Annotated in this window: 65 protein-coding genes (2 of these 65 cut by a window edge); 20 read left to right on the forward strand and 45 right to left on the reverse strand. The window is 57.0% G+C overall.

Annotation, left to right across the window (positions count from 1 at the left end):
• The 10 genes from rpsE to rpmC all read right to left on the reverse strand — a co-directional run.
• A protein-coding gene (rpsE, locus tag ACJ5NV_RS01460) for a 30S ribosomal protein S5 (RefSeq protein ID WP_411641760.1) crosses the window boundary here: on the reverse strand, positions 1-467 show its 5' portion. Its footprint begins 112 nt before the window's first position; the window shows 467 of its 579 coding nt (coding positions 1-467); its start codon is at positions 465-467; its stop codon lies beyond the left edge, outside the window.
• Between the two features lie 137 nt (positions 468-604).
• Positions 605-970 carry a 50S ribosomal protein L18 gene (gene rplR, locus ACJ5NV_RS01465; protein ID WP_411641761.1) on the reverse strand — a complete coding sequence of 122 codons (366 nt, stop codon included), beginning with the start codon at positions 968-970 and terminating at the stop codon, positions 605-607.
• 11 nt (positions 971-981) lie between these two features.
• On the reverse strand, positions 982-1,515 hold the full coding sequence (gene rplF, locus ACJ5NV_RS01470) for a 50S ribosomal protein L6 (RefSeq protein WP_411641764.1): 534 nt from the start codon (positions 1,513-1,515) through the stop codon (positions 982-984).
• A gap of 9 nt (positions 1,516-1,524) precedes the next feature.
• On the reverse strand, positions 1,525-1,917 hold the full coding sequence (gene rpsH, locus ACJ5NV_RS01475) for a 30S ribosomal protein S8 (protein ID WP_411641766.1): 393 nt from the start codon (positions 1,915-1,917) through the stop codon (positions 1,525-1,527).
• A gap of 13 nt (positions 1,918-1,930) precedes the next feature.
• Positions 1,931-2,236 carry a 30S ribosomal protein S14 gene (rpsN, locus tag ACJ5NV_RS01480; RefSeq protein WP_411641767.1) on the reverse strand — a complete coding sequence of 102 codons (306 nt, stop codon included), beginning with the start codon at positions 2,234-2,236 and terminating at the stop codon, positions 1,931-1,933.
• A gap of 20 nt (positions 2,237-2,256) precedes the next feature.
• Positions 2,257-2,820, reverse strand: coding sequence for a 50S ribosomal protein L5 (gene rplE, locus ACJ5NV_RS01485; protein WP_411641769.1), 564 nt, complete (start codon positions 2,818-2,820; stop codon positions 2,257-2,259).
• Complete coding sequence (gene rplX, locus ACJ5NV_RS01490; RefSeq protein ID WP_411641770.1) at positions 2,820-3,125, reverse strand: 50S ribosomal protein L24; 306 nt, start codon at positions 3,123-3,125, stop codon at positions 2,820-2,822. The genes rplE and rplX overlap by 1 nt, the downstream gene beginning before the upstream one ends.
• Before the next feature lie 2 nt (positions 3,126-3,127).
• A complete protein-coding gene (rplN, locus tag ACJ5NV_RS01495) occupies positions 3,128-3,496 on the reverse strand; it encodes a 50S ribosomal protein L14 (RefSeq protein WP_045997901.1) in 369 nt (122 codons plus the stop codon).
• A 127-nt stretch (positions 3,497-3,623) separates the two neighbouring features.
• The gene (rpsQ, locus tag ACJ5NV_RS01500; RefSeq protein WP_411641773.1) at positions 3,624-3,854 is read right to left on the reverse strand and encodes a 30S ribosomal protein S17; all 231 of its coding nucleotides are present in this window, start codon (positions 3,852-3,854) and stop codon (positions 3,624-3,626) included.
• A gap of 3 nt (positions 3,855-3,857) precedes the next feature.
• On the reverse strand, positions 3,858-4,064 hold the full coding sequence (gene rpmC, locus ACJ5NV_RS01505) for a 50S ribosomal protein L29 (protein ID WP_411641775.1): 207 nt from the start codon (positions 4,062-4,064) through the stop codon (positions 3,858-3,860).
• 319 nt (positions 4,065-4,383) lie between these two features.
• On the opposite strand from rpmC, the gene ACJ5NV_RS01510 reads away from it, so the two are divergent.
• The 3 genes from ACJ5NV_RS01510 to ACJ5NV_RS01520 all read left to right on the forward strand — a co-directional run bounded on the left by ACJ5NV_RS01510 (position 4,384) and on the right by ACJ5NV_RS01520 (position 6,880).
• The gene (locus ACJ5NV_RS01510) at positions 4,384-4,854 is read left to right on the forward strand and encodes a hypothetical protein (protein WP_411641776.1); all 471 of its coding nucleotides are present in this window, start codon (positions 4,384-4,386) and stop codon (positions 4,852-4,854) included.
• A gap of 176 nt (positions 4,855-5,030) precedes the next feature.
• Entirely contained in the window at positions 5,031-5,642 is a 612-nt protein-coding gene (locus ACJ5NV_RS01515) for a TIGR02466 family protein (RefSeq protein ID WP_411641778.1), read from the forward strand.
• A gap of 278 nt (positions 5,643-5,920) precedes the next feature.
• Positions 5,921-6,880: a hypothetical protein gene (locus ACJ5NV_RS01520; RefSeq protein ID WP_411641780.1), complete on the forward strand. Its 960-nt coding sequence runs from the start codon at positions 5,921-5,923 to the stop codon at positions 6,878-6,880.
• Positions 6,881-7,353: 473 nt separating this feature from the next.
• Here ACJ5NV_RS01520 and ACJ5NV_RS01525 read toward each other — a convergent pair whose 3' ends face one another.
• Positions 7,354-7,878 (reverse strand): hypothetical protein, encoded by a 525-nt coding sequence (locus ACJ5NV_RS01525; protein ID WP_411641781.1) that lies wholly within the window; start codon positions 7,876-7,878, stop codon positions 7,354-7,356.
• Between the two features lie 27 nt (positions 7,879-7,905).
• Here ACJ5NV_RS01525 and ACJ5NV_RS01530 point away from each other — a divergent pair, with 27 nt between their 5' ends.
• Positions 7,906-8,277: a hypothetical protein gene (locus tag ACJ5NV_RS01530; protein WP_411641783.1), complete on the forward strand. Its 372-nt coding sequence runs from the start codon at positions 7,906-7,908 to the stop codon at positions 8,275-8,277.
• Positions 8,278-8,410: 133 nt separating this feature from the next.
• Positions 8,411-9,340: a hypothetical protein gene (locus ACJ5NV_RS01535; RefSeq protein WP_411641784.1), complete on the forward strand. Its 930-nt coding sequence runs from the start codon at positions 8,411-8,413 to the stop codon at positions 9,338-9,340.
• 361 nt (positions 9,341-9,701) lie between these two features.
• Here ACJ5NV_RS01535 and rplP read toward each other — a convergent pair whose 3' ends face one another.
• From rplP to ACJ5NV_RS01565, 6 genes are all read right to left on the reverse strand, one after another.
• Positions 9,702-10,115 carry a 50S ribosomal protein L16 gene (gene rplP / locus ACJ5NV_RS01540; RefSeq protein ID WP_411641786.1) on the reverse strand — a complete coding sequence of 138 codons (414 nt, stop codon included), beginning with the start codon at positions 10,113-10,115 and terminating at the stop codon, positions 9,702-9,704.
• 12 nt (positions 10,116-10,127) lie between these two features.
• On the reverse strand, positions 10,128-10,829 hold the full coding sequence (gene rpsC, locus ACJ5NV_RS01545; protein ID WP_411641788.1) for a 30S ribosomal protein S3: 702 nt from the start codon (positions 10,827-10,829) through the stop codon (positions 10,128-10,130).
• Positions 10,829-11,209, reverse strand: coding sequence for a 50S ribosomal protein L22 (gene rplV, locus ACJ5NV_RS01550; RefSeq protein ID WP_411641790.1), 381 nt, complete (start codon positions 11,207-11,209; stop codon positions 10,829-10,831). The genes rpsC and rplV overlap by 1 nt, the downstream gene beginning before the upstream one ends.
• A 3-nt stretch (positions 11,210-11,212) precedes the next feature.
• Positions 11,213-11,491: a 30S ribosomal protein S19 gene (rpsS, locus tag ACJ5NV_RS01555; protein ID WP_008236480.1), complete on the reverse strand. Its 279-nt coding sequence runs from the start codon at positions 11,489-11,491 to the stop codon at positions 11,213-11,215.
• A 2-nt stretch (positions 11,492-11,493) separates the two neighbouring features.
• The gene (rplB, locus tag ACJ5NV_RS01560) at positions 11,494-12,336 is read right to left on the reverse strand and encodes a 50S ribosomal protein L2 (protein ID WP_411641792.1); all 843 of its coding nucleotides are present in this window, start codon (positions 12,334-12,336) and stop codon (positions 11,494-11,496) included.
• 344 nt (positions 12,337-12,680) lie between these two features.
• Positions 12,681-13,466, reverse strand: a complete 786-nt coding sequence (locus ACJ5NV_RS01565; protein ID WP_411641794.1) for a hypothetical protein — start codon at positions 13,464-13,466, stop codon at positions 12,681-12,683.
• A 425-nt stretch (positions 13,467-13,891) separates the two neighbouring features.
• Between ACJ5NV_RS01565 and smc the strand changes: the two genes are divergently transcribed.
• The 4 genes from smc (at position 13,892) to ACJ5NV_RS01585 (ending at position 20,467) form a co-directional block, all read left to right on the forward strand.
• Positions 13,892-17,350, forward strand: a complete 3,459-nt coding sequence (gene smc / locus ACJ5NV_RS01570; protein ID WP_411641796.1) for a chromosome segregation protein SMC — start codon at positions 13,892-13,894, stop codon at positions 17,348-17,350.
• A 186-nt stretch (positions 17,351-17,536) separates the two neighbouring features.
• Positions 17,537-18,151 carry an HD domain-containing protein gene (locus ACJ5NV_RS01575; protein WP_411641798.1) on the forward strand — a complete coding sequence of 205 codons (615 nt, stop codon included), beginning with the start codon at positions 17,537-17,539 and terminating at the stop codon, positions 18,149-18,151.
• Between the two features lie 361 nt (positions 18,152-18,512).
• A complete protein-coding gene (locus ACJ5NV_RS01580) occupies positions 18,513-19,172 on the forward strand; it encodes a hypothetical protein (RefSeq protein ID WP_411641800.1) in 660 nt (219 codons plus the stop codon).
• A 542-nt stretch (positions 19,173-19,714) separates the two neighbouring features.
• Entirely contained in the window at positions 19,715-20,467 is a 753-nt protein-coding gene (locus ACJ5NV_RS01585) for an SDR family oxidoreductase (protein WP_411641943.1), read from the forward strand.
• Between the two features lie 99 nt (positions 20,468-20,566).
• Here ACJ5NV_RS01585 and ACJ5NV_RS01590 read toward each other — a convergent pair whose 3' ends face one another.
• The 4 genes from ACJ5NV_RS01590 to ACJ5NV_RS01605 all read right to left on the reverse strand — a co-directional run bounded on the left by ACJ5NV_RS01590 (position 20,567) and on the right by ACJ5NV_RS01605 (position 24,062).
• Positions 20,567-21,730: a lytic murein transglycosylase gene (locus ACJ5NV_RS01590; protein WP_411641802.1), complete on the reverse strand. Its 1,164-nt coding sequence runs from the start codon at positions 21,728-21,730 to the stop codon at positions 20,567-20,569.
• Between the two features lie 129 nt (positions 21,731-21,859).
• Positions 21,860-22,741: an adenosylcobinamide-phosphate synthase CbiB gene (gene cbiB, locus ACJ5NV_RS01595; RefSeq protein ID WP_411641944.1), complete on the reverse strand. Its 882-nt coding sequence runs from the start codon at positions 22,739-22,741 to the stop codon at positions 21,860-21,862.
• Positions 22,742-22,755: 14 nt separating this feature from the next.
• Positions 22,756-23,691 carry a threonine-phosphate decarboxylase gene (locus ACJ5NV_RS01600; RefSeq protein WP_411641804.1) on the reverse strand — a complete coding sequence of 312 codons (936 nt, stop codon included), beginning with the start codon at positions 23,689-23,691 and terminating at the stop codon, positions 22,756-22,758.
• Entirely contained in the window at positions 23,688-24,062 is a 375-nt protein-coding gene (locus tag ACJ5NV_RS01605; RefSeq protein WP_411641806.1) for a DUF1636 family protein, read from the reverse strand. Before ACJ5NV_RS01605 ends, ACJ5NV_RS01600 begins: the two co-directional genes overlap by 4 nt.
• A gap of 202 nt (positions 24,063-24,264) precedes the next feature.
• Between ACJ5NV_RS01605 and ACJ5NV_RS01610 the strand changes: the two genes are divergently transcribed.
• Entirely contained in the window at positions 24,265-24,666 is a 402-nt protein-coding gene (locus tag ACJ5NV_RS01610; RefSeq protein ID WP_411641808.1) for a response regulator, read from the forward strand.
• Here ACJ5NV_RS01610 and ACJ5NV_RS01615 read toward each other — a convergent pair.
• The 22 genes from ACJ5NV_RS01615 to ACJ5NV_RS01720 all read right to left on the reverse strand — a co-directional run bounded on the left by ACJ5NV_RS01615 (position 24,623) and on the right by ACJ5NV_RS01720 (position 42,493).
• A complete protein-coding gene (locus ACJ5NV_RS01615) occupies positions 24,623-25,597 on the reverse strand; it encodes a glutathione S-transferase family protein (RefSeq protein WP_411641810.1) in 975 nt (324 codons plus the stop codon). The genes ACJ5NV_RS01610 and ACJ5NV_RS01615 overlap by 44 nt on opposite strands.
• A gap of 344 nt (positions 25,598-25,941) precedes the next feature.
• Positions 25,942-26,289, reverse strand: a complete 348-nt coding sequence (locus tag ACJ5NV_RS01620) for a hypothetical protein (RefSeq protein ID WP_411641812.1) — start codon at positions 26,287-26,289, stop codon at positions 25,942-25,944.
• Positions 26,290-26,377: 88 nt separating this feature from the next.
• Positions 26,378-27,145, reverse strand: a complete 768-nt coding sequence (cobM, locus tag ACJ5NV_RS01625) for a precorrin-4 C(11)-methyltransferase (RefSeq protein WP_411641814.1) — start codon at positions 27,143-27,145, stop codon at positions 26,378-26,380.
• 42 nt (positions 27,146-27,187) lie between these two features.
• Positions 27,188-29,011 (reverse strand): precorrin-3B C(17)-methyltransferase, encoded by a 1,824-nt coding sequence (gene cobJ, locus ACJ5NV_RS01630; protein ID WP_411641816.1) that lies wholly within the window; start codon positions 29,009-29,011, stop codon positions 27,188-27,190.
• Positions 29,002-29,748 (reverse strand): precorrin-2 C(20)-methyltransferase, encoded by a 747-nt coding sequence (cobI, locus tag ACJ5NV_RS01635; RefSeq protein ID WP_411641818.1) that lies wholly within the window; start codon positions 29,746-29,748, stop codon positions 29,002-29,004. The genes cobJ and cobI overlap by 10 nt, the downstream gene beginning before the upstream one ends.
• The gene (cbiE, locus tag ACJ5NV_RS01640; protein WP_411641820.1) at positions 29,745-30,947 is read right to left on the reverse strand and encodes a precorrin-6y C5,15-methyltransferase (decarboxylating) subunit CbiE; all 1,203 of its coding nucleotides are present in this window, start codon (positions 30,945-30,947) and stop codon (positions 29,745-29,747) included. Before cbiE ends, cobI begins: the two co-directional genes overlap by 4 nt.
• Complete coding sequence (locus ACJ5NV_RS01645) at positions 30,940-31,575, reverse strand: precorrin-8X methylmutase (RefSeq protein ID WP_411641821.1); 636 nt, start codon at positions 31,573-31,575, stop codon at positions 30,940-30,942. Before ACJ5NV_RS01645 ends, cbiE begins: the two co-directional genes overlap by 8 nt.
• 45 nt (positions 31,576-31,620) lie before the next feature.
• On the reverse strand, positions 31,621-32,823 hold the full coding sequence (locus ACJ5NV_RS01650) for a sirohydrochlorin chelatase (RefSeq protein ID WP_411641823.1): 1,203 nt from the start codon (positions 32,821-32,823) through the stop codon (positions 31,621-31,623).
• Positions 32,820-33,026, reverse strand: a complete 207-nt coding sequence (locus ACJ5NV_RS01655) for a DUF6732 family protein (protein ID WP_411641825.1) — start codon at positions 33,024-33,026, stop codon at positions 32,820-32,822. The genes ACJ5NV_RS01650 and ACJ5NV_RS01655 overlap by 4 nt, the downstream gene beginning before the upstream one ends.
• A gap of 380 nt (positions 33,027-33,406) precedes the next feature.
• Positions 33,407-34,195: a hypothetical protein gene (locus ACJ5NV_RS01660; RefSeq protein WP_411641827.1), complete on the reverse strand. Its 789-nt coding sequence runs from the start codon at positions 34,193-34,195 to the stop codon at positions 33,407-33,409.
• Positions 34,192-35,028, reverse strand: coding sequence for a hypothetical protein (locus ACJ5NV_RS01665; protein ID WP_411641828.1), 837 nt, complete (start codon positions 35,026-35,028; stop codon positions 34,192-34,194). Before ACJ5NV_RS01665 ends, ACJ5NV_RS01660 begins: the two co-directional genes overlap by 4 nt.
• Positions 35,015-35,845 (reverse strand): polysaccharide pyruvyl transferase family protein, encoded by an 831-nt coding sequence (locus ACJ5NV_RS01670; protein WP_411641830.1) that lies wholly within the window; start codon positions 35,843-35,845, stop codon positions 35,015-35,017. Before ACJ5NV_RS01670 ends, ACJ5NV_RS01665 begins: the two co-directional genes overlap by 14 nt.
• Positions 35,846-35,970: 125 nt before the next feature.
• Complete coding sequence (locus ACJ5NV_RS01675) at positions 35,971-36,252, reverse strand: hypothetical protein (protein ID WP_411641831.1); 282 nt, start codon at positions 36,250-36,252, stop codon at positions 35,971-35,973.
• Positions 36,252-36,578: a succinate dehydrogenase gene (locus ACJ5NV_RS01680; RefSeq protein WP_411641832.1), complete on the reverse strand. Its 327-nt coding sequence runs from the start codon at positions 36,576-36,578 to the stop codon at positions 36,252-36,254. Before ACJ5NV_RS01680 ends, ACJ5NV_RS01675 begins: the two co-directional genes overlap by 1 nt.
• Complete coding sequence (gene sdhA, locus ACJ5NV_RS01685) at positions 36,578-38,383, reverse strand: succinate dehydrogenase flavoprotein subunit (protein ID WP_411641833.1); 1,806 nt, start codon at positions 38,381-38,383, stop codon at positions 36,578-36,580. The genes ACJ5NV_RS01680 and sdhA overlap by 1 nt, the downstream gene beginning before the upstream one ends.
• A gap of 20 nt (positions 38,384-38,403) precedes the next feature.
• Positions 38,404-38,775, reverse strand: a complete 372-nt coding sequence (sdhD, locus tag ACJ5NV_RS01690) for a succinate dehydrogenase, hydrophobic membrane anchor protein (RefSeq protein ID WP_411641834.1) — start codon at positions 38,773-38,775, stop codon at positions 38,404-38,406.
• 10 nt (positions 38,776-38,785) lie between these two features.
• Positions 38,786-39,175, reverse strand: a complete 390-nt coding sequence (sdhC, locus tag ACJ5NV_RS01695; protein WP_411641837.1) for a succinate dehydrogenase, cytochrome b556 subunit — start codon at positions 39,173-39,175, stop codon at positions 38,786-38,788.
• Between the two features lie 178 nt (positions 39,176-39,353).
• Positions 39,354-39,779, reverse strand: coding sequence for a hypothetical protein (locus ACJ5NV_RS01700; protein ID WP_411641838.1), 426 nt, complete (start codon positions 39,777-39,779; stop codon positions 39,354-39,356).
• Between the two features lie 90 nt (positions 39,780-39,869).
• Complete coding sequence (locus ACJ5NV_RS01705) at positions 39,870-40,895, reverse strand: MaoC family dehydratase (protein ID WP_411641839.1); 1,026 nt, start codon at positions 40,893-40,895, stop codon at positions 39,870-39,872.
• Positions 40,892-41,098 carry a DUF1737 domain-containing protein gene (locus ACJ5NV_RS01710; RefSeq protein ID WP_411641841.1) on the reverse strand — a complete coding sequence of 69 codons (207 nt, stop codon included), beginning with the start codon at positions 41,096-41,098 and terminating at the stop codon, positions 40,892-40,894. Before ACJ5NV_RS01710 ends, ACJ5NV_RS01705 begins: the two co-directional genes overlap by 4 nt.
• A gap of 1 nt (position 41,099) precedes the next feature.
• The gene (locus ACJ5NV_RS01715; RefSeq protein ID WP_411641842.1) at positions 41,100-41,654 is read right to left on the reverse strand and encodes an NnrU family protein; all 555 of its coding nucleotides are present in this window, start codon (positions 41,652-41,654) and stop codon (positions 41,100-41,102) included.
• Positions 41,651-42,493 (reverse strand): HpcH/HpaI aldolase/citrate lyase family protein, encoded by an 843-nt coding sequence (locus ACJ5NV_RS01720; RefSeq protein WP_411641844.1) that lies wholly within the window; start codon positions 42,491-42,493, stop codon positions 41,651-41,653. The genes ACJ5NV_RS01715 and ACJ5NV_RS01720 overlap by 4 nt, the downstream gene beginning before the upstream one ends.
• A 201-nt stretch (positions 42,494-42,694) precedes the next feature.
• Between ACJ5NV_RS01720 and ACJ5NV_RS01725 the strand changes: the two genes are divergently transcribed.
• Positions 42,695-43,009 (forward strand): hypothetical protein, encoded by a 315-nt coding sequence (locus ACJ5NV_RS01725; protein ID WP_411641846.1) that lies wholly within the window; start codon positions 42,695-42,697, stop codon positions 43,007-43,009.
• Between the two features lie 199 nt (positions 43,010-43,208).
• On the forward strand, positions 43,209-43,937 hold the full coding sequence (locus ACJ5NV_RS01730; protein ID WP_411641848.1) for a PRC-barrel domain-containing protein: 729 nt from the start codon (positions 43,209-43,211) through the stop codon (positions 43,935-43,937).
• Positions 43,938-44,005: 68 nt separating this feature from the next.
• Here the strand turns inward: ACJ5NV_RS01730 and ACJ5NV_RS01735 are convergent, their stop codons facing one another.
• Complete coding sequence (locus ACJ5NV_RS01735; RefSeq protein ID WP_411641850.1) at positions 44,006-44,758, reverse strand: sulfite exporter TauE/SafE family protein; 753 nt, start codon at positions 44,756-44,758, stop codon at positions 44,006-44,008.
• Between the two features lie 161 nt (positions 44,759-44,919).
• Between ACJ5NV_RS01735 and mdh the strand changes: the two genes are divergently transcribed.
• Together mdh and ACJ5NV_RS01745 are read left to right on the forward strand one after the other, a co-directional pair.
• Positions 44,920-45,882, forward strand: a complete 963-nt coding sequence (gene mdh, locus ACJ5NV_RS01740) for a malate dehydrogenase (protein ID WP_411641852.1) — start codon at positions 44,920-44,922, stop codon at positions 45,880-45,882.
• Positions 45,883-46,029: 147 nt separating this feature from the next.
• The gene (locus tag ACJ5NV_RS01745) at positions 46,030-47,256 is read left to right on the forward strand and encodes a hypothetical protein (RefSeq protein ID WP_411641854.1); all 1,227 of its coding nucleotides are present in this window, start codon (positions 46,030-46,032) and stop codon (positions 47,254-47,256) included.
• Between the two features lie 29 nt (positions 47,257-47,285).
• Here ACJ5NV_RS01745 and ACJ5NV_RS01750 read toward each other — a convergent pair whose 3' ends face one another.
• A complete protein-coding gene (locus tag ACJ5NV_RS01750; protein WP_411641856.1) occupies positions 47,286-48,257 on the reverse strand; it encodes a glycosyltransferase family 2 protein in 972 nt (323 codons plus the stop codon).
• A 197-nt stretch (positions 48,258-48,454) separates the two neighbouring features.
• On the opposite strand from ACJ5NV_RS01750, the gene sucC reads away from it, so the two are divergent.
• From sucC to ACJ5NV_RS01780, 6 genes are all read left to right on the forward strand, one after another.
• Complete coding sequence (gene sucC, locus ACJ5NV_RS01755; RefSeq protein WP_411641858.1) at positions 48,455-49,648, forward strand: ADP-forming succinate--CoA ligase subunit beta; 1,194 nt, start codon at positions 48,455-48,457, stop codon at positions 49,646-49,648.
• Complete coding sequence (locus ACJ5NV_RS01760) at positions 49,645-50,184, forward strand: hypothetical protein (protein ID WP_411641860.1); 540 nt, start codon at positions 49,645-49,647, stop codon at positions 50,182-50,184. Before sucC ends, ACJ5NV_RS01760 begins: the two co-directional genes overlap by 4 nt.
• Positions 50,185-50,247: 63 nt before the next feature.
• The gene (locus ACJ5NV_RS01765; RefSeq protein WP_411641861.1) at positions 50,248-50,547 is read left to right on the forward strand and encodes a hypothetical protein; all 300 of its coding nucleotides are present in this window, start codon (positions 50,248-50,250) and stop codon (positions 50,545-50,547) included.
• 21 nt (positions 50,548-50,568) lie between these two features.
• A complete protein-coding gene (sucD, locus tag ACJ5NV_RS01770; protein ID WP_411641863.1) occupies positions 50,569-51,450 on the forward strand; it encodes a succinate--CoA ligase subunit alpha in 882 nt (293 codons plus the stop codon).
• A 92-nt stretch (positions 51,451-51,542) separates the two neighbouring features.
• Positions 51,543-52,121, forward strand: a complete 579-nt coding sequence (locus ACJ5NV_RS01775; RefSeq protein WP_411641864.1) for a DUF805 domain-containing protein — start codon at positions 51,543-51,545, stop codon at positions 52,119-52,121.
• A protein-coding gene (locus ACJ5NV_RS01780) for a 2-oxoglutarate dehydrogenase E1 component (protein ID WP_411641866.1) crosses the window boundary here: on the forward strand, positions 52,118-54,364 show its 5' portion. Its footprint extends 714 nt past the window's final position; the window shows 2,247 of its 2,961 coding nt (coding positions 1-2,247); the start codon lies at positions 52,118-52,120; its stop codon lies beyond the right edge, outside the window. Before ACJ5NV_RS01775 ends, ACJ5NV_RS01780 begins: the two co-directional genes overlap by 4 nt.

Raw genomic sequence — 54,364 nt, forward strand, 5'->3', positions numbered from 1 at the left:
TTGGTCAAGCCGTTCATCGTGGCCCGGATCATGTTGTATGGGTTCTGAGAGCCGATCGACTTGGAGACCACGTCCTGCACGCCCAGCATTTCGAAGACGGCACGCATTGGACCACCTGCGATGATCCCGGTACCAGCCGGGGCGGTGCGCATGACAACGCGACCAGCGCCATGGCGGCCTTCCATATCGTGGTGCAGCGTACGGCCATCGCGCAGTGGCACGCGGATCATCTGACGTTTCGCCTGCTCGGTCGCCTTGCGGATCGCCTCGGGTACTTCTTTGGCTTTACCTTTGCCAAAGCCGACACGGCCTTTTTGGTCACCAACAACAACAAGCGCTGCAAAACCAAAGTTCTTGCCGCCTTTTGTCGTCTTTGACACCCGGTTGATGGCGACCAGACGGTCGGCAAATTCGGGTGTTTGCTCTTCACGGTTGCGGCCACGGCCGCGATTTTCACGTTCTGCCATCAAGGGCGTCCTTTTATTCATTGCCAAAAGGCATTGTCCAATCGCGGTCGCGTCAAGCGCCGGATCATCGAGGATGGGCGAAAACACCCACCCTACAGGGTCTGCGTAGGATGGGTGATTTCACCCATCCCGTTGTCTTAGATCTTCAGACCGCCTTCGCGGGCTGCTTCGGCCAAGGCCTTGATCTTGCCGTGGAAAAGGAAACCACCACGGTCGAAATAGGCTTGTTCGACACCCGCTTTCTTGGCGCGCTCTGCAATTGCAGCACCCACCTTAGTCGCGGCGTCGACATTGTTCTTGCCGACAACGCCCAGATCTTGTTCGAGCGACGATGCGGACGCAATAGTCACGCCGTTCACGTCGTCGATCAGCTGGACGCTGATGTTCTTGTTGCTGCGGTGTACCGACAAACGGGCGCGGCCCTGATTGGCGGTGACGGTGCGCAGCTTGTTCCGAACGCGCATGCGGCGCTTCAGAAACAGTTGTCTCTTGCTGTTTGCCATTTTCGCGTTCCTTACTTCTTCTTACCTTCCTTACGGAAGATATATTCGCCTTTGTACTTGATACCTTTGCCTTTGTAGGGCTCGGGCTTGCGCCATTCACGGATATTCGCCGCGACCTGACCCACAAGCTGCTGATCAATACCTTCGACGATCACATCAGTTGGCTTGGGGGCTGTCACTGTGACACCCTCAGGCACTTCGAAGTTCACGTCGTGGCTGTAGCCCAGCGACAGTTTCAGCACGTTGCCCTGCATCTGTGCGCGGTAACCCACACCAGACAGCTCCAGCTCTTTTTTAAAGCCGTCGGTCACGCCTTCCACCAGGTTCGCCACCAGCGTGCGGCTCATGCCCCACTGCTGACGGGCGCGCTTGGATTTGCCGCGCGGAGTGACGCTGACAATGTTGTCTTCAACACTGATGCTGACGTCATCTGTCGCTTTGAAGCTACGGGTCCCTTTGGGGCCTTTCACTTCGACCGTCTGGCCGGACACGCTGGCAGTCACGCCAGAGGGCAGCTCAATCGGTTTCTTACCAATACGAGACATGATTTCCCCTTAGAATACAGTGCAGAGCACTTCGCCGCCAACATTGGCAACCCGTGCATTTGCATCCGACATCACACCCTTGGGGGTGGAGACAATCGACACACCCAGGCCCTGACGGACCGATGGGAGGTCATGTGCGCCCATGTAGACGCGACGACCGGGCTTGGAAACCCGCTTCACTTCGCGAATGACAGGGGTGCCCTCGTAGTATTTCAGGCTGATTTCGAAAGCAGGATGGCCGTCTTTGCCGTCCTTCTTGTCGTAACCGCGGATGTAGCCTTCGTCAGCCAGCACATCCAGCACCCAGCCGCGCAGCTTGGATGCAGGTGTTTCCACCGTGCTTTTGCCGCGCATCTGGCCGTTACGGATACGGGTCAGCATATCACCGATAGGATCGTTCATCGCTTACCCTCCCTTACCAGCTGGACTTGACCATACCGGGAATTTCGCCATTGGAACCAAGGTCCCGCAGCGCGATCCGGCTGATCTTGAGTTTACGGTAGTAGGCGTGTGGACGCCCGGTGAGCTGGCAACGATTGTGCAGACGTGTCGCCGAAGAATTACGTGGCAGTTTTGCCAGTTCAAGGCTTGCCTTGAAACGCTCTTCTACGGGCTTCTCTTGGTCGTTGATGATCGCTTTCAGCGCGGCGCGCTTTTCAGCGTACTGGGCCACCAGCTTTTCGCGCTTCTTTTCGCGCTCGATCATGGATTTCTTAGCCATATCTAATCTCTCCCTGACGCTTAGCTGTTGAAGGGCATGTTGAAAGCTTTCAACAGCGCCTTGGCTTCAGCGTCGGTTTTCGCCGTGGTGCAGATAACGATGTCCATGCCCCACATCTCATCGACTTTGTCGAAGTTGATCTCGGGGAACACGATGTGCTCTTTCAGGCCGGTGGCATAGTTGCCGCGACCATCAAAAGACTTACCGGACACGCCGCGAAAGTCACGAATACGGGGCATTGCCACCGTGATCAGACGATCTAGGAATTCATACATGCGATCTGCACGCAGGGTGACCTTGGCACCCAGTGGCATATCTTCACGCACCCGGAAACCAGCGATGGATTTCTTGGCCTTGGTCGTCATGGCCTTTTGACCAGCGATCGTGGACAGGTCTTCCTGTGCCGACTTGGCTTTCTTGCTGTCACGGACAGCTTCAGCACCACAGCCGATGTTCAGAACGATTTTATCCAGACGCGGGATCTGCATATCGTTGGCGTAACCGAACTCTTCCTTCATCGCAGCGCGGATCGTGTCCACATACTGCGTCTTCAGGCGGGGGGTATAGTTTGCAGCGTCAAGCATCAGATTGCATCCCCTGTTGTCTTGGCAAAACGGACCTTGTTGTCGCCATCCATGCGGAAGCCAACACGGGACGCTTTGCCGTTTGCATCAACGATTGCCAGATTGGACAGATCGATCGGCATCGCTTTGGGGGTACGACCGCCCTGCGATTGCGCCGATTGCTTCTGGTGGCGGATCGCGACGTTAACACCGTCAACGACAGCCTTGCCAGCTTTGGGGTCAACAGACGAAATCTCGCCCGTCTTGCCTTTGTCTTTGCCGGACAGGACGATGACCTTGTCACCTTTGCGGAGTTTCGCAGCCATGGTTACAGCACCTCCGGAGCAAGCGAGATGATCTTCATGAAATTCTTGGCGCGCAGTTCGCGAACAACTGGCCCAAAAATCCGGGTGCCGATCGGCTCACCGTTGTTGTTGAGGATCACAGCCGCGTTGCTGTCGAAACGGATGGCGGTGCCATCTTCGCGGCGAACTTCTTTGGCGGTGCGCACGACGACGGCCTTGCGGACGTCACCTTTCTTTACGCGGCCACGTGGAATGGCTTCCTTCACCGATACAACGATAATGTCACCGACACTCGCGTAACGACGATGGGACCCACCCAGAACCTTGATGCACTGAACACGGCGCGCGCCGCTGTTGTCAGCAACATCCAGGTTGGTTTGCATCTGGATCATTTGGTTTCTCCCGACCTTTGGGGGGCGATGCGTGCCTGATCCCCAGGGTTTCGATTACAGCGGTCTTCGGAAATCTGATTGATGGTTCAGGTCTTCCGAAAATGCCCTTGTACTGGAAATGAGCGCCTTAAGAGGCGATCACTTCCCAGCGTTTGGTTTTCGACTTTGGTGCACATTCCTGAATACGGACAGAGTCACCAACGTTGAAAGTGTTGTTTTCGTCATGGGCCCGGTATTTTTTGGACTTCCGGACAGTCTTGTGCAGCAGCGGGTGCTTGAAACGACGCTCAACCGAAACGGTGACGGTCTGGGCGTTCTGGTTGCTTGTGACAACCCCGGCTAGGATACGCTTGGGCATGGATTAAGCCTCCGATGCCGCAGCAGCGGCCTTTTCGTTCAGGATAGTTTTGACCTTCGCGGCGTTGCGGCGGGCAGCGCGCATTCCGGATGTGTTTTCAAGCTGGCCAGTGGCCTGCTGGAAACGCAGGTTGAAAGCTTCTTTTTTCAGGTTCACCAGCTCTTCACGAAGCTGATCGGGTGTCTTGTCCCGCAGTTCATTGGCGTTCATGCCGCTTTCCTTTTCAACATCACCGGCAGGCCGCACGCAGGCGTGACCCGATTCTCCGGTGGAGTGGGTAGAAGTGGGCCGTATAGGAGGGTTGGGCAGGGTTGGCAAGGGGATATAGGCCACCAACATTCATCTATCGGATGCTTTCCAATATAATGTTGATGAAGGATGGCTCTGGCCCCCATAATAGTCCGCAGAGGTAAGGCAGTTGAAGTGTTCGCAATGTGATCGACCGGCATTCTATTCTGTATCGGAGCAGAACATACCGCTTTGCCTGAACTGTTATGCTACGTGGCATCATATTCAAACGGTAGACTTCTTGAAGACTGCTGCATTGCTGAACAATGCCGATGATCAGATGGATGCAGTATTGGGCATTGTCGGGCCTAAATCACGCATACCAGTAGAACAGATCGCGCGCGCGATAATGAGGAGCCCAACATTGAATAACTTCGTTATTAACAACTCACAGGTCGGAGTGCTGAACACCGGTTCAATTGATCGCATTGATGCCGCTATCACGCTGAGCAAGGGCTCCGATGTTGAACCAATCATGGATCACATCAAGTCAGTTGTGGCGGCTGTGATTGCGTCAGAAAATATCGAAAATGCGGAAAAGAACGAAATCATTGACCTGGCCGATGCGGCCGCTGAAGAATTGGTGGGACGTCGCCGCCTCCCTTCTATAATAGCACAAGTGAAAGCCATCCGAGAGAAGATTGGTGGCGTGCTGGTTTTGTCTGATGCGGTAGACAAACTACTCGAAGCGGTGCGCAATGGTTTGACATAAGACCCCCGCCCGGCGGCAACGCCGGGCAGCGCCCGACCCTCCCCACGGGAGGGCGCTTCGCACCCACCCAGTGTCAGTCGCTGCCCTCAACAACCTACCCCAACGTAGTCCCGGACTTGATCCGGGACCTCTTGAATGACCTCGCCCCTCGCTGCAAATCGCGCTATAGGGGCGCCATGACCCAGATCAAATCCCTCTTCGCGACCCGCCTCTATCACGCAAAACTCAACGCCATCGACGCGGCCGAATTGGAAAATTCCTGCCTTGTCATTGCTGACGATGACGAAGCCGGGCAGGAATGGTGCGAGGCGCAGGGGTATCCCGGTTATACCTCTTATGCTTCGCTGACCGACCTGCCCTGGCGGTTTCCAATCTTTGCGGATCTGGTCAAGGCACTGGATGCGCATGTGGCTGAGTTTGCGAAAGAACTCGAATTTGATCTGGGTGACAAGGCGCTGAAGCTGGAAGATATCTGGATCAATATCCTGCCCCCCGGCGGCATTCATACCAGCCATATCCATCCGCATTCAGTGATCAGCGGCACCACCTATGTCGCCATGCCGGATGGGGCCAGCGCGCTAAAGCTTGAAGACCCGCGCCTGCCGATGATGATGGCCGCCCCACCCCGCAAGAAACAAGCGCGCGAGGAGTTGCGGCAGTTCATCTACGTGAAACCCGAAGTCGGCGATGTGCTGCTGTGGGAAAGCTGGCTGCGACACGAGGTGCCGATGAATATGGCCGAGGAAGACGAGCGGATTTCCGTCAGCTTCAATTATAACTGGGGCTGACCACCGCCCGTTGGTTCACAGATGGGTAAACGTCGGGCGACGACACCGCCATGCGTATTGCCAAGGCAACCAACACTTTGAATAGATTACATTTCTCCGCATATACGCCTATCTGACACCGGTCGGACAACTGTCAGACACATGTCGTACCCTGCCGCACGGTGGGGGGGTTGCGTTATCACATGCAGTATTGCGCGAGACGCCTTAGCAAACGGCGATGCCACCGTACGATGATCGCAACCGCTTTTGCCATAGCCCCCGAATAAAACGCCAGTGTGATGCGTAACCATGATGAGCGGGTCAGCCAGACCCGGAAAATGATGCTCATCAGGGAAAATAGGATGTCACTTCATACACCATTAGTCCGCAATAATTTTGCCAACGAAATGCGGACACTCTGGTCATATTGGGACACGACAGACAATATTCTGAACTTGGGTTTCCCCGGCACCCTGATGTCAAATGTGTTAAAACGCCAGACACTTATACTGCAGGCCATCGCCCGCGTCGTTACATTCATGCCGGTGCCGACAGTGACCTTTACAAACAAGCTGCCCGCACATGTTCACGGCCAGTTCAGACACCCCCAATGGGAGATATTGATCAACGAGAACAGTCTGAACTACGTCGGGTACGGAACATTCATGGCATTAGTATCGACCATTTATCGCGCGTTGCGCCATGCAGAGCAATTCTTTCGCATCGCGCAGGGCTTGGCTTGCAACCAATTGTCGTTTCCCAGGCTGTCTCAGGATCAATCCGATCAGTGTGGTTTTGACACGCAGCAAAGTGCGCAGCAGATGTCCGACAGCGTTATGCTCCAGCCTGCATTAACTGCGCAGCAGATTGCCACTTTGATCTGTATTCCTAATAGCGTAGCGAAGGCAGCGACGCGTAATGCAGAGGCGCTTTTTCAGGGATTCATAGACACAGCCCGCCCAGAATGGTTCAAAGCTGCGACTGTTCTGGATGAAGTGAAGGACTGGATGAATACCACCTTCGATGACTCTGACACACAGGCCGCCCTAAAAAAGAATCCGAATGGCGATGATGTCGCGCGCGTTTCCACCTGCCACGCGAACGCCTGCATGATCGACCGGTCCCATGCGATGGAGAAGGATGCGTTCGGCGTCGCGACCTATATCGAACCGCAGGTGCAGATGCGTATCGGCGTGGATCCCGCATTGCTGCCACGGTTCGGACGGATGCATCCTGCGTTTGACCATTTGCCATCCTGAGGGTTTTTGATGTTCGTATGGCTTTGGGGTGCGCTGCGGCTTTCATCACGGGCCGCGTCCCGTTCATGGACAGCTAACTGCCGCACGCGGTCCCCGTGAATATATCCGAGGAAGAAGGACGGATCAGCGTCAGCTTCAACGACAGTTGGAGCTGAGCGCGCATGCGGCGGTTAATGGTGCGTTAACTACTGCGGACATTTTTTCCGGTTTCGCGGAGGCTGCCGCATATCCCATTGAATAGACTAGGATTCGCAGCGCACGCGTCTGTCGGATACCTGTCGGACAAGCGTCGGACTTCTATCGGACTTACCGGGACGGTCGGTGGTTGCTGCGTTAACGAATGGAGTTTGCAGCGAAGGTGATGAGGATTTGGTGAAGGTTGCGTGCGGTCTAAAACGCTTGCAAGAGCTCACAACACTTGGGTGTAAGAGGGCATTGTGACAAACGCCCCCCAATTCCCGAAAGAACAGCCTTTAGAAAGAAAGACCGACGACGGCTTGTGTGCTGACTTCTGTTGCGCGCACCCCAATCGTGAGGTTGTCAAAGCTGACGCTTAGCAGGCCGCCGTAGTTGAGATCGTAATCTGTGTCAGGCTCTCGGTCGGCGTAGCACTGATATCCGAGGTAAGAATCCGGACAGTCTGCAAATGTCTCTCTCATACCCAGCAGGAGCGACGCGCCGATGCGTGTGTTGCCATCATCCATCAGATTCCCGCCAAAGAGAACATTGAATGAAAAGGCCTGACGTATGCCATTGCTGCCGTAGGTCGAATCCAGCATCTCTCCTTCGCCGGCGATATCAAACCCGAACAGGACCCCGCTGTTTGGAAGTTGGGCCAGCATACCGATAACAAATGGTGTATCGTCAATTTCCTGAACTTTGCTTTCGTTATTGACCCCACCGCCGATGTAAAATGCCGTTGAGCTTTGCTGTGCGCTTGCCCCACCCGCCTGAAGAGCAACCAAAAATGCCGCTGCGAATAGTGATGTTAAATTCATAATCTGGTTCCCTGATACAACTCTTACGTGATCGCCGTTAAAGCGCTAAAGAGTCAAATTTATGTCAATGGAGGCGGATTTTACGTTTGGCGCAAGGCTTACCGTGGGACGTCCGCAAGACAGGCTCTAAAGCGTTATGCGAAAAACCTGAATCAGCTAACGCTGCCTGAAATCATAGAACTCAACGCGTTAGCTGATACGCCATGGCTCAGATATTTCGTCAAACGTTCTGGGGGCGCCATTTGCTATCCGTCAGCTAGAAAAGATCAGACATGTTCACCACTAAGTTTTCGGGCCGTGAAACATGCCGCTACCCGGAAATTAATGGGGCCTGCCGCTAAAGCGTTGCCAAATTTATTACATGCTGATCGTATTCGCGTGAAATTTGACGAAGAATAAAATCCATACCTCAAGCGTAGACTCTATGAACCGGCGGTATCGCGACAACCATCCCTAAATCCTATTGACCATACGCAGAAACCGTCTCATCTCCGTTTCGGGGCTCATAATTGGCACAACAAAAGGATAGCATATGTCATTAAGCAATGCAGTCGTTCGGACTAACTTTTCCAATGAAATGAGAACCTTGTGGTCATATTGGGATACAATGCACAATTTCTTTAACTTAGGTCCTATGGGCGCACTTTTTTCAAACGCGCGCTTGCGGGAGAGATTTATCAGGGAGGCCTTGACGCGCGTCATTAACTTCATGCCACCGCCGACGGTAACCTTGGACAATCAAATGGCCCGAACCCTGCATGGTGAATTTAGTTGTTACCGATGGGTGGTAAAAATCAATTCATACAGCATGAATAACACTGGATATGGCGAGTTCATAGAATTGGCGACCACCATTTACCACGAGCTGCGTCACGCCGAGCAATTTTACCGCATTGCCCAAGGCCTGTCGTGCAACCAGTTAGAGTTTCCAGACCTTAGCGAAGACAATCGGCTTGAAAGAACATTTGATGCAACACAAAATAACAACGCGCTTAGCGCTGTACAAAGAGGCCAACAAATCTTTGGTGCAGCTCCGACGCCGCATGTTTTAAGCGCGCAGCAAATCGCAAGGCTGATGTACATGCCAAGAAGAATAGCAACGCGCGCAACTCAAAATGCCGCAAATGATTTTCAGAACTTCATCACCGCAGCACGCCCAGGCTGGTGCAGGCAAGCAACGATATTAGATGCGGTCAAGGACTGGATGAATTTTACATATAAGAAGTCCAACCAACAACCCTACATGGCCTCAAATCGCGATGACAACGGTGACGATATTGTACGAACCGCCGGCGGTGATACAAATAGATATTTAATCTATCGCTCTGACGCTATGGAAAAAGATGCCTTTGGTATCGAAACTTTCTTTAAGCCGCACCTTGAAACCAATATCGGTGTGAATGCCGCGACTCATCCTTTGATCGGTCGACCACACCCGCTATTCAATCACCTGCCTTCTTAATCTGGTTCATAGCGCGCTGTTCTGGAGCCGTTATCTTTGCACTATACCATCGGGGTAAGGCCATCGGTGCGTAAGTACCTGTCCCCAGAAGGCTGTAGCAAATTTCTCAACCAGATCAGATGATCTATCGCGAAGAGCCATCTAAAGAGTCATGCAAAAACCTGGCTCAGCTAACGCTGCCTGAAATCATAGATTTCAACGCGTTAGCAGATACATCATGTCTTAGGCATTTCGCCAAACGCAATAAACTAAAACCCCCTCCGATTTCTCGGTGGGGGTTCTTTATCTTTACCACGTGCGACCCGCCAATTTGCTATGCAAATTCGCTCCATCGCACCTGGTGATTTTCGCTATGCGAAAATCACCAATCTTCCCGCACCACGGTCCGGGTTTTTACAGGCAGTTTCATCGCGGCGAGGCGCAGGGCTTCGCGGGCAACATCTTCGGCAACGCCGTCGATTTCAAACATGACCCGGCCAGGTTTTACCTTGCAGGCCCAGAAATCGACCGAACCTTTACCTTTACCCATCCGCACTTCGATTGGTTTCGAAGTCACTGGCAGGTCAGGGAAGATCCGGATCCAGACCCGGCCTTGACGTTTCATGTGACGCGTCATGGCCCGGCGGGCGGCTTCGATTTGCCGGGCGGTGACCCGCTCTGGCTCGACAGCTTTCAGACCGTAAGTGCCGAAGTTCAGATCAGAGCCGCCTTTGGCAAGGCCCTTGATCCGCCCTTTGTGCATCTTGCGGAATTTTGTACGCTTTGGCTGAAGCATTGTTCAGGTCTCCTAGCGACGTGGGCCGCGAGGGACAGCGCCCTCTTGCAGCTCAGCATGTTTGCGGTCATGCGCGGACGGGTCGTGCTCCATGATGTCACCTTTGTAGATGAACACCTTGATGCCGATGATCCCATAGGGTGTCATCGCCTCGTAATGCGCATAGTCGATATCGGCACGCAGCGTATGCAGCGGCACCCGGCCTTCACGGTACCATTCTGTCCGCGCAATTTCTGCCCCGCCAAGACGGCCGGCCAGGTTCACACGAATACCAAGGGCACCCATGCGCATTGCGTTCTGCACAGACCGCTTCATCGCGCGGCGGAAGGACACACGGCGTTCCAGCTGCTGACCGATGGATTCAGCAACCAGGGCTGCGTCCAGTTCAGGCTTGCGGACTTCAACAATGTTGAGGTGCAATTCTGACGCGGTCAGATTGGCCAGCTTGCGGCGCAGACCTTCGATATCGGCACCTTTTTTGCCGATGATCACACCGGGACGGGCAGCGTGGATCGTGACCCGGCACTTTTTGTGCGGACGCTCGATGATCACGCGGCTGATGCCAGCCTGCTTGCATTCTTCTTTGATGAAATCCTTGATTTTCAAGTCTTCCAACAGAAGATCGCCATAGTCCTTGGTATCTGCATACCAGCGGCTGTCCCAGGTGCGGTTGACCTGGAGGCGCATGCCGATGGGGTTTACTTTGTTACCCATTATGATTGCTCCTCAACTTGACGCACCTTGATGGTCAGTTCCGAAAACGGCTTGATGATCTTGCCAAAACGGCCACGGGCCCGGGGTCGTCCGCGTTTCATGATCAGGTTCTTGCCTACATAAGCCTCTGCCACGACAAGTTCGTCGACGTCGAGGTTATGGTTGTTTTCGGCGTTTGCGATTGCCGACTGAAGGCATTTCTTCACGTCGCCTGCGATCCGCTTCTTGCTGAAGGTCAGATCGTTCAATGCAGTCTCAACCTTTTTGCCGCGGATCAGCGCTGCAACGAGGTTCAGTTTCTGCGGCGATGTGCGAAGCATGCGGGCTTTGGCCATTGCTTCGTTATCGGCCACGCGGCGGGGATTTTTATCCTTGCTCATGGCTTATTTCCGCTTCGCTTTTTTGTCAGCGGCGTGCCCATAATAGGTACGGGTCGGGGAATATTCACCGAACTTCTGACCGATCATGTCTTCGCTGACGTTGACGGGGATGTGCTTCTTGCCGTTGTAGACCCCAAAGGTCAGGCCAACGAACTGAGGCAGGATTGTCGAACGGCGTGACCAGATCTTGATCACTTCGTTGCGGCCGCTTTCGCGTGATGCTTCTGCCTTTTTCAAGACGTAGGCATCCACAAAGGGGCCTTTCCAAACGGAACGAGCCATAATTACCGACCCTTCTTCTTGGCATGCCGCGAGCGTACGATAAGACGCTGGGATGCTTTGTTTTTGTTACGGGTGCGCTTGCCCTTGGTGTCTTTACCCCAAGGTGTCACAGGCGTCCGACCACCAGATGTCCGGCCTTCACCACCACCGTGCGGGTGGTCGATCGGGTTCATCGCAACACCACGCACAGAGGGGCGGATGCCCTTGTGACGCATGCGGCCCGCTTTACCGTAGTTCTGGTTGGAGTTGTCAGGGTTGGACACGGCACCGACGGTGGCCATGCATTCCTGACGGACCAGCCGCAGTTCGCCCGAAGACAGACGCACCTGCGCGTAGCCACCATCCCGGCCCACGAACTGGGCATAGGTGCCGGCTGCACGGGCGATCTGGCCGCCTTTGCCTGGCTTGAGTTCGATGTTGTGAACAATCGTCCCGATGGGCATGCCGCTGAAGGGCATCGCGTTGCCGGGCTTGATGTCGGCTTTGGCAGAGGCGACGATCTTGTCACCAACGGCCAGACGCTGCGGGGCGAGGATGTAATTCTGTGTGCCGTCTTCGTACTGGATCAGTGCGATGAAAGCGGTCCGGTTCGGGTCATATTCGATGCGGGCGACAACGGCGGACATGTCCAGTTTGTTGCGCTTGAAATCGACGATCCGGTAGAGACGTTTTGCGCCCCCACCAATGCGACGCATGGTGATCCGTCCGGTGTTGTTCCGGCCGCCCGATTTCGTCAGACCCTGCGTGAGGGACTTGACGGGACGTCCTTTCCAAAGCTCCGAACGGTCGATCAGCACCAGCCCACGCTGGCCCGGCGTCGTCGGTTTGTACGACTTGAGTGCCATGTTAGCTTCTTCCGTTTGCTTGGCGGGTTCCGAAGAACCCTGATGTGAGAGGCCCCCGTAGGTGCCCGATGGTCAAATCAAAACACCCCGAACGAATCCGGGGTGAGGTGAATGGGCGGCTTATAGGAGGGGATGGGTGGGGTGTCTATAGCATTCTGCCCTTCACTTATTGCACTGCGCTGGTGTAGCTTTGATCCTTGAGCTGCTATCGACTTTGAGCGATCTAGAATACTCGGATTGTGAATAGTAAACATGGCGAATCTGCAAATCTTGGAACCGGTCAAATAGTGATCTAAGGAGTTGGTCGGTCAATGACGGTAAAAACATGTATACAAAAGATAAACCTAGCGTGTCTTTTCCAACAAAATTGCAAGCCAATCGAAATATTGATCATCTTCTGCCACATGAAACGAGCATGTACTTTCTTCAGTATAGCTCAGAGCGGCGTTTCTGAAAGCTACCTCTTCCATCGTGCCCCAGTACGCATTTTCTGTATCGGCTTCTGTCTTCTGTTTTAACTCGACCTGCAGCTTCTCAAGCTCCCTACGTGCTTCCAGTTTCAATTTCTCCACTTCGCATTTGACCTCAAGGGCGCGCACATCAATCAAACCGCTTCTTGGATTTGTCGAAATGGTGAGGCGCCTTCTGTCTATTCCTGGCAAATCTTCGTCATCTGAAGAAAGATCGACATCAGTTGGGAATTGAGAAATCAGTCCTTCTGTCGCAGAAAGGAATAGCTGGACGATGTCGACAAAGTCCTCGACCTGATCAAAGCTAGGGACAAAATAGCGATGCTCAACTTCGTTTCTGATCTTATTCAATCGCCTCAGAATGCCCGGTGCCACTACTCCACACTTCCCTACAAAATCAATCAGCTTCGGGAAATGCGAATGACCGTTAATCCCAATATGTGCGCTTCCGAATATCTCGGCGAGGCTTTCAATCCTTAAGTGAAGAGCTCTCTTAGCGTTTGTGACACCATTGACACAAGCACGTTCATCCTGATTTTCATGAATATCGAAAGTTGCAAATTTCAAGTAGTCCGATGGTAGCATTGAATACTTGAACTCCAGCGCGGCAGATCCGCTTGAATCAACGAACAAGCCATCGGCAAATTCCGTTTGAACCATCAGTATTTTCCCATCTACGGCAAGTCAGAAGGCAATAGCGCCCTGCTCAAAGTTACACCGCTTTCAAAAAGATTAAAAATTGTTCTCTGCTCCACCGCCCGGAATAAGCCAAAGGCGCCGGGCAAGCGCATGCCCGCCCGACGAGCTGTCGCCTTGGCAGCGTCACGCGCGCCGCGTCCTTGGCGCATGGGCGGCCACCATAAAGTGACGGACATCAAGATCAGCAGCGCCCGGGGCTCCCCGCCCAGCTTCCGCATCTCAGCTTTGATACACAGGCTGGCCAAATTGACCCCGATAACGCCAGAACCGTCAATATCTTGTGGATAACTGGCGTGATTCAGCCTTATCTAGATGGCTCTCGTTGACTCTGTGGGCCTTCAAAGGACAGGCTTTGTCAACTTGAGAGAATCAAGAGCAGGACTCCGGTGCGTTTTAGTAAACTCAGACTGAATGGCTTCAAAAGCTTCGTCGACCCGACCGATCTGATCATCGCGGATGGGCTGACCGGCGTTGTGGGCCCCAATGGCTGTGGCAAGTCCAACCTGCTGGAAGCCCTGCGTTGGGTCATGGGGGAAAACCGTCCCAAGGCGATGCGTGGCGGCGGGATGGAGGATGTGATCTTTGCCGGTGCCTCTACCCGGCCCGCTCGGAACTTTGCCGAGGTGTCGCTGATCATCGACAATGGTGAACGTCTGGCCCCTGCGGCCTTCAACGACAATGACCAGCTCGAGATCATCCGCCGGATCACCCGTGATGCCGGCTCCGCCTATAAGGTTGGCGTCAAGGACGTGCGCGCCCGTGATGTGCAGATGCTGTTTGCCGATGCATCCACCGGGGCGCATTCCCCGGCGCTGGTCCGGCAGGGTCAGATTTCGGAACTGATCAACGCCAAGCCAAAATCGCGCCGCCGCATTCTGGAAGAAGCCGCCGGGATTTCCGGCCTTTATCAGCGTCGACATGAGGCCGAGCTGAAACTCAAAGGAGCCGAAACCAACCTGACCCGCGTCGACGATGTGATCGAACAGCTGGCCACCCAACTGTCGCAACTGGCCCGGCAGGCCAAGCAGGCCGCGCGCTACCGCGAAATCGGGGATAAGCTGCGCAAGGCCGAAGGAATGCTGCTGTTCCGCCGTTGGAAAGAAGCGGATGAGGCGCTGCTGGCCGCCACCGAACAGCTGCGCGAACGCACCACCGCTGCGGCGCAGGCCGAAAAGACCGCCCGCCAAGGGTCCAAAGATCGCCAAAAAGCGGAAGAGGCCCTGCCCGCCCTGCGCGAGGAAGAGGCGATTGCCGCCGCCGTCTTGCAACGCCTGCAGGTCCAGCGCGACACGCTAAAGGATCAGGAAGCCCGCGCGCTGGAAATGATCGAGACTCTGCGCGCCCGGATTGACCAGCTGGGCCGCGACATGGAGCGCGAAAGCGGCCTGAACAAGGACGCGGGCGAGACGATTGAACGGCTCGAATGGGAAGCCCGCGAGATTGCCAAGGCTGGCGAAGGCCATGAGACAAGGCTGGAAGAGGCGCAATCTGCCGCGCGCGAGGCCGCCGCTGTTCTGCAAGAGCGTGAGGCGGATCTGTCACAACTGACCGAAGACGTGGCCCGCTTGGCGGCCCGCCACCAATCCGCCCAGCGGTTGCTGGACGACAATAAGACGACGTTGAACAAAAGCGAAGCGGAGGCCGCCCGCGCCAAGGCGGCGATGAGTGAGGCGGAAACCGCGCTGACCAAGGCGCAGGCAGATTTTGCCACAGCCCAAGAGGCCGAGAAAACCGCCGTTGCTGCGGCAGAGGCGGCAGACATCGCATTGGTGGCCGCAGAGGCCGCCCGCGCCGACACACAGACCCGCGAAAGCGAAGCCCGCGGTCGCCGCTCAGAGGCGGAAGGTGAAGCCAACGCCCTGCGCGCCGAAGTCGCCGCACTGGCCAAAATGGTCGACCGCGATACGGCAGAGGGCGGACAGGTGCTTGACCTGCTTCAGGTCGAAAGTGGCTATGAAAAAGCATTGGGCGCGGCGCTGGCCGATGATCTGCGCGCGCCAGAGGTGTCATCAGGCGACGGGAAATCCGGTTGGGCGCCCCTGCCCGCCTATCCCGCACCGCAGCCGCTGCCGGGTGGTGTGGTTGCGCTGACCGATTACGTGTCCGTGCCCGATGTGCTGACCCGGCGCATGTCACAGGTTGGGCTGGTCGGGGCCGCAGACGGACCGCGCTTGCAGGCCGATCTAAAGCCCGGTCAACGGCTGGTCTCGGCCGAAGGTGATCTTTGGCGCTGGGACGGGTTCCGCGCCGCCGCTGAAGATGCGCCATCGGCCGCCGCCCTGCGCTTGCAGCAATTGAACCGGCTGGCAGGCCTGCGCCGTGATCTGGAGGCCGCGACAGAATCCGCCACAAAAGCTGCGCAAGCGCATGAGGCGCTGACGGCACAGCTGAAAGAACAGACAGAGGCCGATCAGGCCGCCCGCACCGCCCGCCGCGATGCGGATCGTGCCGTGGCTGATGCCAACCGCGCGGCCAGCCGGGCCGAGGCGGATCGCAACCTGTCAGAGGGCAAGCTGGAAAGCCTTGGGCTTGCCGTGAAGCGGCACGAAGAAGAAGCGATGGTCGCCCGCAAGGCGCTGACCGAGGCCGAAAAGGCCGCCGCCGATCTGGGCGATCTCGAAACCGCCCGCGCCGCCGTCGAAGACGTGAAAATGGCGATGGAAGCCGCGCGCATCACGATGATGTCCCGCCGTTCTGTCCATGATGAGGTCCGCCGCGAGGGTGAGCAGCGGCTTAAGCGCAGTCAAGAGATCACCAAGGAAATCTCCGGCTGGAAGCACCGGCTTGAGACCGCCAATAAACGGACGGCAGAACTGGCAGAGCGCAAGGATGCGTCCGAGGTCGCGCTTGCCGATGCAACCGCCGCCCCCGAAGAGATCGCCGCGAAACGTGCCGAACTGGCCGATGCGATCGACGAGGCGGAAACCCGGCGCAAGGCTGCCGCAGACAAGCTGGCCGAGGCTGAAAACCTGCTGCGTGAGGCCGGACATCACGAACGCGAGGCTGAACGCCTTGCCTCCGAAGCACGTGAGGCGCGCGCGCGGTCAGAAGCCCGGGCTGATGCGGCCCGTGAAACCGTCGCCTATGCGGCGGAACGGATCATGGAGGCGCAAGAGGTCACCCCCGAAAAGCTGCTGGAAACGCTTGAGACTGATCTGGACAAAATGCCCGCCTCAGAAGTGATCGAGGGGCAAGTCAACGCCCTGAAACGTCAGCGCGATAGTCTGGGGGCGGTAAACCTGCGGGCAGAAGAAGACGCCAAAGAGGTGCAGGTCGAACATGATGGGCTGGTCTCTGAAAAGGCGGATCTTGAGGCGGCGATTGCTGCCCTGCGCTCTGGCATTGCCAGCCTGAACCGCGAAGGGCGCGAACGGCTGCTGACCGCGTTTGAGCAGGTGAACGACAATTTCGGGCTGCTGTTTACCCATCTGTTCGGCGGCGGAGAGGCCAAGCTGGTCCTGGTCGAATCCGACGATCCGCTGGAAGCAGGGCTGGAAATCATGTGCCAGCCACCGGGCAAAAAGCTTAGCACACTGTCGCTGCTGTCAGGGGGGGAACAGACGCTGACAGCGCTGGCGCTGATCTTTGCGGTGTTCCTGGCCAACCCGGCCCCGATCTGTGTGCTGGACGAGGTCGACGCGCCGCTGGATGATGCCAATGTCACCCGGTTCTGTGATCTTCTGGACGAGATGTGCCGCCGGACAGATACCCGCTTCCTGATCATCACCCACCATGCCGTCACGATGAGCCGGATGGACCGCTTGTTTGGCGTGACCATGGGCGAACAGGGTGTGTCGCAACTGGTGTCGGTGGACCTGAAAAAGGCTGCGGCGATGGTGGCGTAGCCGGGGCAACAGACGCTGTCGCGGCAAATTCATCTTGTTTCCGCGCCAATAAGGTCCTAGTGCAAATGTCTGGTACGAGCCCAAACTGCAGAATGCTGCGTTGCTGCTGAACGACTGCTTCGGTACACATGGTGCATGGATACTAAGAGGAAATTTGCGCCTTACGAAGAGTTGGCTAGCGTCCTGATGCCACATGTGATCGGTCAGGCGAGCGATGCCTCACATGATTTATCTCATTTGCTTCGTGTGTGGCGAAACGTGCAGTTAATATCCGAAGTGGAAGGTGGAAACCAAGAAGTTCTGGTCGCAGCAACTCTTCTCCACGACTGCGTTGATGTGCCGAAGGATTCACCTATGCGTTCGCGCGCTTCACGTTTGGCGGCCGAAAAAGCAACGGCTCTCTTGGACAGCTACGGATGGACAAAAGAGAGAACCGCTTCAGTTGGCCATGCCATTGAAGCGCATAGCTTTTCGGCTCAAATTGAACCGGTGTCGGTCGAAGCAATGATCCTGCAAGATGCGGATCGCCTGGACGCAATCGGCTACACAGGTATTGCCCGGTGTTTTTACGTTTCAGGGCGTCTGGGAAGGGCGCTTTATGATTCCGAAGATCCAGATGCTGCCAACCGAAAACTAAACGATCTCGATTTCGCAATCGACCATTTCAAGACCAAACTGTTAAAGCTATCCGGCTCATTTCAAACTGAGTCCGGACAGGCGTTAGCAAAGATGCGTCATAATATTGTCGAAGAATTCCTAAGCGGCTTTCTAGCGGAAGTGTCTTCAGGAAACGGACATTGATGGCCAAATTTCGAACGGCAACTAAGGTCCGCAAAGCAGACAAACGAGGTCAGCAGACGCTACGGAGCAATCAAGATATCACAACCGTATTCAGCAGTTGTACCGTGGGCTAGGCATCCGCTGGCAGTCCCGGCCTGCTCTGCTTGCGTTGTCGACCGGTGCGCCGCTTAGCCGGGCGCGTGGACTGCATTGGCAGCTCACGTAGGGGAAAATCTTCATCGACGGTTGTCACCACTTTGCGATGATGTGAAGTTGGAAAAAGAACTGACGTCGCTTGCACTTAGATCAGCGCAGGGCGTGATTGGGAAAAACGCCCGGGGTGACAGTGTTTATTTCGCGGTTGAGGTTAAGAGAGTATATCATGATGTCTAAAACGAAGCTTGTTTTGGTCTCCACCATCGCGCCTTGGATGATTGCAACAGCAGCCGTCGCGCAAGACGCGATCTACCCTGCGCCGGGAACGGTGTTCACCTACGATATGACCGAAACAATGGGCAGCGAAGACGGCGATCAAATGGTCACCTCTTGGCGGGAGAGTACTGAAATTCTTATGGTGGAAAACGGTGTTATCCTGCATCAAAGATGCCGTGAAGGCAGGCCATCATGCAATAATTTCATAAGCGATGGTTCCGCTGTGAAATATGTCGGATCTCAAGAAAATGGTTCCGCCTCCCAATACACCATTTCATCGCAAGACGTTGCATATCTCGCCGATGTCATCGCTGACGACCAACCTGCCTTCTATCCTTTGGAAGATGGGAAAACGATCGCATGGAACGACCCGGAATATGGGTTTGAGATCAATCTGCGCATGACCTGTTGTGAAGCAAATGAGAGCGGTGACAGCCGTATTTGGGCGTTTTCTCTCAAAAGACCCTCAGACGCGGCCAATGACACTGAGGTAACGCAGTTTTTCGATCCAGATTTGGGATGGTATGTCGGCAGCCGAAGCGTCAGCGCAATGCCCCGCTTTCCAAGGCGGGTCACAGTCGAGTCCCTGATAGAAATTGAAAGGCCATAGTCAACCACGTTTCATGAACGACCGTACAGGACATCGGATATTTGGGCATGGTTAACGTAGGCTTGGGTGTATCTCTGTTACCCATTCGCCGACCCCGCAAAGCTGGGAAAAGAACGCACGTTGACTGCACGCAGATCGGCGCACAGCGAGATCGGGAAAAGTCTGAAATGACGGTGATAGTGTCGCGGTGGTTTAGAACAATCCCGGAAACCTATTTGAGCGACTATACCAACCACGCTCTTTGAGGATACCCATCGCGATACGCTTAAAGTGACCGTTGGCTCAAACGCAGCGAATGTCTCAAAGCCCCGCTGAGCGGCAATCGGTGGCCTGAAATGACGCTGCAACAGGGAGAACGGCAGAAATGAGCCCATTTTTCCAAATGCTGCGCGACGCATGGACGTCAGCTTTCAAGTCGGCACGCTGAGCTGACCCGAATCCTGCGCATTGATCATTCAAGCTCCGAAGAGCGCATGAAACGGGTCGCTCGAAGAAACAAGAAAGCCTTAGTCGATCATATTCCAATGATTGAAAGGCAAACCATGGAACTCAATGACAAAACCTTCATCGTCACCGGAGCCAGCAGCGGAATTGGGGCGGCAGCCGCTCTTTTACTCGCTGCCAAAGGCGCCAACATCGTTCTTGGGGCTCGAAGACAAGCTGAACTTGATCAGCTTGCTGGGCAGATCTCGCAAAGCAACGGAAAGGCTGTTTGTCTTTCCGGCGACGTCCGCGACGAGATGTATGCTCTGGCTCTTGTGAACTGTGCAAAGGACGAGTTCGGTGGGCTTGACGGAGCGTTCAACAATGCGGGGACGACGGGAGAAATGGGTCCGGTCCCTGATATGCAATCCGACAATTGGCACAACGTTATCGATGTAAATCTGAGCAGCGGCTTCTACGCCGCAAAATACCAAATCCCTTTGTTGTGTGAAAACGGTGGTGGTTCCATCGTTTTCACGTCTTCCTTTGTGGGACACACTGTCGGATTGCCTGGCATGGCGGCCTATGCAGCCGCCAAGGCGGGGCTGATTGGCATGACTCAAGTGCTCGCTGCAGAACACGGCGCAGAGAACATTCGGGTCAATGCGCTCCTGCCAGGAGGCACAATGACCGCCATGGCAGGAGATGATCCCGGCTTTCATGAGGTCGTGTGCGGCCTTCATGCGTTAAAACGGATGGCTGAGCCGTCAGAAATTGCGCAGGTCGCTTTATTTTTGCTTTCCGAGAACGCATCCTTTGCGACCGGCAGCGCCATAGTCGCGGACGGTGGAAACTCGATTAACAAATTTTAGGCATAGCAGAGCGGACGTTGACCTTCTAAGTGTCGATGTCCGCTTCGTCCTGCAAAGCAGACAATCGAGATCTGGAGAGGCTACGGAGCGATCCTGAAATCAAAGTGCATTCAGTAACTGGACTGTCGGCCACGCGTCGGCTGGCAATCCCAGCCTGACCTGCTCTGCCTGTACCGCCGCGCGCGTCATTGCGCCCAAGATCCCGTCGATCCCGCCCACGTCATATCCGCGTGCGACCAGTTTTTGCTGCAATTGCTGCATCTGCGGCCCGCTCAGCGGTGCACTGGGATTGCCTGCGTTATAGACCGGTGCGCCTTGAAGCCTTGTGCCAAAATAGGCAGCGGTGGTCACATAGACAAAGCTTTTGTTCCAGTCAAAATAAACGTCGAAATTCGGATAGGCGAGGAACGCCGGCCCATTGCGCCCCATCGGCAGCAGGACAGAGGCTTGCAAATTCGCCGGTCCCAGCGCCCCTTGCCGCGCAGTGATCCCGCGCGCAGCCCAGTCCCGCACGCTGGCCTTGTGGTTTAGCCCGGTCATAGACCAGTCCAGATTGGCGGGCACGTTGATTTCCTGCAACCACGGCTCGTTCGGCCGCCAGCCAAGCGACGACAGCACATTTGCCCCGGTCATCAGCGCATCGGGGGACGATGTCTTGAGGTTCACAACCCCGTCGCCATCCCCATCCATACCCTGCATGACGATCTCACGTGGGAGCTTTTGCAGCTGACCAATCTCGCCCGCCCAAGCACCCGTCGTCGTGGCCGGGTCCATCCCGCCACGACGGTAAAGTTCAATCGCCGCAATCAGTTGCGGGCGGAACAGATCGGGCCTGCGGCAATCATGGGCCAGTGTCAGCAGCGCGTTGCGGGTGTTAAAGGATCCCTGCACCTGCCCGTAATCCGTTTCAAACGCCCAGAAGGCCAGCAGCACCCCCCGCGAAATCCCGAAACGGCGTTCGATTTCGTTGAACGTGCTGTCATAGCGCTGCGCGTTGCGGATACCGTTATCAATCCGGTTCTGCGAAATCAGCGCCCGTGAGAAGCTGATGAAATCCTTCTGGAACACACCCTGCGACCGATCCGCCCGCAGCACCGCCTGATCAATCTGTGCGCCCGCAAAGAACTGATCCGCCGTGGCGGCGGGAATACCGCTCGCGACCGCTTCGGCCTTGACGCCTGCGATAAAAGGGCCAATCGGGCCGCCGCAGGTCTGGGCTGTGGCGGTGCCTGCAAGCAGGGAAAAGGCGAGCGCTAAGCGCATGGAATGCTCCTGTTTTGTTTGGCGCGATCCTATCAGTGCGGGCGGGACGTGCAAGGCGGGCAAATGCCCGTTCGAAAACGCGCTGCAGGTACCAAAGCGTGACAGAAAATAAGATTATGGCGCAATGCCTTAGCCGATTACCGCCATGACCAAGGCACAGACCGCCATCACCCCCCATACCCGCCAGAGCACCACAATCGCCCGGTCGATATCCGCCGGACCCAATTCACGCGCCCCGTCGGCATTCACAAACGGATAGTCCCGCAGTGCCCCGAAATAGCTGCGCGGCCCGCTTAATGCGATGTCCAGCCCATGGGCCATCGCGGCCTCTGGCCAGCCCGCATTTGGCGACCGATGCAGCGGGGCGTCGGCGATGATCCCGCGCGGATCAGGTCTTGTGGTCACCGCCCAGATCAGTAGCGCCGCCAGCCGGGCCGGGATCAGGTTCAGCAGATCATCTAACCGGGCAGCCGCCCAGCCGAAGGCTTCGTGCCGGGGGGTGCGATAGCCGATCATACTGTCGGCGGTATTGGTGATCTTATAGATCAGCAACCCCGGCAACCCGGCGACAGCGAACCAGAAAATCGGCGCGATGACACCGTCAGACAGGTTTTCCGCAGCACTTTCAATGGCAGAGCGGGCAATCGCAGTTTGGTCCATCTCCACCGTATCCCGGCCTACGATCATCGCAACCGCGCGCCGCCCGTCACCGACCGAAAGACGCAGCGCATCGGCAACGGCGGCGACATGCTGCACCAGTGATTTCTGGGCGAGCAGGACCGCCAGAATGATCATATCCACCAAACCTGTGGGCAGCGCCTGCACTAACGCGCCGAGCGTCCCCGCACCCACGCAGAGCGCTGCCATACAGGCGATACCCTTCATGCGCGGGTTGGGCTCAGTGTTGAAACGCTGGTCGCACCAGCCGATCAGCTGCCCCATCAGGATCGCCGGATGCGGGAAACGGCCCCACAGCCAACGCGGCTCCCCAAAGGCGGCATCAAGCAGCATCGCGCATAAAAGTATCAAAAGGCGGCTTCCAACTGATCCCAGCGATCCTGTGGCGGCAGGCCAAGACGCAGCCAGTTAGGATCATAGGGAAAGACACGCGACCAGACTTTATGCTGCGCCAACTGCGCCTGTGCTGCGGCGGCGTTCTGGACTTTGTATAACCGGAACAACGTCGTGCCCCCGACCAGCTCTGCCCCCTTGCCGGCCAGCAGGGTATCCAGCCGATCCGCATCGGCCTGCAATCGGGCGCGGGTCTCATCCGCCCATTCGGGATCCGACAGCGCTTCTGCCCCAACCGACAGGGCCGGGCCGGACACCTGCCAAGGGCCAAGCAGTTCTGCCAGATTGTTGATGATCTCCGGATCGCCGATGGCAAAGCCAAGACGGACACCCGCCAACCCCCAGAACTTACCAAAACTTTTGAGGATGACCGTGCCGGGTTGATCCGCGCGCATCATCATGGATCGGTCGGGGGTCACATCGGCGAAGCTTTCATCGATGATGGTGATCGGCGCGGTCAGGTCGTCCACCTGCCACAGATGGCCATCGGGGTTATTGGGCTGCACAGCCACCATGGCGTGGCTTGGGTCTTGACCCAAGTCCCAGCCCGCCGCCTGAAACGCCGCCCCGTGTTCGTTATAAGTGGGACCGGGAATATAGACCGTGCCCTGCGGCAAGACGCGGGGCAAGGCGGCAATTATTGGCGACGCACCGTTCGCGGCAAGAATGGCCGCACCATCCGGGACAGACCAGAAATGCCGGGCGAGGCTGTAAAGCCGGTCAAACGCACCTTTGTCAGGCAGTGCGGTCCACGCCTCAGCCGGAAGTCGCGGCATCGGATAGGGCACCGGGTTGATCCCTGTCGACAAATCCAGCCAGACGTCCCGCGTGCCGCCATAGGTCTTGATCGCCGCATCCAGCCCGCCGCCATGATCGCGCGCGATCGTCATTGATCATCCGGCAGGGGCAGATGGCGTGTCACGAAATGCCCTTTGACGGCTTGCGGCCAGTCCCGATAAGGCACCTGTCCGGTCTCGCTGCCCGCATGGGAAATCGCATAAGACACAATGCCAGAGGCCGATTCCGCGCTGGGCTCAAATTCACCCAGCGTGTAGCATAATTTACCCGCCGCTTGGATAGAGACATTGCAAGCCCGCGTGCATCCCATCAGGCAGGACATCCGGCGTGTTTTTACACGGGACAGGCCTGTGGCGGCGGCCTCAACCAGCGTGGCAAGCGCCTCTCCATCGGTCTGTTCCATCCCGTTTGCGTCCCAGCCCTCGCGCTTGCAGGTCTCGCAAATTGTGATCCACGTTGTCATATTGTGCCTGATATTGTTACCCTTGGCCTTTCAAGCGGATTTCGGCCGGTTTCACAAGAATACAATTTTATACCAATGTTTTTGCGCAACCTGCCCCTTACGTTAACCATTCGTTAGGCATTTACGCTGATTTGTGTACGTAGCGTTAATTTACCAGTTGTTCGGTTTAGGGTCTAAAAATGTATCAAATACCGGAGACGAAATGCGCGTCCTTATCGTTCAGAGCAACGCCAACCTGGGGCAGTTGTGGAAACGGCACCTCGAGCGGCTGGACGCGGAGGTCGTTCATGTGGACACCGGTGCGCGCGCGATCAGCCTGATCGATAGTCAGGACTTTGATGTTATCGTCCTTGATCTGGTGCTGCGCGAAGGCAGCGCGCTGACCGTTGCTGACGTTGCGCAGTTCAGACAGCCAGACGCCAATGTGGTTTTTGTGACCGACACAACCTTTTTTTCGGATGGGTCCATTTTTCGTCACAGTACAAATGCGCGCGCCTTCATTGAAACCGCGACCCCGCCGGATGATCTAGCCGAGATCGTGCATCATTACGGCAGCCCGATCACCCACGCCCATGCGGCGCAGACCAGTCTACCTGTGGATTGACCGGGACAATGCGGTGCGGATTGATCGTGTCGTGGCTATAGTGATAGTGCCGCACGATATGATCCATGTTCACTGTCGGCGCGATCCCGTCCCATTGATAAAGCTCGCGGGTAAATCCAAACAGGTTCGGATAATCCACGATCCGTTTCCGGTTACATTTGAAGTGATGGTAATAGACCATGTCGAAACGCATCAACGTGGTCCAAAGTCGCCAGTCCGCTTCGGTGATCCTATCGCCCATCAGATAGCGGTTGTCCGACAGCCTCTCTTCCAGCCAGTCCAGCGTGTCAAATAGCGGGTACACCGCGTCTTCGTAGGCTTGCTGCGAGGTCGCGAACCCGGCTTTGTAAACGCCGTTATTGACGGTATTGTAAATGCGGTCGTTCACCGGTTCCATCGCGTCGCGCAGGTCGCCGGGCCAGTAATCCGCAGAGTTGCCGGTGATCCCATCAAAGGCGCTGTTGAACATCCTGATGATCTCAGAAGATTCATTGGATACGATTGTTTCGCGTTCCTTGTCCCACAAGATCGGCACCGTGACTCGGCCCGAGATTTGCGGATCGGCCCGCAGGTAGATGTCGCGCGCGTAGGGCAGCCCGAACAGCGTGTCGCCCGTGGCCCCGTTGTCATCAGTCTGAAACGTCCAGCCATCCGACAGCATGTCCGGATGCACGGCTGAAATACCGATATGATCGGTCAGATCCTTCAGCACCCGAAACGCCAGCGCCCGATGCGCCCATGGGCAGGCATAAGATACATACAGATGATAGCGCCCGCTTTCCGCTTTGAACCCACCCTTACCCGATGGACCTGCGGACCCATCCGCGGTGATCCAGTTGCGGAATGCGGCGGTAGAGCGTTTGAACGCCCCGCCGGTCGATGATGTATCATACCAAACGTCTTGCCAAACGCCGTCCACCAATTGACCCATCAGAATGCTCCCTTGCCTTGTTGGCAGTAGACCTAGCGCATGTTTTCTGGCGAACAAACAAATATACGGGCGCAGTGATGGTGCGGTGCCGCACATCAACGCCGCATGCCGCTGTCGGGCGCAACTGTATGCACCCAATCCGCAGCGTCTCGGAAACGCGCAACGGACGCCGTATTAACCCACCCCACCGTACGGTGGTGTCCGACGAAAGTCCGACGCTTGTCCGATGGGTTTCTGACAGCCGATTTTGGCCAATGCGCCAGCGTTAACAGGGCAACGATGTTACCCTGTCCAACGTATGACATCTGAATGAATTGACGGTTACTTAGCAGAAACGCCGGAAATTACCGCCCGAGCAACCCAGCAGGCACGAAATCAGGGCGTTCGAAATCAGCCGCTGGGCCGTTTGCCACAGGCGTCAGCCATTTGAATTCAAACACACGTTCATCGCCATCAATGACTGACGACACCACAAGACATTGATACAAATGCTTTGGCCCGTCATAGATTTCAACGTGGCCGCGCAGCCGCTCTGACCCTTCCAGATCAAGCGCAAATCCTCCGTCCCAGAACCGCCGGATACGGTGGGTGTTGTCGCCGTCATGCACGACAAGGCGATCCTTGCGTTTTAGCGCCGCTTTACGTGCTTCTTCCAACCCCTGCCGGACGGCATCAGGTAAAAATTCATACATTTCAGTCCCCTCCAGACACGACCAAAAATGACGCAACAAGTGTAAATATCAAGTAACAATCCCCGCTGCGCTGCAGAAACAACTGTTTTTAAGCCTTCACGCGCGGGCGCAGCACATGCGGACGCGCCGCATCATAAAGCGCGCTGTCCGGAAATCCGTGCGAATCGGCCAACGCGGGGCCGACCATGATCAGCGCCGTCCGCGTAATTTTGGCCGCCCGTACGCTTTCGCGAATATCTGTTAAGGTTCCCCGGATAATCTGCTGATCGGGCCATCCCACGCGGTAGACGACCGCCACCGGACAGTCCGCCCCGTAATGCGGCACCAGCTGCCGTTCGATTTCGCGCAGGGCCCGAATGCCCAGATGGATCGCCAATGTGGTCTTGGTCCGGGCGAAATTTTCCAATGTCTCGCCTGCAGGCATAGAGGTCGATTTCATCGACATCCGGGTCAGCACGATGGATTGGGCGATTTCGGGGACGGTCAGCTCTGTTCCCAATGCCGCCGCCGCTGCTGCATAGGCGGGCACGCCGGGGATGATCTGATAATCAATCCCATCCGCCTTGAGCCGACGGATTTGCTCGGCAATCGCGCCATACAGCGACGGGTCGCCGGAATGGACCCGCGCAACGTCTTGGCCCTTTTCATGCGCAGCAAGAATGGCACCATGGGTTTCATCCAGCGTCATCGGCGCGGTATCCATCACCAACGCATCCTCTGGCGCGCAGGCCACGACCTCTGCCGGGACCAGCGATCCGGCATAAAGGCAGACAGGGCAGGCCCCGATCAACCGCGCTGCCTTGAGCGTCAGAAGTTCCGGATCACCCGGCCCGGCGCCAATGAAATAAACCGTCACGCGCAGCACTCCTGTTTCATTTTTATCGTGTAAATCTGACCCTTAGCCAACAGCCAAATCCCCATCAATCTTGCGGGCATAGCCGCGTGGGGTGTACATCCGTGGCCCTTCGCCAAGCTGCGCGAGCCGCGAATGGGATGACCCCACAAGCACCACGGTCAGCATGTCGACCTCATCCACTTGCAGTTCATCCAATCGGCGATAGCGCACATGTTCTTCGGGGCGACCCAGCGATGATGCCAGCATCACCGGCGTGTCTGCGGGGCGATGCTGCAACAGAATATCCCGCGCTTCGGCCAGCAAAGTGCGCCGCCGCATCGACACGGGGTTATAGAACGCAATGACGAAATCCCCCTCTGCCGCCGCGCGCAACCGCTTGACGATATCATCGCGGGGCGTCAGCAAATCCGACAGCGAAATCGCGCAGAAATCGTGGCCCAGTGGTGCGCCCGCACGGGCCGCAGCACCCTGCAATGCGCTGACACCGGGCGAGCAAATCACCTCGACCCGGCGGGCCGCATCCGACACCCCCATCTGGTCCGGCGCGCGATCCAGCAGTTCAAAAACCAGCGCACCCATCGCGTAGATGCCCGCGTCACCTGAACAAACCAGCGCAACGTTCTTGCCTTGCCCCGCCTGTTCCAGCGCATAGCGACAACGGTCTTCTTCGCCACCCAGCGGGAAATCACTGCGTTCCTTGCCGACAGCAAGCGGCCCCAGCAGATCAATATAAAGCCCATAGCCGACCAGCTCTTCTGCCTGAGACACAAGGCGCGAGACCTCTGGCGTGCGCCAGCTTGCCTGTCCGGGGCCGATGCCAACAATGGACAGCACCCCGCGTCCACGCCCTTGCAACGTGGTCAGCGGCGCGGGGGTGAGCGCTACAGCGCAGGTAGCATTTGCGGTCTTTCGCTTGGCGACGTGCAGCGTGGCCGCGGCCCCGCCTTGCGCCAATGCCGCCGCTTCTGACACCCCATGTGTGCCGACCTCGGCAAAGACCACGTCAGATGGGGTTGCCAGCCGGGGGGTTTCCCGGTCCAGCGTTGCTGCGTCGAACAGGCGTAGCGGGACGCCGAATTGCTTGGCCAATGCGATGATTGCAGGTTCATCCGCTTTCAGATCAATCGTGTTGACCGCATGGATGGCTTCGGGGGCAATATTGCCTTCGGCCAGCGTTTGCGCCACCAGTGCTGCCAATTCTGCGGTATCGCAGTTGCGGGCACAGCCCACACCCAGCGCCACACGTTGCGGCGCGAATTGCAGGTGGTTTGGCCCCAGGTCGGCCTGCGGTTCCATCGCACAGGTGATGCGGACACCGGTGCCTTGCGGCAGTGCTGCCAGCCAATCCGCATCAGCCGCCATCGGCCCGGTGACATTGGCCCCGGCCCCGGACAGCAAAAGCGCCATCGCCTCTTTCGCGTCTTGCGGGTTGACCAGCCGCCAGCCCGCAGGCGGTGCATCCAGTGCCACACCCAGCGCCACATCCCCGGCCGTCGTGACCGCAGCGACAGCACCCAGCGCCTTTGAAATCTCTGACGCGAGCCGGTTCGCCCCGCGATGCCCGCCCAGCAGCGGCACCACCACCGCACCATCGTCCGAGACAGATATAACCGGCGGTTCCGTCACCTTGTCCGCCAGTAGCGGGGCCACAGCCCGGATCAGAATGCCAGAGGCGCAGACCCCCACGATGGGCACCCCCGCCGCAAACAAATCGCGGGCGTGGTCCAAAGCATTGGCGAAATACGTGTCCGCCCGGTCGACACGGCCTTCGCGGCCATGGACCTGCGCTCCCAGAACCTTGGCCACGCGATGCGCGACGGGTTCACCAGAGCGGGACAGCGCCAGCACAACGGGTTTCAAAGCCATGGGTCGGCCCCTTTCGTCAACAGGATCATCGAAAAATATGGTGCGGCTTCAGGGGCTTCGGCCAGTGGCAAGACGACTTCTTCGGGCAGTGTCGCCCGTTCGATATAAACAGTCTGCGCGGTCAGCCCCAGCGCTTCGATCACGGCGCGGATTTTCGGCAGATGCCGCCCGACCTTCATGATCGCGACGCTTTCTGCCCCGGCGATCCGGGCGCGCAGTTCATCCTCTGGCAAGGGGCCCGGCAGGACGGTCAGCCGTTCGTTCCGCGCAGCCAGCGGCCTCCCTGCCCGTGCCGCGCAAGCGGTGACAGAGGTCACACCCGGCACGACCTCTACCCTGTAACGGTCGGACAGTCGCGCGAATAAATACATGAAAGAGCCGTAGAAAAACGGGTCGCCTTCGCACAGGCACACGACATCCTGCCCTTGATCCAGCACGGCGGCAATGCGGGTGGCACCCTCATCATACGCAGCCTGCGCCGGGGCGCGTTCCACGCTCATCGGGACATCCATGATGATCTCTTGCGTTTGCGGGGCAATCAGATCGGCAGCGATGGCGCGCGCAAAGCTCGCAGCACCTGCCAGCGTTGGATAAGCCACGACCTGCGCCTGTTCGATCAGACGGGCCGCGCGCAGGGTGATCAAATCCGGCGCACCCGGTCCCACCCCCACCCCGTAAAGCACCCCACGGGATGGTGGGAGGGGCGCATTGGCATCGCCAAAAGCGTCTCCCATCATCGCTTCACAAGGCTCCATTGTGTGACCGGCATTAAGGGACGCCAGCCTGTCAAACTGCCAACCGGCTCTGCCCGGTGCACCGAGAGTTTCACCAAATCACCGCCGTGCGATTTGTGCAGGGCGATCAGCTCTGCCTCGCTTTCCAGTGTCACCGCATTGGCCACCAAACGGCCCAGGGGGCGCAGCGCTGCCCAAGCGGCGTCAAAGGTTTCGCGACTTAGCCCGCCGCCGATGAAAATCGCATCCGGCGCATCTAGCCCGTCCAGCGCCTCTGGCACGCTGCCTTCGACCAGTTCCAGTTTGGGCACGCCAAGCCCCAGCGCATTGGCCGCCGCCATTGCACGCCGGTCAGCGCGGGGTTCGATCCCCACCGCGCGGGCATAACGCGCGGCCCGCATCCATTCGATCGCGACAGAGCCGCAGCCGCAGCCAATATCCCACAAAAGCGCCCCGCGCATTGGCATCAGTTTGGCGACCGTGGCCGCGCGCACCTCTTGCTTGGTCATTGTGCCATCAGACTGAAAAAGATGGTCCGCCAGTCCCGGCACGCGCGGCAACAATGCGGCATCAGGCGCGGCGATACATTCCACCGCCAAAGTGTTGAACGCGGGGACCGACTGGTCCCAGCTTTCGGCGATACCGTCAAACCGGGCTTCATCCTTGCCGCCCATCGCAGCCAGCACCGACATTTTCGACTGACCAAACCCCCGTTCGGTCAAAAAGCGTGCGATCTGGCCCGGTGTCTCTGCCCCGGTGGTCAGGATCAGCAGGCGGATATCGGGTTGGATAAAGGCAATCATCTGCGCCACAGGGCGACCATGCACCGTCAGCGTTTCCACATCCGGTAGCGACCAGCCCATCCGGGCGGCGGCCAGTTGGAACGCTGACAACTGCGGGTGGTAAACGATTTCAGCCGGATCAATCGCGCGCCCGATCTTGGCACCGACTGAATACCAAAGCGGATCACCAGTGGCGAGCACGACAACCCTGCGTCCCCGCAGCCCCCCTATTTGATCAATCAGCGCGTCAAACGGATGCGGCCATGCCAGACGCTCTGCTGTTAGGTTGCCCGCCAGCATATGATGCCGCTCTCCCCCGATGATGAATTCTGCGGCTTCGACCACAGCGCGGGTCGCGGGCAACAACCCCTCCATCCCGTCTTCACCGATACCGACAATGTGGAGCCAAGGATCAGACATCTTCAGGCAACCCCGCGGCCAAAGCATTCACCGCGGCCGAGGCGATCGCCGACCCGCCCCGCCGCCCGCGCAATGTGATGAAGTCACAGCCCCTTGGCTCGCGGGCCAGTTCGGCCTTGCTTTCAGCGGCCCCGACAAAGCCAACGGGAAATCCCAGAATGACCGCAGGTTTGGGCCAGCCTTGGTCCAGCAGTTCCAACAGGTGAAACAGGGCCGTCGGCGCGTTGCCGATGGCCACCACGGCGCCTTCGAGCTTGTCGCGCCACAGTTCCACCGCTGCGGCAGAGCGTGTATTTTCGATCTGCTGCGCCAGTTGCGGCACGTTTGGATCGTTCAGGGTCACGATCACCTCATTCCCGGAAGGCAGATGCCGCCGTATGATCCCCGCCCCGACCATCTCGCAATCGCAGAGCACCGGCGCACCGGCCTGTAGCGCGGCATGGCCGATCTCAGCCGCTTGCGGGGAAAAGGCGAGCCTGTCCGCGACCTCTACCATGCCACAAGCATGGATCAGCCGGGTCATCACCGGGCGCATCGTAGCTGGAAACCGGTCCAACCGCGCCTCGCTGCGCACGATGGCAAAGCTTTGGGCATAGATCGCCGTGGGGTCTGTTTCGTAGGGGCGCAATGGCGGGCCTTTGTCTGTTGCTAAAAGGGCGGGATTTGTCGAAGCCTAGCCCCGTGATTTTCTGGCGCTTTCAGGGCCGTGCGGATGATCCGCATGCGGGTAAGGCGCATGGTGATGGTCGTGATCATGATCGTGGTCATGATGATGGTGGTGGTCGTGGTGGTGATGATCGTGGCCTTGTGCTTCGAGCCGGCACAGACCAGTGCAAAAGCTGTCGCACAGGCTGCAATCACTGACGTTGGATCCCGGCGCATTTGCCCCTTGTCCTTCGACGTGGTGGTGATGGCTTTCCTGCACCGCGCCGACCTCGCCCTCAAACCCAAGCACCTGTGTGCGGTATTTGCACAGCACGCAGGTCGCGGGCGGCACAGCCCCGAAGGCCGGATGCCGCCGCTCTGCCGCGGTGATATGGTGGTGTCCGCCGTCTTCGAGCGCCAACACCTGTTCACGATAGCCGCAGATCCCGCAATTGGGCGGCGGGTTGGCCGTGTCTTGTTCCAGAATACGTTCAGCGAAGGTTTCCAGCACTTTGGGATGATCCCCAAGATAGCCCGCCTTCACAAATTGCATTTCGGGGTATTCGGCGGCGACCTGATCGGTGAACCCGTAAATCCGGTCGATCAGAATGCCCGAGAACAGGAAATAGGGAAACACGATCACACGCTTATAGGGCAGCCGTGCGACATGCTGCAAACAGGGTTCGACTAGCGGGAAGGTCACGCCGGAATAGCCGACCTCGCACCAGCCGAAACCCATGCCTTCTTGCAGCATCCGGGCGATCTTGGACACATTGCCATTCGCATCCGGGTCGGATGCACCGCGCCCGATGACGACAAGACAGGTTTCGGTCAGGGGCAGCGGGCCATATTCGGCATTGGCCGTATCCACAGCCTCTTGAATACGGGCGGCGGCGGCGGCGAGCATTTTGGGATCGACGCCAAGTTCACGGCCATATGACACCTGCATCCCATGCTTGGTCGCATAGGTGTTCAACACGGTGGGGATATCATTCTTGGTGTGCATCGCGGCAAACAACATGCCGGGAACCGCCAGAATACGGTCGCAACCCGCATCGCGCAGCTTGTCCAGCCCATCCCGCAGCACAGGGTTGGCGAATTCCAGATAGCCGTAATCGGTCAGCCAATCGTCCGGCAAATAGGCTGGCAGCTTTTCAGCCAACACCGCAAACTCGTCCACTGCGGATTGGCTGCGCGAGCCATGACCGCAGATCATCACACCTGTTTTCACGCCGCTTCCTCTTCGGGTTCCTGCTCAGGTTCCGGATCTTTGTTTTTGCCCTTCAGGGCGCCCCAGATCGCAGCAAGCCCGGCCAGACCGATGGCCGCACCGGCAACCCAATGGTCATGGCCCGCAAGTTCCCCCCAATGGCCAGGATGGGCAGAGGCCGCAGAGGCCGCAAAAATCATAGGCAGGGAAATCAGGATACGCATCGGGTCCTCCGTTTCGGCAGCAACCAGAGGCCCGGAGCATCCGGGTTATGACGACGTGACGCCTTGGTCCCCGTTTTGGGTCGACCGCCGCGTCTCCAACCGTTCTGGCCACTTTGGGCTTCGTCTGGATATGCGTATAACGTGACCGGGGCGGCGGGGCAAACCGATATGCGACAGGGGCAAGTTCGTTACGGCGACGCCGTGTAACGTTGCGCTGAGAGCAAGTGATGAAAGAGGCAAGCTTCGCCCTGCCTATGCTGACCGACACCATCATACAAATCTCAGATTTTGCGACTCGCGTAAATGCGCTTGGACATAAACCAGTCGTATACGACGAAATCAGGCAAGCTTTTCCGATATCGGATTCTTTGACACCCGCTTTATTTTAACGTTTCACCCAATCGTGGCGACTTGAATGCAAATGACATAATTTCAGCATTGACGTGGGGTGGGTTGGACTGGGTAAACGTTTCCCAAATTGTTTCTTCGTAACGGATAGGCTTTAACCAATCATCATCCTTTGGCAAAACGACCGAAGAAAGGCCTCGATCAAACGCCCATTTTGCAAACCGCACATCGACAAATTTCTGACTGTCACGCATATAATCATAACTGGGAGTGTCGCTCCCCCGCAAAATAGCTGTACCCGTTCCGATCTGGTCCACTATGACAGCAGTGTCGAGATGTCTGTAAAAGGAAAAAACTTTCCGAAAATCTGCGAGCCGTATTTTGTGCTCTTTAATATCTTCGATATCGCTGACTATACCCGCAACAAAAGCTTTCAAGACCGAAGCACGTGGACGAATTTTGCGCATCTTAATACGCGGTTTTTGGTAGATCGACCCGTGATAGGACGCCACAAATCCATTTCCTAGCTGCTTGAAACGTTCGACTGAACGCGTAACAAAATCCGCCGGGTATATGATGTCGTCGTCGATCAGGAAGACGTAATCCGCCTCAGATACATTGATATAAAATTTCCCGGCATCCTTCGTGTCTTCATGTGGAATAACTGCGTCAACGTTCGTAAACTGCGAGATTTCGGCTGGAATATCAGCATATTCGTTCAGCACCAGATTAATTTTGTCCACCTGAGGTGAAATCTGACTCAGCACCGCAACCAAACTCTCGCGCCTAGGCGGGTAAGTGGCAATATTTGCAACAATCATACGCCTCTTTTCTCTGCCAGATAGCGATCAAGCTCCGGCCTTGTCGCATGTTGAAAATAGAAAAAGTCAGCATCAAAAGGTATGGGGCGGGCGCGACCACTCCCAATTGGTAAGAATTCAAAGAAGTTGTTCAGGCACAGCTTAAGCGCCCCCTTTCTTACCCATTTATACTTTAGCAGACCAAGGTTTGCGACAAAAACGAGCACCCTGGAGGAGGCACATAAGAACTTCCATTCGGGGGAAAGTTCCGCATCTCGCATTTTTAGTGCGCACAAATTACTTATAAAATTTGGCAGCCGATCAGCTCTAACGATAAAAAACGATTGCTGGATTGGTTGCGGCGTACCCTTTCCAGCGCCGAAAATCAGCCCGTTAGTTCCCCTATCAATACAATGCTCTATAATTCCGGCACCGCCTAGCAGGCAATCTTGCTCTACATAGACAAAATACTCGCAATCAGCAGTCATCGCATAGGTTGCTGATAAGATAACTGATCGCATCCAACCGCTCCATTGCCCAATATGGTCTGTCGAATGACGTGCATTGAACGGCAAGGTAATCCAACGCACCCGATCTCGCATGTCACGTCGCGGCTTAACGGGGGCGCAGGAATCGATTACGATAATTTCGTCCGGTGATGCGTTACTGGTAATGCTTCGATACCATGTATCAAAGAATTCAACCGAGCGAATATGAGGATCACCCAATTTCTTTCGTAATGGGTTATCATCCTCGGGCGAACTTTCAGAGCTCCACCAACCGCTTCCAATGATGTAGCGTGGCTTCCTTTTTGTCGATGGCAAAGTTTTCACAGTCTTTTCACCATGCGTCATAATCTGTTCCGAGTAACTCGCCGTACTCCTCTTTGCTTGAATGGAACTTGACCTTGGGAAAGAACGGCCTGAGAGAACTTTCATACACCGCTTGAAGCTTCCCAGTTTTATTCGGAAACATATGCACTTCTCTGCCCAGCAATGCGGCCGCAATTGCGACATGCAGTCTGTTCGTATAGATGACACGATATGTCCCTACAATATCAAAAAATTCTTCTGCATCGGAGATATGGGTTCCCTCATTGCTAACATCTCGGTTGTTCTTAGGTATTGGAATATCTGTTTTCTCGCGATCTTCGCGAAATAGGTAACCTACAGATTTAGAGATGAGGCGTGGCTTTGGCTCTAAATAAAATGCCATATCGTGGCAGAAGGGCGCGTCTGGCGCGACTAGCTTGCTGTCGGTTTCGTCCCGTCTCCATAGTGTCAAGTTACCAGTCGGTATGCGAAGCGCTAGAGTTAATGAGGAAGGCATTATAAAGGTATGTCGAAAACGGCTCGCGGCAAGTTCGAGTTCTTTCGGTCTATCATAAAACGGGTAAAGCGCACCAGATCCAGTGAATATCGCCTTTTTCGGGCTAAGAATAGACCGAAGCCGATCATTTAGTTTAGGTGGCTTGCAAAGCTGTTTGACGGAAATACGTTTTATGCGAATACCAATATCATCGAAGAATTTCGCTTGTCCTGCAAGTATAAGTGCGTCACCCCAGTTTCCCGTATTTACAATCTCAACCAATTCCCCGCCGTCAGCATATTCCAGCAAGGATTCGGCAAGTTTTTTGAAACAGGATTCGTTCCTGAGCGTCGTTCTTTTCATCAATATTGGCCTCCACCAATAAATTGTAAAATTATTTAGTTTCGCGACTGAATGTCATATAAGTTAGATTGGTGTATGGCACATAACTTCCACCGAATAAAATACTACGTCAAAGCGCGCTAACCTTACCGCAATCGCGGGGGCCGGATTGGTGGTTGGCCGGTCATGTTGATGACGCAGGTCTCGTACACCTCGATCGGGTCGCGGCCGCGCAGGTAGTCGGCACTAAGCCCGATGCTGGCCCCCGCAAAGGGACCACCGTTTGAACTGGCGCCCAGGGTGATCCCCACATCAGGCGCTTGGGCCGCGCGGGCCCGTTCTTCGCACCGCTCTGCCGCGCGTTCGGGCGTGACCGGCCCGCAGGCGGCCAGCCCCAGAAGGCCCAGCACGACTGCGGTCCGCCGCATCAGCTGCCCCCCAGAACGAAAGCAGCAAGCGCGTTATCGGCAGCACAGCGTACCGTATCGGGCCGCGTTGCGATATCGAGGATCAGGCTTGATGTCTCGGCCGATGGTCCAACGACTGCGGCTTCGGCAATCGTGTAAACCTCTGTGATTTCGGCATTATCAATAATACAATCGGTCATCAGCGCGGTATTCGTGCCGGGGAACCGGCTTTCCAGCGTGCGATTCACGACGCCCTTGGCCGCATCGCGCGCGACACGGTCCGCATCCCCCGCGCTACATGCGGTGAGTGCGGCGACGCCAAGCGCCATGATCAGAGACAAACGCATCAGAAAGTCCTTTCCTTGGGTGCGATTTTCTCTGCCTTGATACCACCTTCGGCCTCGGTCGTCAGCGGGTCGGTGATGACGGGGCGGTAGGTGAGCGTGACCTTGCTGTCGCTGACATTCGCAATCGTGTGTACGCGCCAGTTTTCGTCGTCGCGGGTGGCGTAATCTTCATGGGCGTGAGCGCCCCGGCTTTCCTTGCGCGCCTCTGCACTGACAATTGTCGCCAGCGCGTTGGGCATCAGGTTGGTCAGTTCCAGCGTTTCCATCAGGTCGCTGTTCCAGACAAGGCTGCGGTCGGTGACTTTCAGATCGCCCATCTTGCCCGCAATGTCGGTCATCTTGGCAACGCCTTCGCCCAGCGTTTTGTCCGTGCGGAACACGGCTGCGTCAGCCTGCATTGCCCTTTGCATTTCCAGCCGCAGATCAGCCGTTGGCGTATTGCCATCCGCGTGGCGCAGCGTGTCGAAGCGGTCAAAGCAGCTATCAATCGACGCTTGGTGCAGCGTCGGGTTGGCCGATGCCGGATCGACAACCTCTCCTGCGCGGATCGCGGCGGCACGCCCAAAGACCACAAGGTCGATCAGGCTGTTGGACCCAAGCCGGTTCGCCCCATGCACAGAGGCGCAGCCCGCTTCGCCCACAGCCATCAGGCCGGGCACGATGCGTGTGGGATCGTCCTTGGTCGGGTTCAGCACCTCGCCCATGTAGTTGGTCGGAATGCCGCCCATGTTGTAGTGGACCGTTGGCAGAACCGGAATCGGTTCTTTGGTCACATCCACACCAGCAAAGATGCGGGCGGATTCAGAGATGCCCGGCAGCCGTTCGGCCAGCGCCTCTTTCGGGAGGTGGTTGAGGTTCAGGTGGATATGGTCGCCGTTGCCCCCGACGCCGCGCCCTTCACGAATTTCCATCGTCATGCAACGGCTGACATAGTCACGCGGCGCGAGGTCTTTGTAGTTGGGCGCGTAACGTTCCATGAAACGTTCCCCTTCGGAGTTCGTCAGATAACCGCCCTCGCCACGCGCGCCTTCGGTGATCAGACAGCCGGCGCCATAGATGCCGGTGGGGTGGAATTGCACGAATTCCATATCTTGCAGGGGCAACCCCTGCCGCGCGACCATGCCGCCACCGTCACCGGTACAAGTGTGCGCGGATGTGGCGCTGAAATAGGCCCGGCCATAGCCGCCGGTGGCCAGCACCACGGTCTTGGCGTTGAACACATGCATCGTGCCATCATCCAGCTTCCACGCGATCACACCCTGACAGACGCCATCGGCGGACATGATCAGATCGAGCGCGAAATACTCGATATAGAATTCAGCCTTTTGCTTGAGCGACTGCCCATATAGCGTGTGCAGGATCGCATGGCCGGTCCGGTCGGCGGCGGCGCAGGTGCGCTGCACGGGGGGGCCTTCGCCAAATTCGGTGGTGTGGCCGCCAAAGGGGCGCTGGTAGATCTTGCCCTCTTCCGTACGGGAAAACGGCACGCCGTAATGTTCCAGCTCGTACACTGCCTTGGGCGCTTCACGGGCGAGGTATTCCATCGCGTCGGTATCACCCAGCCAGTCAGACCCTTTGACAGTGTCGTACATGTGCCATTGCCAGCTATCGGGGCCCATGTTGCCCAGCGATGCGGCGATCCCGCCTTGTGCGGCGACGGTGTGCGACCGTGTTGGGAAAACCTTGGAGATACAGGCCGTCCGCAGCCCCTGCTCTGCCAGACCCAGCGTTGCGCGCAGCCCGGCACCGCCAGCCCCCACCACGATTGCGTCATAGGTATGGGTTTCGTATTCGTATGCAGCCATGTGTCAGATGCTCCGGAAAATCAAAGGGCGATGCGTACGATTGCGAAAACCGCAAACGCCGCCGCAGCGTAGGACAGGCAGTTCAGCCCGATGATCAGTGCCTTGCGGGTTGTCCCGCCGGTGTAATCCTCGACCGTCATGCGTGCGCCATTGGCGAAGTGGTTGAAGCCGACCAGCATGGTCAACAAAGCCACAACAGCTGGGAAGGGACGCTGGTAATAGGCGATAACCTCTTCATAGGGCGATCCAAGAATGGCCCCGAAGGTAAAGACAAACAGCACGACGAGCGGCAGCAGCGCCACCGATGTCACCGTCATGTGCCAGTGGTGTTCCGTGCCGGATTTGGCTGATCCCAGCCCGTTGGCGCGTTTGCGATCCGTGATAAATGCCATGGTTCGCCCCTCAGAGTACAATTGCAACAAAGATGGTCAGCAGCACCGAAGCCACCAGCGCGCCCTGCGCGTAGAGCTCTGATTGCTCGACCTCAAGCATCCGGCCTGAGTCCCAGATCAGGTGCCGCACACCAAACAGCGTGTGATACCATAGCGCCCAGACGGACAGGAACAGGACCAGATCACCGAACCAGCTGGTCAGAAAACCGTTAGCCGTGGCAAATGCCTCTGGCCCGCTGGAAGCGGCCACGAACCACCATGTGATCATCAGCGCCGCCACAAGCAGCGAAAGACCAGTGATACGGGTGAAGATCGAAGTCATCGACGTCCATTGAGGTCGATAATATTGTCCGATCATGAACGGGGACAAAGGGCGGTTGCCCTGTTTGTTGTCGGCCATGAATGTTTCCTTCGTTGGCTTGGCTGCCGAGAGCGGTGGCACCATTTTGCCTTTTCTGCACCATTCCGCAGGCAGAGTCACGCAGGCGCGGATGGATAAACCGTGAAAAAGTGACGCAATATCCGGGAAAACCTGTTCGCGTGATCACAGCGCGAAATTGTGTGATCACAAAAGGACGTTAATGCAGCTCATTCAAGATGGCGCTGATCGAAGAATTATAGGTGAACTCTAGCATCCGCACCTGACCGTCAACCTCTGCCCCGACAAGATGCAAGGCCAGTGGCACGTCACTGCCTTTGGGAAAGTAGAAGACGACCTCTTGGATAAACGACGGTTCTTCCCGCCGTTGCAGGATTGTCCGGCACCGATCAAAGCCGCGTGGTTCAAAGACGGACAGCGGGCCGAAGAGCCGCTCATACTCTGCGTCCATATTCGGGATATAGTCATCAACCAGATTGGCAAAGGCCCGATAGTCGGTGCGTAGAAAGGCGGTTTTGGCCGCCTCGAATGTTGCGATATCCGCGTCGGTTGAAGGTTCGCAGGATTGGGCGGCCGCAGCGATGGGCAGCAGCGCGGCGCAGGTGAGGGCAAGCAGGTTTTTCATAGCTTTATGAATGCCTAAGACCCGCATGCACGCAAGGTAAAGCCCGCCATCACAGCGTTACTTGGCCTGACTATTGCAGTTCGGGCACGGTCACACAGGCATCAGCGCCCAGTAATCCAGATCAAGCAAAACATCGGGATGATACTTTCCATCCTCACCGCGCAAAACGCCTGCGCCCCCTTTTGTCGCGACCAGCCGCAAACGGACCGCGCCGACGCCGGGGGCCTGAGTTTCGGCTGTGTCCAGCACCTCTGACCAAGCGCGGACCGTATCGCCCGCAAAGCAAGGGTTCGCATGAGCGCCGCCATTCAGCGCCACGATCATCTGCGCATTGGCCAGCCCGTTAAAGGACAGCGCGCGCGCCAAAGAAATGATGTGACCGCCATAGATCAGCCGCTTGCCATCCGTGCGGTTGGTCGCGTCGAAATGGACCTTGGCGGTGTTCTGCCAGAGGCGCGTGGCCAGCATATGCTCTGCCTCTTCAATCGTCACGCCGTCCACATGGTCGATAATCTCGCCCACACTATAGTCACCCAGCCGGTGCGGCTCGCCCGCTAGCGCGAAATCATAGCTGGTAAAGTCCAGCCCGTGCGGAATGACCAAATCAGCGGGGGCGACCACGGTGGATAGCACCGGGATTACAGGCTCTGGTGCTGTGCTATCGCTGCGCTTGCGGACCATGACCCAGCGCACATAGCTCATCAGCACTTCGCCATGCTGGTTGCGCCCCGTGGTATGCACCCAGACGACACCGCTTTTGCCGTTTGAATTTTGCTTGACGCCGATCACCTCTGACGTGGCGGTGATCGTGTCCCCCGGCCAAAGCGGGGTGATCCAACGCCCCTCGGCATAGCCCAGATTAGCCACCGCGTTCAGCGATACGTCGGGCACGGTTTTACCAAAGACCGTGTGAAAAGTTACCAGATCATCCAGCGGGCTGAACGGCAATCCGCAGCTTTGGGCGAATTGGTCCGACGAATGCAACGCATGCCGCGCCGGATAAAGCGCATGGTACAGCGCCCGCTCGCCCATTTTGATCGTACGCGGTACGGCATGGGTGATCACATCGCCGACAGCGTAATCCTCAAAGAACCGGCCCGGGTTGGTCTTGGTCATTGCTGGCCAAGCTTCAGATCAGCGGAATAAGGCACATCGACCTCTTTGGTCACCGCCTGCCCGCAGCGCATCACCCCATTGGCCTGATCAAAGGCATAGGTCGGGCTGCCATGCAGCAGCCAGCCTTTTGACAAAGCCTCTGACACTTTGTGGCAAAAGGCCGATGTGTCGTCTTCGGTCAGTAGTCTATAAAGTGTCGTCATTTTATCCCCAGGGCTGCACGCCCAATGCATAGTGAATACCCATCACGACTACCACGACGACCAGCGTCACAACAATCGCTACGATTTCCTTGCGCCGTGGCGCGCGCGGCGGTGGTGTCCACGGGCCCTCCTGCGCGTTGATAACCAGCATCTCTGTCACCGCCCAGGCAAGCAAGCCGCCAAACAGGACAAAAGATGGTGTGTCGCCATTGACCAGCACATGCGCAATCGCCCAGATCGAAAACCCTGTCAGCTGCGGGTGGCGTATCTTTGTTCCCAGCCAGACCTTGGCCCCTTTCGCGGCACTTGCCGCATAGAAATAGAAAGCCACGATCATCAGCAAGTTGTTGATCCCCACCAACATCGGGCTGCGGCCCCAGAAAAACGCGCCATCGGCAGCGCGGTAGCCCAGCACCATCAGCACAACGCTAAGAATCAAAAGCACAGCGATCAGACCATTACCACGATTGCCCAACCGCGCCCGCGCCTCGGGCGCAAGGCGTTTGAACAGATGTGCGCCCCACCAAAGGGTGACACCGATAATCAGCAAACTCATGGATTCTCCAATGCGGCGATGGCGTCAGCTTTCGCCAAGGTCGCGCGGGCAGTGACAATATGCAAGTTCTCCACGATGCGCCCATCCACGACGGCCACCCCCTGCCCTGCGGCCTCGGTCTCTTCGAAGGCAGCGATCTGGCGTTTTGCGAGGTCAATTTCCGCATCCGTCGGGGCAAAAGCGTCATTGGCGACAGCGACCTGCACCGGGTGGATCAGGGTTTTGCCGTCAAAGCCAAGGTCACGCCCTTCTGCGCATTCGGCGCGCAACCCGTCTTCATCCTTGAACGCATTATAGACACCATCCAGCGCAACAACCCCGGCGGCCCGCGCCGCCAGCAAGCAAAGCTGCAAGGAGGTCATCAACGCCGCACGGTTGCGCGAATTCAGATCTTTTGCCAGATCATTGGTCCCCAGCACGAAACCAGCGATCCGGGGATGGGCGGCAATGGCGGGTGCGTTCAGGATGCCTTGCGGCGTTTCCATCATCGCCCAGATCGGCAGGTGGGGGATCAGGGCCGCTAGCCTATCCACATCATCCGGGCTGTTGACCTTGGGCAGCAGGACCGCGTCGCAATCCATCGTGGAAACTGCGGCCGCATCCGCCCCACCCCATTCCGTATCAAGGCCATTGATGCGCACAATCCGCAAGCGCGACCCGTACCCACCTGTCGCCAAAGCCGCCTGCAAGGTTTCCCGGGCGCTGACCTTGGCATCAGCCGTCACTGCGTCTTCAAGATCGAACAGGATCACATCCACGGGCAGGCCGCGCGCCTTGTCCAGCGCACGCTCTTTCGAGCCGGGAATATAGAGGGCAGAACGGTAGGGGCGATGATCCATCTTAACCTCTTGGTAATATTGTTGCGTAGAGATGTTCAGAAATTTACGGTTAATTCAACTCAAATTTGCCGCGACGCAGCAAAAACCATCCGCCGTCACGGTGTGTTAACCAATTCGCCGCATATTGAAGGAAGAATTTCACGCACATTCCGACTGCGACAGATCATCAGCCGCGGTCCCCATCGCTTAAAGGTGACAAAAATGAAGCAGAAATTTTTTCTCATGTCCTTCGGGATCAGCGCCCTGATGCTTGCGGCCGGCCATGCCAATGCGCAGTCGCGCAATTGCGCGGAACATACCGCCGTGGTCGAACGGTTGGCCGCAAACTATGGGGAAAGCCGACAATCAATCGGGCTTGGCTCTGACAATTCAGTGGTTGAGGTATTCGCGTCTGCCGAAACGGGCAGCTGGACCATCACGGTCACCCGCCCAGGCGGGCCAACATGCCTTGTCGCGGCGGGTCAGTCGTTCCAACAGCTTGGTGAGGCGCTTCCCATGATGGATCAGGGAACCTGAAACAAGGCCGCAGCGCTGTATTGATTAGCGGCCCGTGCCTTGGTTCGGTGCGGGAAAATACTGCGTAATGCGGCAAGAATTGGCCTGCCGCAAAATATTGAAAACAGAATGAAACCTTTCGTCGGATCGGGTGTTCACTTCTCACAAGACGATTGCATCACGTTTGCTGTCGTCATCGAGAAATGTGAAAGGAAACACTATGAAATCCCTTCTGACAACAACCGCCCTGACTGTATTTGTTGGTACCGCTGCTTTTGCACAAAGCGTGTCCACCGACACGAATGCCGAAGCTGGCACCGATCTGTCCGCACAAGTGGGCAACCAGGCCATCACTGCTGAAGGCAATGCAACTGCGCAAGTTGATGCAGAAGCTGAAACCGACCTGATGGATCACGCAAATAACGCTGTGACCGAAACGGGTAACGCCCTTGAAGACGGCGCAGAAGCAACAGGCAATGCCCTTGCCGAAGCTGGCGAAGAAGTTGAACAAGGCGTCGAAGCAACCGGTAACGCAATCGCCGAAGCCGGTGCAGAAGTCGAAGCTGGTGCTGAGAACCTGTTCGCGGGCGCAAGCAGCCAGATCACAAGCCCCAAAATCGAATCTGGTGCATATGTATCTGCACACACCGAAACCATGACACTGGCCGACCTTGAAGGCACCGTTGTCTATGACATCAACGACGAAGAAATCGGCGAAATCAGCGAAGTGATGCTGAGCGCAAATGGCGCGGTCGACAAAGCCGTGATCGACGTAGGTGGCTTCATCGGTATTGGTGAGAAATCTGTGGCTGTTCCATTCAGCCAAATCGCCCTAATGACACCTGCTGTCGAAGCAGAAGCCAACGCTGGCGTTGAAGCAAATGCTGAAGTTGTCGCTTATGTCGACAGCACGCAGGAAGAACTGGAAGCACTGCCAGAAGTTGAATGATATCAACGGGCGCGATCACGTTTAGCATCGCGTGACAAAGACCCCTCGGCATCCGCCGGGGGGTTTTTTTATATTGCGATCCAGATCAGGCGCAGACCCGTTGCCAAAAGCAAGACATAGGTGAGTCCAAAAAACAGCCTTTCTGGCACCAGATGATGCGCGCGCACCCCGATCCATGCGCCCAGCAATGCAAATGGCGCAAGAAGCAGGCTGCCCGTCAGGCTCTCCCAGCTGAAAATGCCAAGGTATGCGTAGGGTATCGCTTTCATCCAGTTGATCGCCCAGAACGATACCACGGTCGTTGCCTGAAATGCTGTCTTGCTTAGCCCTTGGGACAGCAGAAAAACCGCCGTTGGCGGCCCGCCTGCATGGCTGACAAAGCTGGTAAATCCGCCCACAAGCCCCGCCACCCACGCGAATGGCCGCGAAAATGGCATGATGCGCACCTGCAGCCAGCCCATGCTGCGGCTGAACTGAAACGCCACGAACAGCAGACAGATCAAACCAATCAACAGTCTGAACAGATCCCCATCCACAACCGCATAAAGCCAGGCCGCAATGATACACCCCGGCACCGCGCCTTGCATGATTCCCTTGGCCGAAGGCCAGTGCCATTTGCCCCAATAGGGTTTCAATGTCACCGCATCCACCAGCATGAACAGGGGCAATACGATGCCCAGCGCCATGCCGGGCGGCACCACCAGCGCCAGAATCGCCCCCGCGACAAATGCCGCGCCAGAGCCGAATCCCCCCTTTGATATGCCCCCGAAAATAATTGCCGGGACACCCAGTGCAAAGAATTGCCAGTCAAATACGATCAAGAAAAACGCCTTTGTTCAGGATATTGTACTGCTGTCGTTAACCTTTAATCCATGCCTTTGCTATGGTTTCCGGATGATGCCGCAGCGCGGCACCCTTGCGCGCGGGTGCGCAAAGCCTTACCCAAAGCGCCAAATTCAATCCCATTGAAGGATCAAATCCCATGGCCAGACCCAAGATTGCTCTCATCGGCGCAGGACAGATCGGCGGCACGCTCGCGCATCTTGCTGCCGTCAAGGAACTCGGTGATGTCGTGATGTTCGACATCGCAGAGGGCACGCCGCAGGGCAAAGCGCTCGATATCGCAGAATCGGGTCCATCGGCGAAATTCGATGGCAGCTTCAAGGGCACCAATGATTATGCCGATATCGCAGGCGCCGATGTTTGCATCGTCACCGCCGGTGTACCCCGCAAACCGGGGATGAGCCGTGATGACCTGCTGGGCATCAACCTCAAGGTCATGAAATCTGTCGGTGAGGGCATCGCCGCCCACGCGCCGAACGCATTTGTGATCTGCATCACCAACCCGCTTGACGCGATGGTCTGGGCCCTGCGCGAATTCTCTGGTCTGCCGCATGAAAAAGTCTGTGGCATGGCCGGCGTTCTGGACAGCGCCCGCTTCCGCCATTTCCTGGCCGAAGAATTCAATGTCTCGATGCGCGATGTGTCTGCTTTTGTCTTGGGCGGCCACGGCGACACGATGGTCCCGCTGACCCGTTATTCCACAGTGGCTGGTATTCCCCTGCCCGATCTGGTCGCGATGGGTTGGACCACACAAGACAAGCTGGACGCCATCGTGCAGCGCACCCGTGATGGCGGTGCAGAAATCGTTGGCCTGCTGAAAACCGGGTCCGCGTTCTATGCGCCCGCTACCTCTGCCATCGAAATGGCTGAGGCGTATTTGAAAGACCAGAAACGTCTGCTGCCTTGCGCGGCCAATGTGGACGGCGCTTACGGTCTGAAAAACACCTATGTCGGTGTACCAACGATCATCGGTGCAGGCGGCATTGAGCGTGTTGTCGAAATCAAAATGAACAAAGACGAGCAGGCCATGTTCGACAAATCTGTTGATGCGGTCAAAGGTCTGGTTGACGCCTGCAAAGGTATCGACAACAGCCTTAGCTAAACCTCTGGCTATAATACGTATTTCAACGGGCGTCCCAAGCGGGGCGCCCGTTTTGCGTTCAGCACCGCGCAATTTCCTTCATTCTTTATCTTCACAAATGCCATTTTGTGAACTATGTTCAAGTTATTGCATTCATTGAGGTTCCACATGCCACACAATATCCGCCCGCTCCTATTGGCCAGCAGTTTTCTGATCTTAGCCCAGCCCGCCAGCGCCGAAGACTACAGCGCGCAGTTTGCCCAACAAGGCATCTCCGGCACGGTCGCAACACTTTCCGCGATTGAAAACCCAACGCCCTCTGACCGCTTCGCCCTTGGCGGTGCCTTATTCCTGCAAGGCATCGAAACCGCCTTTCAAGAGCGTTACCGCACCGGGCTGAACGATCTCGACATCGAAATCCCCGGCCTGCTCACTGCGATTGCAGCCAACCCGGCCCCTGACGCATTTACGCCAGATGTGATCATGTCGCTTTTCACCCGGATCGGCGCGGACATGGATCGCGCGCAGGCCGTGATGGCCCCGATCACGTCAGAGGACACCGTCGCGGTCACCATCGACCTCAACCAAATCTGGTTCGACATCAACGCCAGTGGCACGCGCGACGAAGGCGAAGACTTGTTGCCCATCATGGTCCCGCTTTTCGTCAGCCAGTGGGAGGTGGCGGACACGCTCGACAGTCTTAATGCGTCAGGCGGCGCACCGACGATCACCTTTGACACTGCCGATGTCGCTTGGTTGCAGGCCTACACCCATGTCTTTGCAGGCACCGCCGAAATGGTGATGGCCTTTGACCCGACCGATGTGATCGCAACGGTTCTGGCAAATGCGGCCACAATCGCGGAATTACGACAGGGCGCGGCCCCCATGTTGTTCTTTTCCCCAGAGGATGAGAAAATCGCCGATCTGATCACCATCATCGTCCGCGTATTGGAACAGCAGCCCGATCCCATCCACACACAAGCAGCGCTAGACGATTTTCGCGCTGCGATCAGCCATAATATCACCTTTTGGTACCGTGTAAGCGCCGAAACGGACAATGATCGCGAATTTATCCCCAATAAAAGCCAAGAAAGCGCGCTGGGCATGTTGTTTCCCCCAAACATTGATCAGGCATGGCAGGCCGTCCTGCAAGAGGTCGCAATGGTGCTGAACGGGGAACGTCTGATCCCGCACTGGCGGACGGGTGACAACGTTGGCGTCAATCTGAACGCATGGCTCCGCGACCCGGCACCGCTTGATATCATTGGCGTGATCAGCGGAACTAGCCTGGCCCCCTATTTGGAGCGCGGACAGCTTGCCGAAGATGACGCAATGACAGAGTTTGACCAGCTGACAGGTGGCAATTTTGCGCTTTTCGCCTTCACGCTTAATTAGAACGGCACGGGCAGCATTGCGCCGCCCTCCTACAGCCCCATCAAATCCAACCCCTTATGACGCAGCCAGTCATCCACATCGTCAGAGGTCAGGCTGACCCCAGTACCGGCTAGCGGATCAAAGGGCGGATCGAGCAGCAACCCAAGGGTGTCCAGCTGCTGTAAGGTGGCGTCATTCATCAGCTTCAGCCGATCATGCAACGCATAAGCCGCCGCGCGATCCTGCAAAACCGCCGTGATCTGCCGCTGCCTGTGCGGCGACGGTTCCATCCCGTTATGGTTCAGATACGCATCTGCCTTGCGCAGCAGTTTGTAGACCCAATGCAGCCGGGTCAGCCCGTCGAAATGCAACAGATCAAGCCCGCTCGCCCGTTCCATTTTCACGTCTCGGTCCGGCGCGGATTTCAGGTAGCGTGGGCGATGGATCGAAATCTCGAGCTCCTGTCCGGCGCGGGTAAAGCTTTTGCCAATGGCATGGCCGGTCAGCCCACGCAGGGACAGCGCGTAATCCGGCCCAAACAGCGCGCGCCCCTGCGCGACCGCGCCAGTGAACGGTCTGCGAAACGGGCCAGCCAGCGGCACATGCGCCTGCTCTGCCACAAAGACACGCTCTGCCACGGGGACAATGGCGCAGTCGGTCGTTGCATCAAACCGGGTCAGACAGTCGGCGACCGGCTGAGTCGCCCAGAGGTATTCATCCGCGTCCACATGCAGCAGCCAGTCGCTTTGCATGTTCCGATAGGCATCAGTGGCATTGCGTAGCTGACGAATCTGATGCTTTTCCGGGCGGCGCTTTCCCAGACGTGCCCAGTGATCCGCATCGCAACGGCAGACCGTGACCATGTCCGGCAACCCCGTTGCGGCCGGATCGTCCGGCTGATCAAAATACAGAAAAATCTCTGACGCGCCCAAGCGACGATACCAATCGACAAAGACCTGCACCAATGCAGGCGGCTCGTCCACTGTGGCGACAACCGCCCATGTTGGTCTGTTTTGTGTCATTGGGTTCTGCGTAACAGTCCTGCGAATCTTTGCAACGGCGCACCAATCGCGCCCCCTAAGCCGGTATTTGTGATCACAGTAGAAAATCGTGTGATCACAAATGTTCGATTATCAGGGCATCGCCAAGATTTGCGTTAGAATATCCCTAACCCCTGTGGTTTAACCATGCGAAATCGAAGCCATATTGGACCAGCCTCATGAATATTCACGAATACCAGGCCAAAGCTCTGCTGCGCAGCTATGGCGCCCCCGTCTCTGATGGCCGCCCCGTCATGCGCGCCGAAGAAGCCAAAGCCGCCGCAGGCGAACTCGACGGCCCGCTTTGGGTCGTCAAAGCGCAGATCCACGCAGGTGGGCGCGGCAAGGGTAAGTTCAAAGAAGGCGACGCTGGCGACGCCGGTGGTGTCCGCCTTGCGAAATCCGTGGAAGAAGCCGCGCAGGAAGCCAAGAAAATGCTGGGCCGCACGCTGGTCACGCATCAGACCGGCCCCGCAGGCAAGGTTGTGAACCGGATTTATATCGAAGACGGCTCTGGCATCGAAACCGAAATGTATCTGGCCCTGCTGGTGGATCGCCAGACCAGCCGAATCGGCTTTGTTGTTTCAACCGAAGGCGGGATGGACATTGAAGAAGTCGCCGCCAGCACACCTGAAAAGATCCTGAACTTCACCGTTGATCCGGCGACCGGCTATCAGGCGTTCCACGGCCGCCGCGTGGCATTTGCGCTGGGGCTGACCGGGCAGCAGATCAAGCAATGCGTCAAACTGATGGGCCAGCTTTACACCGCCTTTGTCGAAAAAGACATGGAAATGCTGGAAATCAACCCGCTGATCGTCACTGACAAGGGTGACCTGAAAGTGCTCGACGCCAAAGTGTCTTTCGACGGCAACGCTATCTATCGTCATGATGATATCGCAGCCCTGCGCGACGAAACCGAGGAAGACGCGAAAGAGCTTGCCGCATCGAAGTTCGACCTGAACTATATCGCGTTGGACGGTGAAATCGGCTGTATGGTGAACGGCGCAGGCCTTGCCATGGCGACGATGGACATCATCAAGCTTTATGGCGCGGAGCCTGCCAACTTCCTTGACGTGGGCGGCGGCGCGACCAAGGAAAAAGTGACCGAAGCATTCAAGATCATCACCTCTGATCCTAACGTCAAAGGCATTCTTGTGAACATCTTCGGCGGCATCATGCGCTGCGACGTCATCGCCGAAGGCGTGATCGCCGCGGTGAAAGAGGTCGGATTGCAAGTGCCGCTGGTGGTACGCCTTGAAGGGACCAACGTCGAAAAAGGCAAAGAGATCATCAACAACTCAGGCCTCGCCGTGATTGCGGCGGACGACCTGAAAGACGGCGCACAGAAAATCGTGAAGGCAGTGAAGGGGTGAACTCCCTCGGCAACACCATCAGGGCCAGCGTGATCTGCCTTGCCGGGTCGTTGCTGGCCTCGTGTGAAACTGCGCAAGCACCGTCCGGGCCACCCCCGGTCGATCTAAGCGGCGCGCAGCTTTCTTCACATGCGGCATCGCAAATCTTCCAGCGCGCCTGCATCGATCAAAGTCCGCGCTTCCAAAGCACGCGGGCGGCGGCAGTTTCAATGGGATTTATGTCAACCGATATCCCGGGACAGTATGTGGATAAGGAACAAAATGCTCTGATTGAAACGTCTTCCACAGAAACAGGATTTAGCCAGTGTCGCGTCGTGTTCTTAGCGACGGCGTCGGATGACGTGTACTTTGATGCGCTCTTGGAGCTTCCGAGAGTAGCAAGAAGTACCGTTGCACAACTACGACAAGGGCCTGCGTTTTTCGTGGATGGGAATGGGCAGAAATACGTTACATTTGCGGGTTTGGCTGAATTCAAGAACACGCGGCTACGCACCTACTCCATGGGTGTTGGATCATCGGCAGAGCAGTTCGATTGACTTATCAGGGCACGAAATCGCGCCGAATGCGTTCATGGTAGAGACCAATGAAAGGAACAGACCATGACCAATAATGAATTCGACCGCATCCTGCCCATTGCTGTGGGCGTCGGCCTTGTCGGCCTTGGCGCCGCATTACTGCGCACCAAGCCCGGTATGCTGGCCCTGCCTGACCCAGCGCCCATCGCCGATGACAGCCAGCCCAACATGCTGGTGTCATCTGCCCACAACCTGCGTGACGGCATCGCCCGCTTCACACCGGATAACTTTGCGACCTCGCTCTCAAGGTCGTTCATCATCACCGGCGCAGCTCTGGTCCTCGTCCGCTTGCTGGACGAAGTCACAGGGCGCTCCGCCCGTTAGAATAAAGACAAAGGACGCAATATGGCCATTCTCGTCAACGAAAACACCAAAGTCATCTGTCAAGGGCTGACCGGCTCTCAGGGGACCTTCCATACTGAACAGGCGATTGCCTATGGGACGAAAATGGTCGGCGGCGTGACCCCCGGCAAAGGCGGGCAGACCCATCTGGACCTGCCCGTCTTCAACTCTGTGCATGAAGCTAAACATGTGACCGAAGCCAACGCCTCGGTTATCTATGTGCCGCCACCCTTCGCCGCTGATTCAATCCTCGAAGCGATCGATGCAGAAATGGAACTGATCATCTGCATCACCGAAGGCATCCCTGTACTGGACATGATGAAAGTGAAAAAAGCACTGCAAGGCTCCACCTCGCGGCTTATCGGGCCAAACTGTCCCGGCGTCATCACCCCCGACGCCTGCAAGATCGGCATCATGCCGGGCCATATCCACAAACGCGGCTCGGTCGGTGTTGTGTCCCGCTCCGGCACGCTGACCTATGAAGCGGTGAAGCAGACATCTGACAGCGGGCTGGGCCAGTCGACCGCTGTTGGCATCGGCGGTGACCCGATCAAAGGGACAGAGCATATCGACGTGCTGGACATGTTCCTTGATGACGATGAAACCCAGTCGATCATCATGATCGGCGAAATCGGTGGCTCTGCCGAAGAAGAAGCCGCCGAATTCCTGACCGCCCAAAAGAAAAAGGGCCGCTGGAAACCCACAGCCGGTTTCATCGCCGGGCGCACCGCCCCTCCGGGCCGCCGCATGGGCCACGCCGGCGCGATTGTCGCCGGTGGCAAGGGCGACGCGGAAAGCAAGATCGAAGCGATGAAATCCGCCGGGATCGTGGTCGCCGACAGCCCCGCCACGCTGGGCGAAGCCGTGCTGAAGGCAATCGGGTAAACGAACACAGAGGTCCCGGATCAAGTCCGGGACTTCGCCAGTAATGCAACGCAGTCCCGGACTTGATCCGGGACCCCAAACAGGACCCTGCCATGGGACCCACCCAAGCCATCCGGACTTGCCTTGCCAAGTCATTCCAATTCAAAGGTCGTGCATCGCAGGCCGAATTCTGGTGGTTTGCCGGAGCGTTGGCGACGGTCGCCTTTGTGTTTCTCTGGCCTTTCGCAACCATTCTGTCGACGACGACAAACGACTATATCGTGTCGAAGACAAATGCGTTTACGGGCGAGACGAGCCAGCAATTCGAGCGCCACATTTCGTGGTATTTCTACAAGATCACTTGGACACCTATATCAATTGCGATCACCACCGCCTTTTACGGTCTGATAGCTGCTGCCACGGCGCGTCGCTTGCACGACGTCGGTTCATCGGCCTGGTTCGGGCTTTCCATGCTTCTGATTGGTCCAGCTTCAGCGCTATTAGCCATTCTGGTCACGTTTACAGTTTGGCAATTTGCACCATTTCTCGGCGTCCTAAGCGGTCTTCTTCTGGGCATCCTGTCTTGGCTCGCTTGGCTGATCTGCCCCTTAATTCTGCTCATCCTGCTCACGCGCCCTTCAGAAAAAGGGCAAACCGAATACGGTCCCAACCCTAACGAGGTCCCCCAATGACCGACCAATCCCCCAACGATGTCTTCCACGCCTCCTCATTCCTGCAGGGGCACAACGCGGAATATGTCGAACAGCTTTATGCGCGCTATGCCGACAACCCCCACGCGGTGGATGAAAGCTGGCAGGCGTTCTTCAAATCCCTCGGCGACGCGCCGCAGGATGCCAAGGCAGAGGCCGCAGGCCCATCATGGGGTCGCATGGACTGGCCCCCGCAGCCTGCTGATGACCTGACCGCAGCACTGGATGGTCAATGGCCGACAGAGCCAGAGGCCGCAGGCAAAAAGATTAAGGATAAAGCAGCCGCGAAAGGCGTCAGCCTTGATGAAAATCAGGTCCGCAATGCGGTGCTTGATAGTATCCGCGCGTTGATGATCATCCGCGCCTATCGGATCCGGGGCCATCTGATCGCCGATCTGGACCCGCTGAACATGCGGGAAAATACACCGCATCCGGAACTTGACCCGAAATCATACGGCTTCACCGCCGCTGACATGGACCGCCCGATCTTTATCGACAATGTGCTGGGTCTTGAGCTCGCCACGATGAACGAGATTCTGGCCATCGTGAAACGCACCTATTGCGGCACCTTTGCCCTGCAATACATGCATATTTCCGACCCGGAAGAGGCCGGTTGGCTGAAAGAACGGATTGAAGGCTACGGCAAGGAAATCGCCTTTACCAAAGAAGGGCGCAAGGCGATCCTGAACAGTCTGGTCGAGGCTGAAGGTTTCGAAAAATTCTTGCATGTCAAATACATGGGCACCAAGCGGTTTGGTCTTGATGGTGGCGAAAGCCTGATCCCTGCGATGGAGCAGATCATCAAACGCGGTGGCCAGTTGGGACTGGAAGATATCGTGATCGGTATGCCGCACCGTGGACGCCTGTCTGTGCTCGCCAACGTGATGGAAAAACCCTATCGGGCGATCTTCAACGAATTCCAGGGCGGCTCTTTCAAACCCGAAGACGTGGATGGCTCGGGCGACGTGAAATACCATCTGGGCGCGTCCTCTGACCGCAGCTTTGATGGCAACACCGTCCACCTGTCGCTGACCGCAAACCCCAGCCACCTAGAGGCTGTGAACCCAGTCGTGTTGGGCAAGGTCCGCGCCAAGCAGGATCAGTTGAACGACACCGATCGGACCAAGGTCATGGCGATCCTGCTGCACGGCGATGCGGCCTTTGCTGGGCAAGGTGTCGTCGCCGAAGGCTTCGGCCTGTCCGGCCTGCGCGGTCACCGCACCGGCGGGACGATGCATATCGTGGTCAACAACCAGATCGGGTTCACCACTGCCCCGCACTTCAGCCGGTCCAGCCCCTATCCCACAGATATCGCCCTGATGGTCGAAGCGCCGATTTTCCACGTCAATGGCGACGACCCCGAAGCGGTCGTTCACGCCGCCCGCGTCGCCACGGAATTCCGTCAGAAATTCCACAAGGATGTGGTGCTCGATATCATCTGCTACCGCCGGTTTGGTCACAACGAAGGCGATGAGCCGATGTTTACCAACCCGCTGATGTACAAGAAGATTAAGAAGCAAAAGACAACGCTGACGCTTTATACCGAACGACTGGTCAATGACGGGCTGATCCCCGAAGGCGAGATTGAGGATATGAAAGCCAGCTTTCAATCTCACCTGAACGAAGAGTTCGAGGCCGGCAAAACCTACAAACCGAACAAGGCCGACTGGCTGGACGGCAAGTGGTCGCATCTGGACCGGCAGGATGAGGATTATCAACGCGGCGTCACGGCCATCGACGAAGCCACTTTTGACGCTGTGGGCGAGGCCCTGTCAAAGGCTCCCGATGGCTTTCCGCTGCATAAAACCGTGGGCCGGTTGCTCGACGCCAAAACGAAAATGTTCGACACCGGCGAAGGCATTGACTGGGCGACAGGTGAGGCGCTCGCCTTTGGCTCGCTCCTGACCGAAGGCTATCGGGTCCGTCTGTCGGGCCAGGATTCCACCCGCGGCACATTCAGCCAGCGGCATTCGGGCCTGATCAATCAGGACACCGAAGAACGCTACTATCCGCTGAACCATGTGCGAGAAGGACAGGCCCATTATGAGGTCATCGACAGCATGCTGTCGGAATATGCGGTGCTGGGTTTCGAATATGGCTATTCGCTGGCTGAACCCAATGCGCTGACACTTTGGGAAGCGCAGTTTGGCGATTTCGCCAATGGCGCGCAGATCATGTTCGACCAGTTCATCAGCTCTGGCGAAAGCAAATGGCTGCGCATGTCC

The sequence above is a fragment of the Loktanella agnita genome (assembly GCF_046640325.1).
Lineage (GTDB): Bacteria > Pseudomonadota > Alphaproteobacteria > Rhodobacterales > Rhodobacteraceae > Yoonia > Yoonia agnita.

What these genes read in the sequence shown, in the direction of transcription:
- cbiB (WP_411641944.1), bottom strand. Translation starts at nt 22,741, where the DNA reads ATGCTGCTTGATGCCGCCTTTGGGGAGCCGCGTTGGCTGTGGGGCCGT.
- rplP (WP_411641786.1), bottom strand. Translation starts at nt 10,115, where the DNA reads ATGCTTCAGCCAAAGCGTACAAAATTCCGCAAGATGCACAAAGGGCGG.
- rpsH (WP_411641766.1), bottom strand. Translation starts at nt 1,917, where the DNA reads ATGAACGATCCTATCGGTGATATGCTGACCCGTATCCGTAACGGCCAG.
- ACJ5NV_RS01730 (WP_411641848.1), top strand. Translation starts at nt 43,209, where the DNA reads ATGAAATCCCTTCTGACAACAACCGCCCTGACTGTATTTGTTGGTACC.
- mdh (WP_411641852.1), top strand. Translation starts at nt 44,920, where the DNA reads ATGGCCAGACCCAAGATTGCTCTCATCGGCGCAGGACAGATCGGCGGC.
- ACJ5NV_RS01580 (WP_411641800.1), top strand. Translation starts at nt 18,513, where the DNA reads ATGATGTCTAAAACGAAGCTTGTTTTGGTCTCCACCATCGCGCCTTGG.
- rpsN (WP_411641767.1), bottom strand. Translation starts at nt 2,236, where the DNA reads ATGGCTAAGAAATCCATGATCGAGCGCGAAAAGAAGCGCGAAAAGCTG.
- cobI (WP_411641818.1), bottom strand. Translation starts at nt 29,748, where the DNA reads ATGATGGGAGACGCTTTTGGCGATGCCAATGCGCCCCTCCCACCATCC.
- ACJ5NV_RS01575 (WP_411641798.1), top strand. Translation starts at nt 17,537, where the DNA reads ATGCCACATGTGATCGGTCAGGCGAGCGATGCCTCACATGATTTATCT.
- sdhC (WP_411641837.1), bottom strand. Translation starts at nt 39,175, where the DNA reads ATGGCCGACAACAAACAGGGCAACCGCCCTTTGTCCCCGTTCATGATC.
- ACJ5NV_RS01525 (WP_411641781.1), bottom strand. Translation starts at nt 7,878, where the DNA reads ATGAATTTAACATCACTATTCGCAGCGGCATTTTTGGTTGCTCTTCAG.
- ACJ5NV_RS01765 (WP_411641861.1), top strand. Translation starts at nt 50,248, where the DNA reads ATGACCAATAATGAATTCGACCGCATCCTGCCCATTGCTGTGGGCGTC.
- ACJ5NV_RS01750 (WP_411641856.1), bottom strand. Translation starts at nt 48,257, where the DNA reads ATGACACAAAACAGACCAACATGGGCGGTTGTCGCCACAGTGGACGAG.
- ACJ5NV_RS01620 (WP_411641812.1), bottom strand. Translation starts at nt 26,289, where the DNA reads ATGTATGAATTTTTACCTGATGCCGTCCGGCAGGGGTTGGAAGAAGCA.
- cobJ (WP_411641816.1), bottom strand. Translation starts at nt 29,011, where the DNA reads ATGGCTTTGAAACCCGTTGTGCTGGCGCTGTCCCGCTCTGGTGAACCC.
- ACJ5NV_RS01720 (WP_411641844.1), bottom strand. Translation starts at nt 42,493, where the DNA reads ATGGATCATCGCCCCTACCGTTCTGCCCTCTATATTCCCGGCTCGAAA.
- ACJ5NV_RS01520 (WP_411641780.1), top strand. Translation starts at nt 5,921, where the DNA reads ATGCGTAACCATGATGAGCGGGTCAGCCAGACCCGGAAAATGATGCTC.
- ACJ5NV_RS01660 (WP_411641827.1), bottom strand. Translation starts at nt 34,195, where the DNA reads ATGATTGTTGCAAATATTGCCACTTACCCGCCTAGGCGCGAGAGTTTG.
- ACJ5NV_RS01700 (WP_411641838.1), bottom strand. Translation starts at nt 39,779, where the DNA reads ATGAAAAACCTGCTTGCCCTCACCTGCGCCGCGCTGCTGCCCATCGCT.
- ACJ5NV_RS01615 (WP_411641810.1), bottom strand. Translation starts at nt 25,597, where the DNA reads ATGGGTCAATTGGTGGACGGCGTTTGGCAAGACGTTTGGTATGATACA.
- rplF (WP_411641764.1), bottom strand. Translation starts at nt 1,515, where the DNA reads ATGTCTCGTATTGGTAAGAAACCGATTGAGCTGCCCTCTGGCGTGACT.
- rpmC (WP_411641775.1), bottom strand. Translation starts at nt 4,064, where the DNA reads ATGAACGCCAATGAACTGCGGGACAAGACACCCGATCAGCTTCGTGAA.
- rplX (WP_411641770.1), bottom strand. Translation starts at nt 3,125, where the DNA reads ATGGCTGCGAAACTCCGCAAAGGTGACAAGGTCATCGTCCTGTCCGGC.
- ACJ5NV_RS01565 (WP_411641794.1), bottom strand. Translation starts at nt 13,466, where the DNA reads ATGGTTCAAACGGAATTTGCCGATGGCTTGTTCGTTGATTCAAGCGGA.
- ACJ5NV_RS01605 (WP_411641806.1), bottom strand. Translation starts at nt 24,062, where the DNA reads ATGACAACGTGGATCACAATTTGCGAGACCTGCAAGCGCGAGGGCTGG.
- ACJ5NV_RS01675 (WP_411641831.1), bottom strand. Translation starts at nt 36,252, where the DNA reads ATGCGGCGGACCGCAGTCGTGCTGGGCCTTCTGGGGCTGGCCGCCTGC.
- ACJ5NV_RS01585 (WP_411641943.1), top strand. Translation starts at nt 19,715, where the DNA reads ATGGAACTCAATGACAAAACCTTCATCGTCACCGGAGCCAGCAGCGGA.
- rpsS (WP_008236480.1), bottom strand. Translation starts at nt 11,491, where the DNA reads ATGGCTCGTTCCGTTTGGAAAGGCCCCTTTGTGGATGCCTACGTCTTG.
- rpsC (WP_411641788.1), bottom strand. Translation starts at nt 10,829, where the DNA reads ATGGGTAACAAAGTAAACCCCATCGGCATGCGCCTCCAGGTCAACCGC.
- rplB (WP_411641792.1), bottom strand. Translation starts at nt 12,336, where the DNA reads ATGGCACTCAAGTCGTACAAACCGACGACGCCGGGCCAGCGTGGGCTG.
- ACJ5NV_RS01670 (WP_411641830.1), bottom strand. Translation starts at nt 35,845, where the DNA reads ATGAAAAGAACGACGCTCAGGAACGAATCCTGTTTCAAAAAACTTGCC.
- ACJ5NV_RS01710 (WP_411641841.1), bottom strand. Translation starts at nt 41,098, where the DNA reads ATGACGACACTTTATAGACTACTGACCGAAGACGACACATCGGCCTTT.
- rplE (WP_411641769.1), bottom strand. Translation starts at nt 2,820, where the DNA reads ATGCTTGACGCTGCAAACTATACCCCCCGCCTGAAGACGCAGTATGTG.
- rplR (WP_411641761.1), bottom strand. Translation starts at nt 970, where the DNA reads ATGGCAAACAGCAAGAGACAACTGTTTCTGAAGCGCCGCATGCGCGTT.
- sucC (WP_411641858.1), top strand. Translation starts at nt 48,455, where the DNA reads ATGAATATTCACGAATACCAGGCCAAAGCTCTGCTGCGCAGCTATGGC.
- ACJ5NV_RS01705 (WP_411641839.1), bottom strand. Translation starts at nt 40,895, where the DNA reads ATGACCAAGACCAACCCGGGCCGGTTCTTTGAGGATTACGCTGTCGGC.
- ACJ5NV_RS01600 (WP_411641804.1), bottom strand. Translation starts at nt 23,691, where the DNA reads ATGACGATCGCGCGCGATCATGGCGGCGGGCTGGATGCGGCGATCAAG.
- rpsQ (WP_411641773.1), bottom strand. Translation starts at nt 3,854, where the DNA reads ATGCCCAAGCGTATCCTAGCCGGGGTTGTCACAAGCAACCAGAACGCC.
- ACJ5NV_RS01725 (WP_411641846.1), top strand. Translation starts at nt 42,695, where the DNA reads ATGAAGCAGAAATTTTTTCTCATGTCCTTCGGGATCAGCGCCCTGATG.
- rplN (WP_045997901.1), bottom strand. Translation starts at nt 3,496, where the DNA reads ATGATCCAGATGCAAACCAACCTGGATGTTGCTGACAACAGCGGCGCG.
- cbiE (WP_411641820.1), bottom strand. Translation starts at nt 30,947, where the DNA reads ATGTCTGATCCTTGGCTCCACATTGTCGGTATCGGTGAAGACGGGATG.
- ACJ5NV_RS01655 (WP_411641825.1), bottom strand. Translation starts at nt 33,026, where the DNA reads ATGCGTATCCTGATTTCCCTGCCTATGATTTTTGCGGCCTCTGCGGCC.
- ACJ5NV_RS01515 (WP_411641778.1), top strand. Translation starts at nt 5,031, where the DNA reads ATGACCCAGATCAAATCCCTCTTCGCGACCCGCCTCTATCACGCAAAA.
- sdhA (WP_411641833.1), bottom strand. Translation starts at nt 38,383, where the DNA reads ATGGCTGCATACGAATACGAAACCCATACCTATGACGCAATCGTGGTG.
- ACJ5NV_RS01535 (WP_411641784.1), top strand. Translation starts at nt 8,411, where the DNA reads ATGTCATTAAGCAATGCAGTCGTTCGGACTAACTTTTCCAATGAAATG.
- ACJ5NV_RS01745 (WP_411641854.1), top strand. Translation starts at nt 46,030, where the DNA reads ATGCCACACAATATCCGCCCGCTCCTATTGGCCAGCAGTTTTCTGATC.
- ACJ5NV_RS01680 (WP_411641832.1), bottom strand. Translation starts at nt 36,578, where the DNA reads ATGCGTTTGTCTCTGATCATGGCGCTTGGCGTCGCCGCACTCACCGCA.
- sdhD (WP_411641834.1), bottom strand. Translation starts at nt 38,775, where the DNA reads ATGGCATTTATCACGGATCGCAAACGCGCCAACGGGCTGGGATCAGCC.
- ACJ5NV_RS01715 (WP_411641842.1), bottom strand. Translation starts at nt 41,654, where the DNA reads ATGAGTTTGCTGATTATCGGTGTCACCCTTTGGTGGGGCGCACATCTG.
- sucD (WP_411641863.1), top strand. Translation starts at nt 50,569, where the DNA reads ATGGCCATTCTCGTCAACGAAAACACCAAAGTCATCTGTCAAGGGCTG.
- rplV (WP_411641790.1), bottom strand. Translation starts at nt 11,209, where the DNA reads ATGAGCAAGGATAAAAATCCCCGCCGCGTGGCCGATAACGAAGCAATG.
- ACJ5NV_RS01665 (WP_411641828.1), bottom strand. Translation starts at nt 35,028, where the DNA reads ATGACGCATGGTGAAAAGACTGTGAAAACTTTGCCATCGACAAAAAGG.
- ACJ5NV_RS01590 (WP_411641802.1), bottom strand. Translation starts at nt 21,730, where the DNA reads ATGCGCTTAGCGCTCGCCTTTTCCCTGCTTGCAGGCACCGCCACAGCC.
- ACJ5NV_RS01610 (WP_411641808.1), top strand. Translation starts at nt 24,265, where the DNA reads ATGCGCGTCCTTATCGTTCAGAGCAACGCCAACCTGGGGCAGTTGTGG.
- ACJ5NV_RS01775 (WP_411641864.1), top strand. Translation starts at nt 51,543, where the DNA reads ATGGGACCCACCCAAGCCATCCGGACTTGCCTTGCCAAGTCATTCCAA.